Origin of the sequence: Shewanella fodinae (genome assembly GCF_014651955.1) — a bacterium.
Taxonomy (GTDB): domain Bacteria; phylum Pseudomonadota; class Gammaproteobacteria; order Enterobacterales; family Shewanellaceae; genus Shewanella; species Shewanella fodinae.
Genome location: NZ_BMXW01000003.1, coordinates 173,015 through 227,144, shown reverse-complemented (window position 1 = coordinate 227,144; position 54,130 = coordinate 173,015). Strand labels below are relative to the sequence as shown.

The window sequence follows — 54,130 nt, the reverse complement described above, 5'->3', positions numbered from 1 at the left end:
CAATAAGATGAAAGTTTGACTTGCCTAAATCGATACCGAGTACTTGAATAAACATGATGGTCTACCTCCTGTCTAGCCTAATCTCAGCATAGTTGCTGAGAAGGGAGGCGGACCATCACATTAAGGCCGCATCCTAGCGGCCTTTGACTTTCCAGCTATGAACCACTGATAGTGATAGTGGCTAGCATCTCTGGAAGGTTATCTTTACTTGGCGCGTTTCATCGCGGTAAAGAATTCTTCATTGGTTTTGGTCATCGCCAGCTTGTCGATCAGGAATTCCATGGCGCTGACTTCATCCATCGGGTTCAGGATTTTCCGCAGGATCCACATTTTCTGCAGTTCATCTGGCGTCGTCAGCTTTTCTTCACGACGAGTGCCTGAGCGGTTGAAGTCGATGGCTGGGAACACGCGTTTTTCTGCCGCTTTACGTGACAGATGCAGTTCCTGGTTACCTGTGCCCTTAAACTCTTCGTAAATGACTTCATCCATCTTCGAGCCGGTATCGATCAATGCCGTGGCGATAATGGTCAAGCTGCCACCGTTTTCAATATTACGAGCAGCACCGAAGAAGCGCTTAGGACGATGCAGGGCGTTGGCATCCACACCACCTGTCAATACCTTACCAGAGGACGGCACTACCGTGTTGTAAGCGCGCGCTAGGCGAGTGATAGAGTCCAGCAGAATCACCACGTCTTTTTTGTGCTCTACCAGGCGCTTGGCTTTTTCAATCACCATTTCGGCTACTTGCACATGACGGCTTGCGGGTTCGTCAAAGGTAGAGGCAATAACTTCACCCTTTACCAGCCGTTGCATTTCGGTTACTTCTTCAGGCCGTTCGTCAATCAGCAATACCATCAACACGACTTCTGGGTTGTTGTAGGTGATGGACTGAGCGATGTTTTGCAGCAGCAGTGTCTTACCTGCTTTAGGCGGCGCAACAATCAAACCACGCTGACCTTTACCGATAGGTGAGCACAGATCCAAGATTCGGGCCGTGATATCTTCGGTAGAACCGTTGCCACGTTCCATGCGCAAACGTTCTTCGGCGTGCAGCGGCGTAAGGTTTTCAAACAGGATCTTGTTGCGGGAGTTTTCGGGTTTATCAAAGTTAACTTCGTTAACTTTCAGCAGCGCAAAATAACGTTCACCTTCTTTTGGTGGACGGATTTTACCGAAAATTGTATCGCCCGTTCGCATGTTGAAACGACGGATCTGGCTCGGCGAAACATAGATATCGTCAGGACCGGCAAGATAAGAACCATCGGCACTGCGCAGAAATCCGAAACCATCCTGCAGAATTTCCAGTACGCCACCGCCGAAGATATCCTCGCCGCTTTTTGAGTGAGCTTTAAGAATGGAGAAAATGATGTCCTGCTTGCGGGCACGGGCCATATTCTCCAGATTCATTTCTTCGGCCAGAGCGACTAAGTCAGCAATAGACTTGTTTTTTAATTCAGTTAAATTCATTTTGGTGGGTCTTGTTTTTAGCGACAAAGCTTACGCGCGTGCTCAATCACTCAAAATGGATTTGAAGGAAATTGATTGAACTGCGAGAAGTGGGTTTTAGATAAAATCTGGTTAATAAGTTAGCACTATATAGCGGAAGCGTCCAGCGGTTTACTTGCCCGGCAAGCAATTTATTGTGATTGCGTGCCGGGTGTCACTTCTTGCACTAGATTTGCGCGTCAATAAACTCTTTCAATTGAGTCTTAGACAGTGCACCCACTTTAGTGGCGGCTAATTCACCATTTTTGAACAGCAACAGTGTTGGGATACCACGGATACCGTATTTTGCCGGGGTCGCATTATTCTGATCTACGTTGACTTTCGCGATTGTCAGTTTGCCATCGTATTCAGTGGCTACGTCATCCAGGATTGGGGCAATCATTTTGCATGGGCCACACCACTCGGCCCAAAAGTCCACCAGTACTGGCTTGTCTGACTTCAGCACTTCAGATTCGAAGCTGTCGTCGCTTACATAGATAATTTTGTCACTCATGATCTTCTCCATTGGTTGCCATTACTGGCCTGTAATTGGCATTACCTGTATATTGGGGCCGTGAAACAGTAAATCAAGTTATCGTTTTTCCTTGTTGCTATTTCAAACTATCGAGTATCTTATTGCAACCCAAAACTGGTATGCTTCCGCTATGAGCGAAACACATTTATCTCAACAAAAATTTGCCGATCTACCACTGCACCCTGAAGTGATTCAGGCGCTGGTAGAGAACGGCTTTGAATACTGTACGCCAATCCAGGCGTTATCGCTGCCGGTGCTATTGGAAGGTAAGGACATTGCCGGCCAGGCCCAAACTGGTACGGGAAAAACGCTGGCATTTCTAGTCGCCACCTTTGATTACCTGTTATCTCATCCTGTCCCCGAAAATCGTCAGCTCAATCAACCCCGCGCCATCATTATGGCCCCAACCAGAGAACTGGCAATTCAGATTGCTAAAGATGGCAAGTTATTGTCTAAGCATACTGGGTTGAAACTGGGGATTGTCTACGGGGGAGAAGGTTATGATACTCAGCGTAAAGTGCTGGATGCGGGCGTAGATATTCTGATTGGCACCACCGGACGGATTATCGATTATGTACGTCAAGGGGTGATTAATCTTGGTGCTATCCAAGCGGTAGTTCTTGATGAGGCGGATCGAATGTTTGATCTGGGCTTTATCAAGGACATCCGTTTTCTGTTTCGGCGAATGCCTGCTGCGGATCAGCGCCTGAATATGCTGTTCTCGGCCACGTTGTCGATGAAAGTACAGGAACTGGCATATGACCACATGAACGATCCTGTCAAAGTGGAAATTACGCCAGAAGAGAAGACTTCAAAGAACATTAAGGAAGAGCTGTTCTACCCATCAATGGAAGACAAAGTCCCCTTGCTGTTGACCTTGATTGAAGAAGATTGGCCAGAAAAAGCCATTGTCTTCGCCAATACCAAACACCAGTGTGAAAACTTGTGGGGCTGGCTGGAAGGTGATGGTCACCGCGTGGGTTTACTGACTGGAGATGTGCCGCAGAAAAAACGTCTGAAAATCCTGGAACAGTTCACTAAGGGTGAGCTGGATATACTGGTAGCAACAGATGTGGCGGCCCGAGGACTGCATATTCCACATGTTTCTCATGTGTATAACTTTGACTTGCCGGATGACTGCGAAGATTATGTGCACCGGATCGGTCGTACTGGCCGTGCGGGTGAAAAAGGTGCTTCGGTCAGTTTCGCCTGTGAAGAATATGCGCTGAATCTGCCGGCCATTGAGACTTATATTGGACATATCATTCCGGTAAGTTCTTATGACCGCGAAGCCCTGCTTGATGATATTCCGGCACCAGTGAAGTTGCATCGCCGGGTGACTCCCCGTAATAAAAGAGAACGGGCACAAGGGAGCCGATCAACAGGACGCCGCCCCGACCGTAGCCGTAGGAACTGACATATTTGAGTCTTTACGCGGCCATAACTCTGGGATCTAATAGTTTTAATATGCTGGTGGCTCATACCGTGAGCAACCAGCCAAAAGTCATCGCAAAATACAAACGTAAAGTACGCCTAGCTGAGGGGATCGGCAGCGATGGCCGATTGCAGAGCAATGCTATGCAACGCGGCCTGGATTGTCTGGCGATGTTTGCCGATATGCTGCAGCAACATGGTGTAGCGTCTGCCAATGTGGCGGTGGTTGCAACCGCTACGTTGCGTAGTATCAATAATGCCGAAGAATTCAATACCCGTGCGTTACCGATATTGGGGCTCCCTATCGAGATCATCTGTGGGATGCGTGAGGCCGAGCTTATCTACCAAGGCATGGTCGCCACGACTCAAGGCCATGGACGTCGATTGGTGATTGATATTGGTGGTGCTAGTACTGAATTTATCATCGGTGATGGCGAGCAGTTGCTGTTTAAAACCAGTTTGCCCTTTGGCAGCGTCACTTATAATCGAGCCTTTTTCAGTTCCGCACCGCTGCAACAGATGGACTTCGATGATGTGCAGCTAAGTGTTGCCAATGCATTGGGAGAGTACCGTCAGCAACTATTGGCGTTGGGCTGGCATGCTGTGGTTGGCGCTTCTGGGGCAGTGCAATCTGTGGTGGAGCTTCTACAGCATCGCGGCGTCTCGGAGATCATTACTGCTGCGGTGTTGCAACAACTTAAGCTGGAAATCCTCGCGGAGAAATCACTGGATTTGCCCAGTATTAAGGGCTTATCGCGAGAACGAGCCCCAACTTTTGCCGCCGGCGTGGCAATATTGTTGGCGTTGTTTGAGCTTTTACAAATCCAGCAGTTAGCGTTGTCGGGCGGAGCGCTGCGTGAAGGCGTGTTGCTGATGCTGGCAAAACGTGTTGCCGGAGAGACTATCGTGCTGTAAGCCGCGATACCCTCATCAAAAAAGGACCGCATGCGGTCCTTTCTGTTTTTAAGGGTAATTGAGCCATTACCCAAGAATTTTGGCGAGGTCTTTTTCAAGGGACTCGGTCGGACGCTCCACAATGCGGCCAATCTCTTTACCGTCCTGGATCACCATAAAGGTTGGAATACGCTTGAATTCATATTTTGCGGCCAGCCCTTCTGGATCATGTTTTTTACGATCCACCCCAATAAATTTGACGGAAATATTTGGGTTATTCACCGCTTCCATAATCTTGATAAAACGTGGTGTTTCCCGATGACAATCTGGGCACCAAGTACCAATGATCACAACAATCTGGGTCGGCTTGCTGACAGCTTTTAATGGTGCAATCGCCGCGGTATCTACCTCATAACTCTGGTAGCCGCTTTCAAATGGTGGTAATTTAGTCACCAGTTTCTTACCGTCAATGACACCGGTCAGGATCACTTCCTGTTGTTCTTGCTTACAGGTCGCCATAAAGCCGCCTTCGTTTTCTTTAAAATTACAACCGTCATTGGCCAATGTCTGGCAGCTGAAAAACAGCGCTGTGGTGGCCAGCAATACTCTTACACTTTGCTGCATTGTACTTCCTTAAAGCCTCCTAAACCAAGGTAATGATTCAACCACCAGTGTTGCCATCCACAAAGGAGTAAAGAGTATGAATGTTAGCAGGATCACTAAATTAGCGTCCCTATTGGCGGATATTTTGGTAAATGACAATGCAGGATAGAAATTTGATAAATTTCAATCTTTCTCGGTTTGTGGTTGATGACAACAAACCCGATTCCGTCCTTGATGTTTGGCCTGATACAGCGCTTGATCGGCTTGCGCCAGCAATTGCACTGTGTCGCTATCGGCGGTAATAACTCCGGCACTAACGCCTATACTGGCGGTAAGGTCGATGATCTGTCCACCCCATGACACCGTCAACGCTGCAATTGCAGTCCGTAGCTGCTCCGCCAACTGGCTGGCACCAGCAACATCGGTATTAGGCAGGATCACCGCAAATTCTTCGCCACCGAAGCGGGCAACGAGATCTCCGGGACGTTTTAAGTGCGCTTTCAGTGTTTCCGCGATGGCTTTTAGTGTCTGATCCCCAGCTAAATGCCCATAGGTATCATTGATGGTTTTGAATTTATCAATATCCAACATCAACATGGCTAACGGGGTTTGTTGGCGGCGGCTGATCCGACCTTCTGCCAGCAATTTTTTATCAAAAGCGTCCCGATTGTAAGTACCGGTGAGCGCATCCAATTGCGATTTCTCTGTGAGTTTGCGATTGGCCTCGTTTAGCTCGCGCATCGCAAATTCCAACTCCAGCGTGCGTTCTTGCACCATACGTTCGAGCCGTTCGTTACTTTTGGCTTCCAGCAAAAGTGCTTCTTCTTTAGCTTCACGGATCCTTTGTGACTGCATGAGCGCTTCGTGCTGGATACGCATTTTGGATTTTCGTTCTTCGTTATAACGTACCGCCAACACCGCCGCCATGAACACAATCTCAACCGTGAGCCCCAACATCGAAGGGGTCAGTGGATTGATCGGTAGTGACAATAATCCTATGTACATAAATACACTGACCAGAACCCCGGTGGTTTTACCTATAGACGATAAAGCATATAAGCGTGCCAGTTGGTTGCCTTTTATCGCTTGTTGCATGCTGATCAGCAGCAAGATGATGACCACCACCACTACAGCCAACAACTCACCGTACAATGCAATGCTATAAGGCAGAAGCAACGAAACCGGAATTAATATCCCACATGCGGCGGTCAATATTCTCCCCAATCTTAGCAGTGAGCGACTGAAGTACTTAAGCTGCAAGGCTTTCTCAGTAAATAGAACATTGAACATCAACACCAACGGAATTAGCGGTGCAATAATGTGATTTTGTAATTGTGGGGACTCGGGCCATAGATGATTAAATGCTGTGCCATTGATGCTGGCAACCAGCAACGCCATTGCCAGCACGTATCCGCAATAATAGCCATAGCTGAAAGAGCCAGTGGTCACCGCCATAAACAGGGAAAATAGCCCAATAGCCCCAAGAATGCCTAACTGGATCCCCTGCAGCATGTTTTCATCGCTGACATGCTGTAGCAGATGATCAGGTGTCCACAGCTGGATAGGCAGATAGCTGGAGCCATGCGTTTGCACTTGGATCCAGAAATCGTGTGTTTCCTTATCGTGCATTAGGAACGGATAAATAAAACTATTAAGTAACAATGGCCGTTGATTAAATACTAGGGTATCTCCCATGTTTACCGTCTGTTGCAATTGACCATTAACAAAGTGATAGACGGTGAGCCGATCGATATCAGGATTATCAAATTCCAATAACCAGTTATGGGAAATATTTGGCTCCTGTAGCAAGCGGAAATGATACCAGTCACCATCGCTGCCAATGGATAGCAGGCGTTGCTTATTCGCCGGTTGCCAAGCACTTTCCGACAATGCCATGACCTGCAGCAGTGTGGCCTCGGCGGGCTGTTGGGTAAACAAAGTATATTGTTTGAGGTTTATTGTACTGGTGTCGGATCCGCTGACCATTAAAGGCATGACACCATAAGCGAGGGGGTTGACGACAACTGTCGCGAATAATAACAGTATCAGGCCCAGCCACCGTTTCATTGTGCCAACTCCAGACCAAATAATCGCAGACTGTTTTGATAGCACTGTTGCGCGAGCTGCTGCGATGGTTGTTGTCGTAACTCGGCTACGAATTCAGCAATATAGGGTAAGTACTTGGGTTCATTACGACCGGATTTAGGTTTTGGTCGCATACTGCGTGGTAATAAATATGGGCTGTCGGTTTCTAGTAGCAGCCGCTCCGCTGGGATGTCAGCGACTGCTTCTGCCAAGGCTTGTCCCCGTCGTTCATCACAGACCCAACCGGTGATGCCTAAATACAGATCCAGTGCGTTATAGTCAGCCACCTGTTGCTTATCTCCCGTAAAGCAATGCAGCAGGGCTGCTGGCAGTGATGACCGATAACGGCTCAATATATTGAGAAAATCCTCATGGGCCTCACGCTGATGCATCAGGACTGGCATTTGTAACTGTGCGGCTAACGCGAGTTGCGCTTCAAAAGCTGCGAGTTGTTGCTCGCGACTAGAATAGTTGCGGTCAAAGTCGAGGCCACATTCTCCCACTGCCACGACAGGCGCCTGAGTACAGAGCTTGGTGAGTTGTTGCAAGCTGTCATTGTGCCAGCCATCCGCATGATGTGGATGTACACCTGCGGTGGTGTAGAGTTGTTGGGGATACTGTTTCGCAACCTCAATACAGCGTTCACTTTCAGCGAGGTCACTGCCGATCAGCAGCAAAGGCGAGACGCCAGCATCCTTGGCATCTTGAATCACCTGTATCAGGTCCTGTTCCAGTTTGCTGCCAATCAGATTGACCGCAACGTCCATGTAACGGTTCACTGCAGACGCTTTACTCTGATACTGTTATTAGTACCGTCCACATGCATCAAGAAAGAGCCCAACGCGGCCTTTTCTATGACAACTGTCTGGCCTTGTTTAACTCGAAAAGACTCACTACCTATCTGTTGCCAGACTTGGCCATTAGCGAGTGTTACCGTATAGCCGCCGCGTAATCCCTTTTGTGCAAAGGTGACCGGGTAACGAATTTGTTCAAGCGCTTGATTATTCTCTTTTCTCGGCGCACCAAACTCAGCAACAGCATCTGCTTTTACTGATGTTTTTGGGGGGGGCGTCAATGATGGCACGGTGGCAAGCTTAGGTGTTAGCGCCGGATTGGGTGAGGTTTTGGCGTTAGTTTCAGCAACGGCAGATACCGCAACATGGTCACTCGCTTGGGCAAGCTGATCATAGCATTGTAGGCGAGATGCATTGTCAGCAATGGTGGCGCAATGCGCCAATTGCTGTTCAATAGCGGCTTGGGCGTGGGAAGTTAACAAACAAGACACTACAGCAGTACACAAGTAACGCATCCAATAATCCTTATGTCAATTGAGATGGCAAATCGTATTGCTGTGGGGCTGATTACGGATTTTCCTCGCCTTCCTCGACTTCTTCCTCGTCGTCTTTATCCGCCTTTTTGCTGTAAAAACGGGCGGCAAATAAGCCTCCTTCAAACAGCAATAACATGGGCACTGCCAGCATCGTCTGTGAAATCACATCGGGTGGTGTCAGCAACATCCCCACAACAAACGCCCCTACAATAATGTATGGACGCTGTGCTTTCAAATCTTCTGGTGAAGTTACGCCAGCCCAGCATAACAGTACCACGGCGATGGGGATTTCAAAGGCCAAGCCAAAGGCAAAGAACAACTTTAGAACGAAGTTAAGGTAGCTGTTAATGTCGGTAGCCACTTGCACGCCTTCGGGGCTGGCATTGGCGAAGAAACCGAATACCAGAGGAAATACTACATAATAGGCAAAACAGATCCCAAGATAGAACAGGATGGTGCTACTGAATAACAGTGGAGAAATCAGACGCTTTTCATGTTTGTAGAGTCCAGGTGCCACAAAGGCCCAAATCTGATACAACACATAAGGAATGGCAATAAAAAATGCCAACACCAGCGTCAGTTTAAACGGGGCAAAAAACGGTGCGGCCACATCGGTGGCAATCATGGTGCCGCCGGAAGGCAACGCCTTAAGTAAAGGCACGGCCATGTAGTGATAAATATCTTTGGCCCAGTATACAATTGCCAGAAATACGATTAACACGCTGGCAGTGGCTCTGAGCAATCGATTGCGCAGTTCCAGCAAGTGACTGATTAACGGTTGCTGTTGCGACATTTTTTACCCGCTATTTTTTATCAGTGTCGGAGGCAGATGAAGGCTCGGCAGTCGCTGTCTCAGCAGGTACTTCAGTCGCTGCTGGTTTGCTGTCGTCTACGGCTTTGGCAGGTTTGTCACTGTCAATCTGATAAGGACGATTGACCGACTGCGCGGCTTCTTTTAGCTGGTTGATAGATTCCTGCAATTCAGGGGACAGATTACCCAATCCCTTGCTTTCCGCCTTTTTTAAATCGGCGTGCAGTTGTTCCAGCTTGAGTTCTTGTTCAAGCTCATCCTTTACCGAATTAGCCATGCGTTTCATGGTTCGGATAAAGTTGGAGATAGTACGAACCGCTATAGGTAGACGTTCGGGGCCGAGTACCACCAGCCCCAAAATCCCAATCAACAGCAGTTCGGAAAAACCGATACCATCGAACATGAGAGATTACGCCTGTTCTTTGTCCTTGGACTCAGGCTTCTTCTCAGTTGCCTCGGCAGATTCGCTTTTCGCTGCATTATTCTCGATGGACTTGGTTTCCTCTTCAGGGGACATAGCATTTTTGAATCCTTTCACAGCGCCGCCCAAATCGCTACCAAGTGAACGCAGCTTCTTGGTACCGAACAGCAGTACAACAATTAATGCGATGATGAGAAGTTGCCAAATACTGATACCACCCATGAAGGTTTCCTCTTAACTCATTGTTCGGTTCTATTATGAACGTTTGATTAGCAAATACGAATTAAAATTTTCGGATCTTTGGCCTGGATCGCCATCCAATAAGCCAGAATACCACCCCAGCACCCAGACAGCTGTGGGAAAGCCAAAGTGTAACGTCACGGCTGAATAATATAGTGCCGCAGATCAACAAAACAGCAGAAGTGATAAGCAGATAGTTGCTTTTATGTGACTTCTGTTGGTGTCTCAAATACTTATCTAACATCTGCTGCTGCGAACCTAACAGGTTTCTGCCCAACCGCAGGTTGTCGTAAATCAGTTCAGGAATTTCTGGCAGCTTATCTGACCAATAAGGCAACTGGGCTTTTGCTTTGCGCAGCATCGCCTTGGGCCCCACCTGTTCCGCCATCCAGTTTTCCAAAAAAGGCTTGGCAGTCTGCCACAAATCCAGCTGCGGATACAGCTGTCGCCCCAAACCTTCGATGTAAAGTAAAGTTTTTTCCAGCAATACCAGTTGCGGCTGTACCACAATGTCGAAGCGGCGGGCGGTACGGAACAGTTCCAGCAGCACATGACCGAAAGAGATTTCGTTGAGCGGCTTATTAAACATGGGTTCGCAAACAACTTTGACGGCCTGCTCAAAGGCCAACAAATCGGTATCAGGCGACACCCAGCCAGACTCCACATAAAGCTGGGCAATACGGCGGTAATCACGGTTGAAAAAGGCCAGGAAATTTTCTGCCAGATAACGTTTATCCGTGTCGCTGAGGGTGCCCATGATGCCGCAATCAAGCCCTATGTAATAGGGATCTTGCGGATGCTCGCGGGAGATAAAAATATTGCCGGGGTGCATATCTGCGTGAAAGAAATTGTCGCGGAATACCTGGGTGAAAAATAGCTGGACACCTTTCTCGGCCAGTAATTTGAGGTTGGTACCCTGCGCCCTTAACGCAGCAATGTCTGACACAGGGATGCCATAAATGCGCTCTAGCACCAACAAACGTGGATGACTCAGCTCTTCATACACGTAAGGCACATATAAGGCGTTGGAGTCGAGAAAGTTGTTGCGCAGCCGGATAGTATTCAGCGCTTCCAGCTTGAGGTTCAGCTCACCCATGATGGTGGTACGGTAATCTTCCACTACTTCAGCTGGCCGCAGGCGATTATTGGGGCCTAGCAGGGTTTCCAATAGCGCTGCCGTCTGGCTCATAAGCTGCAGGTCGGCCACTATCTGCTTTTCAACATTCGGTCGCAGCACTTTCAGCACTACCGGTTTGCCGTTGGACTTTAGGATAGCGGTGTGTACTTGGGAGATGGACGCTGACGCCAGCGGTTTTTCATCGAAATCATCGAACAGCGACTCAATAGGCGCTTTCAGTTCGACTTCAATGGCTTGGCGGGCAAGCTTGGAGTCAAACGGCGGCACCCGATCTTGCAGCATCGCTAGCTCGTAGGCCCATTCATCACTGAGTAGGTCACGGCGGGTTGATAACATCTGACCAAATTTAATGTAAACCGGCCCGAGTTCCTGTAGCGCCAGTTTCAGCCGTTCACCGCCGGGTTTTTGCTTATGGCGGTTGCGCAGCCAGAACAGGCTTAAACGCCATAACCGAAAGTACCAAGGCGCAAGTTTAGGGGGTAACAGTTCGTCCAGACCATAGTGCAGAGCGATACTGATGACCTGATAAGCGCGTTTGATACTGGTGAAACTCATGGGCTGATTTTATCCTTCAAGGTGGCGATTCGCTGCTCCAGTGCTGCCACTGCCGCAGTCAGCTCATCAATTCTGTCGCAATGACGAATAAATTCAAGCTTATGCGGTGCCACTTTATATTCCTCGGTTGCTAACTGACCAAGATGAGACCAGGTTTTTTGCAGTACTTGTTTGCATCCTTCGCTGGCGCGGCTGGCACCAGTTGTGAGCCAGTAGGTCGGGGCATCACCCAGCAGCTTTGATAATGGCTCGGCAATATCAATCCTGACATTTTGCAAAAAATTGCTAAATTGCTGCAGCAGTGTCAGGTCGCCTTCTATACGCAACTTATCCTGTTTAATCAGCTCAGTAAGACTTTCACCTTCCCGTAGTCGATAGAGATCGGCGGCATCGCCAATCACTTTTACATCGACAGTGCCCTGATATTCACTCAGTACCTGGATCTCATTGGCGAATACCAGATACAAGGGCCAGGACAGTTGCTTGAGCTCAAAGCAGAACACTTTGCCATGTAATGGTTTCAGTCGCAGCGCTTCGTTGCCTGCGGCCTGCACAAGTTTGGCTAATGCCGCTTCCAGTGCTCCACAACCGAGCAGACGCCACTGGCTGTCAAGGCTCCATGTTGTCATATCAGAACTTGTAACCCCGGTGCAGCGCCACGATGCCATCCGTCATGTTGATGTAATCCACCTGCTCTAAACCTGCATCTTGCATCATGCCTTTCAGAGTTTCCTGATCTGGGTGCATCCGAATGGATTCCGCCAGATATTCGTAACTGTCGGCATCATGCGCCACCAGTTTGCCAATCAGTGGCAGCATCTTGAAGCTGTAGAGATCATAGGCTTTGTTCATAAAGGTGTGCTGTGGTTTGGAAAACTCCAGTACCAACAGCTTGCCGCCTGGTTTCAGTACCCGTTGCATCGAGCGTAATGCAGCATCTTTATCGGTGACATTACGTAAACCAAAGGCGATGGTGATGATATCAAAAGTGTTATCTGGGAACGGCAGTGCTTCGGCGTTGGCTTGCACGTAACTGACATTACCCACCACGCCTTTATCTCGTAGTTTGCTGCGGCCCACTTTCAGCATGGAGTCATTGATATCCGCCAGGATCACTTCACCACTATCACCTACCAGATGCGAAAACTTAGCAGTCAAATCGCCAGTGCCGCCTGCAAGATCCAGCACTTTCATTCCCGGGCGTGCACCCGCACATTCGATGGTAAAGCGTTTCCAGAGTCGGTGAATACCAAAGGACAACACATCGTTCATAATGTCGTAGCGAGTGGCCACAGAGTGAAACACGCCAGCAACCATTTCAGCCTTTTTGGCAGCATCAACAGTTTTATAGCCAAAATGCGTGCTTTTGGAAGAATCTTCAGACATCTATCGTGTATTCCTTTGATTAACTAATGATGGCTGGCAGTGTATGCCTTCAGAGGTGTTGGCTGAATCTCAGCACTGCCAAGCTGTGATCACTGCAGGAAAAACCTGTTTCAATCAGGTTGAGCATTAGACCACAAACTGTCGCAAGAGCATAGTCTGTGACGTGCGATATTCATGGTCTCAGCGGCAACAAAAAAAGCCGGCAGTGCCGACTTTTTGGGTTAACTGCGGTAGTCGGGATTATTCTAGGTCCAGCGGTTCTGGAGACAAAATAACACCGGTGTTATCGGCATAGATATGATCGCCTGGCAGGAAGGTTACGCCGCCAAAGTTCACTGGCACGTCCACTTCACCGGTGGCATTGGCATCAGCGCCAACCGGGATCGACGCAATAGCCTGAATGCCGATGTCCATATCTTCCAAGGCATCCACCTCACGCACACTGCCGTAAACGATGATCCCTTCCCAGTTGTTAGTTACCGCTAACTCCGCCACTGCGGCATCAACCAGCGCTCGGCGCAGCGAACCACCGCCGTCCACCAGTAACACTTTACCTTCACCATCTTCCTGCAGTACATCCAGGATCAGTCCATTGTCCTCAAAGCATTTCACGGTACTGATGGCGCCACCAAAGGAACTGCAGCCACCATAGTTACTGAACATGGGTTCCACAACGTCAACAACATCCAGGTACATGTCACAAAGTTCTGAAGTGTTGTATTCCATAATCAAACTCCTGTTTTTCCGCTCGGACTGAGACGGCATCTGTTAGCGCACTAAAAGTCAGTATATAAGGGATTCGTTAAAAGAAAAGTGCCATTAATCACGCAATTGTCTCACTTGGTTTACCGTCTGGTATGGCAAATTGCGGACGAAATTCGTTACGCCAGAGAAATATCGTCTGCTAGTATATGCTCCCTAAAATTTACTTTCCCCTGTTTTTTAATCTGCTTTTGGGGCACGGATCCCCCGTTTAGCATAAGGATGGCAGAGGGCCTTACTGTAAGGTACCTGAAGATGGAAACGCTTAATGCGGTTGATGTCATTGGCTACAGTGCCTCCTTGATGGTGGCGTTATCGCTGATGATGAAAGATATTGTGCGGCTGCGCTGGGTAAATCTGTGTGGTTGCGGATTATTTGTCGCCTACGGTGTGGCCATTGCCTCCTGGCCGGTGGTGTCGATGAATGCCTTTGGTGCCTGCGTTAACATCTACTACTTGTTGAAAACCTATCGCCAACCCGCGATGTTATCTTAATGTTGCACTTGTCATAAAAGCTTAGGGTAACTGTCACGGTCGCGTCATCGCCACTTCTTAGTCTCTACAACAGATGACTGGATGGAGTGGGCGCCATGCTGTTACACCTTGCAGAGCTGGATCGCCGGGGTTTTTGTCTGCTGTTGTTCTGGGGCAAAAAGTACCGGTTGACACCGATAGCCTTAAAACTGTCGACTTCGGGCAACGGCCCAACCTACCTATATCTGGCAGTGTTGTTACTGCTATTGCATCGTGATGGTCAGTCTTTCTTCAACCTGCTGTTAGCCAGCTTTCTGCTGGAATTGCCTTGCTATCTGCTGCTGAAAAACACCATCCGCCGTACGCGTCCCTGTCATTGCTTACCCGCGGGACTGGTGCACGATTTTGAACCGTCCGATCGCTATAGCCTGCCTTCCGGTCATACCGCTGGTGCCTTTGTGTTTGCCTGTGCGGTGCTGCAGGTGTATCCGCAATTCGGTGTACCAGTGTTGTGCTGGGCCGCCTTGGTAGGTGGCTCTCGGATAGTACTCGGGGTGCATTACCCGCTGGATATTGTAGCCGGCATGATGCTCGGCTGTTCTTCCGGTTATTGGGCCGGACAATTGTTACAAGGTTGATTAATGCGGATTCTTTATGGGGTACAGGGGACGGGAAACGGCCACTTAAGCCGTGCTCGCGTTATGGCTAAAGCGCTGGCAGCTCATGGCGTTACCGTGGATTATCTGTTCAGTGGCCGCGCTGCCGATAAATATTTTGATATGCAGGCGTTTGGTGATTTCCGGGCGCTTGCCGGACTGTCTTTTGCCACGCATCGTGGCAAGGTAAACATCGCCGCTACCGTGCACCACAACTCGTTACTGGGCTTATGGCGTGATATTCGGGCGTTGGATCTCTCCGGTTATGATTTGGTGTTGAATGATTTTGAACCAATCTCCGCCTGGGCGGCGCGGCGTCAAGGCGTTACCTGCATTGGTATCAGTCATCAGGCGGCACTGCGTTGGCCGGTGCCCAAGGTGGGCAATAGCTGGTTCAACGATGGGTTATTGGAATATTTTGCGCCAGTCACCATGGCGTTAGGGTGTCATTGGCATCATTTTGGGTTCCCGATATTACCGCCCTTTGTGGAAGTGGCGTCGGTTACCTGCGAGCAAACCCATGAAATTCTAGTGTATCTGCCGTTTGAAAGTGCTGACGATATCTGCACGCTGTTACTGCCGTTCGACAGTCACGAGTTCCACGTCTATCACGCCGCGAGCGCACCTAAACAGCTGCCCGCACATGTGCATTGGCATGGGTTTAATCGTGAGGGGTTTAAAGCATCTATGGCGCGGTGTGGCGGGGTGATAGGCAACGCAGGCTTTGAACTGGCCAGCGAAGCGATGACACTGGGGAAGAAACTGCTGGTAAAACCGTTGATGGGGCAGTTTGAGCAGCTATCCAACGTGGCGGCACTGGAGTTGCTGGCGGCGGCTGAAAGCATGCACAGCCTCAACCGCCAAACGCTACGCCGTTGGTTGCGTGCCAGCAATCCACAGCCTATCTGTTATCCCGATGTGGGCGACATGCTGGTGAGCTGGTTGCTGCAAGGCAACTGGCAGGACACACAAACGTTATGTCAGGAAATGTGGTCAAAGGTGCGGTTGCCGGACAGTTGGTTTTCACGTCAGGATAGCCAAGCGTTAAGTCAAACGCTGGCCCGGCCAATGTCGCGTTGACCCCTTAGCTGTAGCGGATTTGCATGTCAATCAACGGCTCGCGACTGCCTTTTTCGGCGCGCAGCCGTGCCAGATACTGCTGCCATAGCGCTTCACGGTTGACACAGAACTGATACAAAATATCCCAGGAAAACAGTCCAGTATCATGACCATCATCGAAAACCAATTTCACCGCGTAGTTACCCACAGGCTCAATAGTTTTGATATTCACATTCTTTTTATGGGTCACTAGGGTGGGATTACCGTGTCCCTGCACTTCGGCGGAAGGTGAATTAACCCGTAAAAATTCACAGCTAAGCTGGTATTCGCTGCCATCATCGAACGCAATTTCCAGCAGGCGTGACTTACGTTTGAGTTTCAGTGAGGTGACTTTGTGACTGCTCATGAGTGTTCCGTTACCAAAAACATTTGCCTTATGGTGACGCGCTCTGCCGCAAAAGTGAATCCCAAGAATGCATAAGTGTTAATCGGGAAGTGTTATGACTGACAAATAGCACTGGCAGTTATGTAAAACACTTGTAATAATGCCTTGTATTTTCTGTTGTTTTGACAGAAGCAGTTTTTTTGACGCAGTGGACGCAAACTGATGACCCAAAGTACCTTTTATTTTGGCGAATGGCAGATAAACCCTGATGCCAACACTCTGCAGAAAGGACGCAGGCAGAAGCAAGTAGAACCCAAAGCCATGGATGTGCTGCTGTATCTGTGTCGCCATGCGGGCGAGGTGATCAGTGCCGAAACCCTGCTCAGCGAATGTTGGTCGGGTATCGACACGGGCGATAACCCACTGCACAAGACGATCAATCAGTTACGGCGCGCTTTAGATGACAGCGCTACCAGCCCGGTTTATATCGAAACCATTCGTAAGCGCGGTTACCGCACGCTGGCCGAGGTGCATTTTCCTATCGGTCATGAGCAGAGTGTGGCACCCCAACAATGGCAAGGGGATTCTCCTTTCCCCGGCTTGCGGGCTTATACTGCCGCCGATGCCAAGGTATTTTTCGGCCGTAGTGAACAGATCCAACTGCTGCTGGAACGAATTGCTCAGCAAGTGCGCTTTGGCCGCGATTTTTGTCTGGTTCTTGGCCCCAGTGGCAGCGGTAAATCGTCGCTGATCCATGCGGGTATTGTGCCCAATCTGATGTCGGAACAGGGCGCTAATGGCTTAGGATTACTCGACCACGCCACGCTGGATTTGGCCGATGTGCAAGCGGGCGACCTGTTGCTGTCACTGGCAAGCACTATGCTGGATTGGGAACTGAACGATGCGCCGGTATTTGCGGGCGAAAGCGCGAGTACCTTGGCCGCTAAGTTGCTGGAACCTGCCACCCTGCTGGCGGGGTTGCAACCCTTGCTGCAACACACTCAATATGGCACGGCTCGTTTCGGCCTGTTTATTGATCGGTTAGAGGTGCTGTTGTCGTCACCCCTGTTCAGTGATGACGAGCGGCAGCAGTTTGTCGATGTGCTGGAACAACTGGCTCACAGCCGGGCGATATTGGTGCTCAGTGCCTGCCGTAACGATTTTTACCCACAACTGATGAGTTATCCGAGCCTGCGGGCAGGCAAGGGCAGCGGCGCGCATTTCGATTTGGCTCCTCCTGGGCGCCAGGAATTGTTGCAGATGATCCGCCTGCCAGCAGTCAGCGCCGGGCTGAGCTGGCAGCAAGACCCTGACACCGCTATGCCCTTGGATGAAATTCTTTGTGCCGATGCGGCTAGCAATCCTGATGCCCTACCGCTGCTGCAATACACCTTGCAGCAACTGTATTTGCAACGTGCCGCCGATGGCACCATGCAGATTGCCGTGTATCAAGCCTTGGGGGGCATCGAAGGCGCCATTGGGAAAACCGCCGATGCGCTGTTGGCGTCCCTTGGTGAGCCGGAGCAACAGGCGCTGTCGCGGGTGCTGTCACTATTGGTGACCTTGCGTGAAGACGAACAGTCCATCACCAGCCGCAGTGCCCGCTGGGATCAACTGCAAACTGAAGCTGAAAAAACACTGGTACAGGCGATGGTCGAACAGCGTCTGTTTGTGTCCTCGCTAAATCAGCAACAAGCTGGGTTTCATGTGGCGCACGAAGCGCTGCTGCGGCGTTGGCCCAAAGCGGTGGCGTGGATCAATCAGCACAAAGACAGTCTGGCACAGCGGGCACGCCTGTATCACCAAAGCCGACGTTGGTTGGCAGAACACAAAAGTGGTGCGTTCCTGCTGGTGGATGGTAAACCCCTGCAACAGGCGCAACTATTAACCCAAAACCCGTTGTTTACCCTGGATGCTGGTGAGCAGCAATTTGTTCATGCCTCAACGCAACGGGCATTCTGGCGGCGCTGGACGCGCCGCAGCACGGTAATGCTGTTATGTGTGCTAACGGTGATCTCAGTGACCATGAGCCTGCGTAGCCAGCAGGCGCAGCAGCAAGCCACCGCTCGGCGCTTAGATGCCGAAAATTTGTTAGGTTTTATGGTGGGCGATTTTGCCGACAAACTGCGTAGCATCGGCCGTATGGATTTGCTGGACGGTATCTCCAACAAGGCGCTGGAGTACTTTACCGCCAAAGGTAATATTCAGGACAAAACCTTGGGCTTTGAAGGGCGCTTTCAGCATGGGCAAACGTTGGAAGCCATTGGTGAAGTCGCCTATTCCCGTGGTAAAACCGATGAGGCCAAAAATGCCTTACTGGCCGCGCAGCAAGAGTTTTTGCCACTACTGGATGAACAGCCAAACAATCTGGAACTGCTAAAATCCCTCGGCGCTAACGCCTTCTGGCAAGGGCAGTTGTTATACGACCAATCAAATTTGTCTGCTGCTGTTGACTATTTAAATAAGTACCTTAATTACAGCCAAAAAATGGTGAATATTGCACCAGATAGCAAAGAATCATTGATGGAACTGTCTTATGCGCTTAATAGCTTAGGCTCGGTGCAACTCAAGTTGAAACACTTTAAAGAAGCCAAGACCCTGTTTGAACAGTCGCTGTCACAAAAAGTCGCGTTGCTTGCTGCTGATCCTACCAATCAGTCGTTGGTGGGCGATGTGGTGAATGCGAGATCTTGGGTCGCCAGCGCACTGGTGGCAGAAGGTGACACTGATGCCGCTATTAAAATGTGGGAATCGATCCATAGAGACTTTGATAAGCCGGAATATAAAGATAATGCTTATGTTCAAGACCGTATTTCATCGGCAATGCAATGGTTAGGCCAGTACTATTATATCAGTGGTAAAGTGGATAATTCTTTGAATATACTTGATGAAGCCTTAGTGAAAGTCACATCTGAATTAACACAAGACAGAAAAAATAGTATTTGGTTAGAAGATTTCTCTAGAATTAATATTGTTTTTTGGTACTTTCTTATACAAGCAAAGGGTGAAATACCAAAAATACATTTTGAGAGAGTATATAATATACTTAAGATTACTGATAAAAGTGATGTTAATTATGAAATTTTAGAGAAACAGTTAGAAATTTTTACAGTAATCAATAATTCTAAGTTAGATGAATATGAAGTAAATGTAAAATCATTAAATAATACTTCTTTAAAAGATGACGATTATTTGAATAGTTATGCTGGGCGGATAATACAACTTCTTTATTTAAAATATAGTGGTTTAAGATTGAATCCACCTAATCATAAATTGATGAAAAGTTGTGAAGATAATAAAGAATTTGTTGATAAAATTCTACAGGGTAATTCAGATCCAATATTTATTCTGTTGAAAAAAGAGATAGATAAATGTAGCATTTTATCTATTTAGTCTGAATGTTTAATAAGTAAAGGAAATTGGTATGAGTAAGGAAAGTGTGGACGTTTATACTTTTGAAGTAAGTGTTACTATTGGTGCCGGTAAACTCCCCCAATTCACCTACTATGAACCAGGAAATCCAGAACCATTGACCAAAGAACAGACTGTGGTGGATGTAACTGGACCTACCATTATTTTTTACAAACTGATCAATCTGGAGTTGGCTCCTAAAGGTCTACGCTTTATTGGTGCAGCCTTTAAAACACCTTTTGATGGTGTGATTGAAAACACATTTGTAAATGAGAGTGGTGATACTTTGGTGTTGGAAGATCTTTGTAAGGATCATGGTGCAACTGGATTTCATCTATTGCTGAAAACTGATGATAATAATCTGATTATGATGAGTCCTGACCCTGAAATTATCAATAAACCAAAATAGTTTAAATTAAGAATTCGTGGTGTCGATTAGTCACCACGAATTCTTAAAAAAATATAAAATTAATATAGAAGAGCAAAGAAAATATGAGGACAGGCATTATTTTTGTGGTAGTTCGTTCTTTTAGTTGTTAAATTGCTTTTAGGTGAGCAATGAAGCCGTTTAGTGTCGATCCGTGAGCATGAAGACGATAAAATCGGTGTAATCGCATGATTTGGGGTATACGAAGCGGGTGAAACGCCGCGCAAAGAAAATATAAAATATGATAAAATATGAGCGATAAATATCGATAAATATGAGGACAGGCATCATTTTTGTAGGCTATTTTTTAGTTCGATCTTTTGTTGTTAAATCGTTTTTAGGTGAGAAATAAAGCCGTTTAGCTTCGAACAGTTAGTATGACGACGATAAAATCGGTGTAATCGCATGATTTGAGGTATACGAAGTGGGTGAAACGCCGCGCTAGTTTCACTGGTTCTTGATGAACAGCTGGTTTATCTGTTTGTGTTACTGATATAGCTCACTGCTGTATTGTTTACCGCGACACCATTTGCCACCTTGGCGGGTTTTGAATTCACACATCGCCGCCCAACTGCCACAAGCGCGAGCGTACTGTTTGCTGAATTCGGTAGCACTGCGCATCCAAGCGTCTGACGTTATTCCCAATTGTTGTAATAGCTTGGGTGCTGTTTCGGCAATAGCGCCGCGTTTGTCGGTGCGGACAGCGTGCCCGGTCCAATCAATCAGTTCCAAGTAATCAGCAAAGTGAAAGGGAATGCCTGATTGTGTGGCAGTGTGAGTAGCACCGTCAAAATCTAATAGCGGTTTTAATGGGGTGGTTTTGTGCGGTGATGTGGGGTTATCTGGCTGGACTCTTTGCTGCTGCTCTTTAATCCGTGTTTGAATAGAAGTGAAATCTGAGTTCACAATGCTGTCGGCAATCCCGGCACGGATGGGATTCAAATCAACGTACATCATGCAAGTTAACAGTGCTTGCTCATCAAGTAGCGCTTGCGACTTAAAGCGGCCTTCCCAAAATACGCCGGTGCAGTTGTCTTCTTTATTGGCTTTGCGGGCTATTTCTTCGTTTAGGCAGCGCATAAACCAACTGATGTCAGCGAGGCGTTTACGCCACTCATCAATCAACGCATCCAACTGTAATAGCAGTGTTTTATCGAGCTTGTCACCTTTGAGAAAGCGAGCTACCAGCATGGGTGGATGGAATAACTGTGTCCAACGTTCGATGACCTCCAAAGAACTTAATACCTGCTGGCGTTCGGCATCAATTTTTAGCACGAGGTGATAGTGATTATTCATCACCGCATAGGCACAAATATCGATGCAAAAAATAGCGGAAAGCTGACGAATTTTGGTAGCTATCCATTCGCGACGATGTTCGTAACTGCGGCCGGTTACCGCATCTTCACCACACAAAAATGCACGGCGGACACAACGGTTAATGACGTGGTAATAAGGGGTTGATGCAACATCGATCAAACGACGGCGGGCAACGGTCATAACAACACTCCTTGTTGTAGCAGCTTCACTCCATGTGAAAATTCAGCGTAGTCGATTCCTATCAACTACGCAAATTGATGGCTGTCCTACTATTTTTATTTTTGCTGTCCTACTATTTTTTCTCCGGAAACAAAAGTTGAATCCACTGAATTGGCTCCGCGCCATTCTCGACGCGACGCTGAACAAAACGTCCTATCCTCTACTCGACGACTTCAAAGCAGCCAGTCAATAGGGCCCTGCTGAACGGTTGCCTCTGAACGGCCATCCGAGGATGGCCGTCGTATACACACTTAAACCTGCGTCATGCCTCCATCAACGCAAATCTCCGCACCTGCAATGTAGCAACTCTCGTCACTTGCGAGGAAAAATGCGGCGTTTGCAACTTCTTCAGGTTGGCCCATTCTGCCGAGAGGTATTGCGCTGGTTAAGCTTTTACGCACTTCATCAGACGTTGCCGCCATCATTTCAGTGTCGACAGGACCGGGTGCGACAACGTTGACGCGGATACCGCGCGCCGCAAGTTCACGTGTCCAGGTGCGGGCAAAAGAGCGCAGCGCGGCTTTGCTGGCCGAGTAGACGCCATAGCCATGGGTGCCGAGAACATCAGCAATAGAACCGATGAGAACGACACTGCTGCCGGGTTTCATCAAGGGCAATGCTGCCTGCAGGGCAAAGACGGGGGAGCGGACATTCAGGCCAAATGTCTGGTCAAAATGTTGCTCACTTACCTCTTCAAGTGGGGCGTATTCTGATATTCCTGCATTGATTATAAGGATATCTATCTGACCTGATTTTTCTGAAACCGTCTGCATGATACGGCTCAGTTCGTTCTTCTGACTGACATCAGCCTGCAGCGGCATCGCGGTTCCTGATATTTTGCTTTTGGCTGTCTCAAGTTCTTCTTCCCGTCGGGAAGTGAACCAGGTGACGGCCCCCTCAGCGGCTAAACGCTGACTGATCGCCAGCCCAATTCCTTTCGCACCACCAAGTACCACAGCGACTTTTTTCTCTATTTTACCCATCTGATTTCTCCGATTGAGGTCGAAAACAGATGATATAAATTTGAAACTTAATATCAATTACGCACTTTCGCTATACCAAATATAAGTGACTATATCGCCATGCAAGAAAACCATGATAACTGCCTGATAGACCAGAAAAATACTCGTCTGGTGTTAGAACACATCACCAATAAATGGTCGATATTAATTCTGACCGTACTGTGTACGGAACCTTGCCGGTTCAATGAACTTCGCCGACGTCTGGACGGAATTACCCACAAGGCGCTGGCCGATGCGCTGAAACGGCTGGAGCGAAACGGTTTAATTAATCGTCAGGTTCTGTCCACATACCCGGTGAGTGTGGAATACACCATTACGCCGCTGGCGCAGTCACTGCAGCAGCCTTTTATTGCGCTGGCGAATTGGGCACAGGCGTTTGGTCCGGCCATTGCATTAGCTCAGGCTGAATACGATCGAGCTCATGCGGATGAAAATAAACGCGAGAGTCAGGTTGATGCCTGAGCAATCCGCCTGATCCTCTGAATTACAAACAGGCTAACCCCAGGTGTTTATTCACGGGGCCGAGATTAATCCGATAAAAGATACCGGCTGCTTTGTCCGTTATCACCAGGGCCAGCTGTTGTTCTCATAATCGAGGAAAAGATGGCTTCTGGCGTTTCGGTGTTGCTCAATCACACTGATCATGCCGTTTTACATAAATCTCCGCATCTACTGTACTATCCAGCGTGAGAACTCGCTCGTAGTTGGGCAATCAAGAATAATGTCATCACTGTGCTGCGCTAAATCTTTTGCTTAACAGATATATACCTCCCGGTAATACCCGTTTAGACCGGTTCAGACAGCGAACCAGCCGGTGGGATATTGCTCGCAGATGAACTCCACGAAAGCCTTAACTTTGGGGCTCTGAAGCCGACGGGATGTATGCAACACCCAGAGCTCAGTCAATATATCGGCTTCTCCCCAGCACACCAGCTCACCTTTTTCCAACTGTTGTCTGACAATAGATTGCGGAAGCATCGCCGCACCGGCACCCGCCAGGGTGGCATCCCGCACGGTCAGAAGGGAAGAGAGGCGCATCACCGGTTGCGGCGCGAAATGAAGCTTCCCGCTCTGAACAGTCCAGACCTCTCCATCCGAATAAGTTAACATCACGATCGCCGGGATCTCAGGCGCGTTTTGTGCATCGCCAGGCGGCATCTCAAGCGTGGGAACCGCCACCAGCGCCAGTTTGTCTCTGGCAAACTGTCTGCCAACCAGCGTACTGTTTTTATGCGGATTAATGCGGATCGCGACATCAAAATGCTCATCCACTAAGTCACTCATCCGGTTTTCAGAAATCACTTCAACATGAATGCGCGGATAACGACGGCGAAACGCAGCCAAAAGCTGCCCAAGAGCCAGTTGTGAAAATAGCAGCGGGGCCGCAATACGCAGCCATCCGGAGGGACTTGCCGACGTTTCCCGTGCAGATTCGACCGCTTCATCAATGTCACGTATAGCACCAACGGTATGTGACAAAAGGCGTTCACCGGCCTCAGTGATGTGCAATCTCTGCCCGCCGCGCTCAATAAGACGCACACCGAGTGCCTCTTCAAGGTCCGTCAGCCTGCGTGAAAGGGTTGCTTTGGGTTTTCCGCTGGCGCGACTGGCCGCGCTGATGCCGCCAGAAGCCGCGATGAGGTGGAAATCTTTAAGGGCATTAATATCCATGAAGTGTCTCATTTATGGAACGAACCATCTAAAAAATAGCATCTTCAAAGCGAAAATGGATCGCGATACTGTTTGTTTACACCAACCAACCACCACGGAGTAAATACCATGACCATCCTGATCACCGGAGCCACCGGCCGCGTCGGCCGCAATGTCGTTAACCAACTTCTTCGCCGCGGCGCTGATTTCCGCGTGCTGACCCGTGACCCCGTTAAGGCGGGCTTTGCCGCAAATGTCGACGTAGTGAAAGGCGATTTGCTGGATATCGACGCCTTACGCACCGCCTTCAGCGGCATCAAGACGCTGTTTTTACTGAATGCGGTCGCGGGTGACGAGTATACCCAGACGATTATTACCCTCAACATTGCCCGCGAGTGCGGCGTTGAGCGCGTAGTATATCTCTCTGTCTTTGGCGCCGATGTTTCCGTCAATGTGCCGCACTTCGCCGTGAAATATGGGGCCGAGCGCATGCTTAAAGAGATGGACTTTAGCGCCACCATTCTGCGGCCAACCTACTTTATCGACAATGAGGTCATGATTAAGGATGTGGTCATGAATCACAGTGTTTACCCGATGCCGATCGGCGGTATTGGCCTGGCGATGGTAGACACACGCGATATTGCCGAGGTCGCGGCTATTGAACTGATACGACGCGATCAGGCGAGCGGAAAATTGCCTGTCGAAACGATTAATCTCGTTGGTCCCGATACGCTGACGGGGGAAAGTGCCGCCGCCGTATGGAGTGAGGTGCTGGGCCGCGAGATTATTTACGGCGGAGATAACCCGGATGCATTTGAAGCAAACATGGCAGAATTTATGCCGAAATGGATGGCCTACGAAATGCGTCTGATGGCTGAGCGCTACGTCAGCCACGGCATGCTCCCACAGGATGGCGACAGAGAGCGTCTGGTCACGCTTCTTGGCCGCCCGTTGCATACCTACCGCGACGTCGTGACGGCACTTGCCGCGCAATAAAATGCACTTCTGACAGGTGGGAGTGGGCTTAGGGAAAGCCCGCGCCTTGCTCAGGGCTGGGGAATGTGTTTGCGGGATCTTCTGGCGTCTGAAAACACCAGGTGGAACACCCACATATTGTGTGAATGCCACGTTAAAGGCAATTTGTTCGATTTTCTCTTTGCTGCTCGCCAGCGCTTTTTCCGCTAACAAATTTTAAAAAGCGTAACTGTAGATTCAACCTGTCAACGCAACACCCTTTTCAATTATCTCTTTCGGTGTTTTGAACTTCAGTGTTTTTCTCGGTCTCTCGTTCGCTTTTGTGATGTGTCAGCGGCGGTGAATAGATTTTATCCTGGCCTGGGGCTGATGCTTTCGAATTTTCAATGTGTCGAGCTCCGCCCCATTCTCTGAACCCGGGGCGGATCGAAGAGGTTTTATTGGCCGTGCAGAGCCATAAGCTGGCGGGAAGCACACGACGAACAACAATCAGAAACGATATGTCACCAGCAGGCTTCCCGTGGGCGATGTTTGTCGTTGCACAATCGGGCTATTGCGCGCATCACCCGTCAACTGCGTAACACCTGCTACGGCAACCATGCTCCAGTCCTGGTTGAACTTGTGTGTCCAGTTAAGATTCGTTGACCAGGCATAAATTCCCGCACTGGCGGCTGTGTATTTTCAGGATAACGCGGGTCAGGTCGTTCAGGCGTTGTAACCACACTGGCGGGTCAGGTTTGCTGTTTATCCTTGATGAAGTGACAGCCCTTTTACCACTTTATCTACAGCTTTCTTCGGCCCGAATAACCCAATGCCAACCAGGTTCATATTCTCCGGGTCTTCCGCCAGGAATACCGCACGGTTGTCAGCGTCATGGCCAGTTGAGAACATAGCGTGCACATAAGGAATCAGCGTGAGTTCCCGCTCCAGCCCTTTACGGTGGGTACGCTGTAAAGCGGCCAGATCCGCTTCGAAAATAAGCATCGGCTGGCGAGAAATATTGCCATAGTGATGGCCCTTTGCATCAATATAGGTTTCTCCCATAATTTCCGGCGCAGCACTTGTAATACCCGTCGCCAGAAAAGCCACCACATTTAACCGCTGCCACACAGCCAGATCATTACGCACAATAAAAGCTATTTTAGTATCAAACATTACACCCCGGTCTCCATCTGTTTTTCGTGAAGGCCTATGTTCGAAAAATGCGGGGCTGTCAGTCTAGAACGTTTGTGCACTTACGTTGATATGCCGCAGGAGACACCCGGTAAGCACGCTGGAACCACCGGCCCAGATGGCTCTGGTCTGCAAAACCAACCAGTGAAGCAACCTGAACCGGCGTCATCCCCTGCGCCAGCATACGCCGGGCAGTGCGTAAACGCAGGCGTACAAGCCAGGCGTGAGGTGACTGACCAAATGCCTTTTTGAATTGCCGGCTCAGACGAAAGCGATCCAGCCCGGTTTCACGGGAAAGCGTATCCAGCCCGATATCCTGAGCCATATTCTCGCGCAAATACTCACAGACCCGGTTCATCTGTACCAGAGAAGCATTCATGGTTGAAGGTTTCCGCAGGGCAAGATGCGCAGATAACAGCGTCATCAAATTATCCAGATGCTCATCACGGGCCAACCGACCTTCGCCATAATGCATCGAACACCAGGCCTGGCTGATGGCCGTTATCAGATGAGGATCATCGGTGAGCGTATGGCGAAACGCAGCGCCCACACCAGCAATATCGCCCATTTTGCGCCGTTGCATCATGGTGGCAACCCAGGGTTGCGGCAGGTAGATCATGGCATAAGTAAACCCTTCAGGCTGCGTTGCATGGCCGTCATGCATCGCGCCCGGTTCAATCAGAATAGCCCGGCCAGGACAACTGGTATGCACAAACCGGTTACACTGGAAACGTTGTAACCCCTGCTGAGTTACACCTAACAAAAGTTCATCGTGGTCGTGAGGATCGTAGGCATGGCCTGTAAAATGAGCCTGGATGGTTTCAATCCCCGTTTCGCCATCATGGCGAATATCCACCCAATCCTGCTGGTTGTGTCTGCTGTTAACACTGCCCATTAGCACACCTTTGGTTGATAACCATGCCCACTTTGGAATAAAACAGGCTGGTGGTTATTGTCCGTTGACCACAACGACACCAGCCATTGCATTTAACATAGCATACTGCCTCGTACACACCTCAACGCAGGCACTCGCGCAGCCAGCGATGAGCCGGGTCATTATGCTCGGAAAATAAAATAATTGGGACAGCCACCATTTGTTTGTGTGGTTGTTTCTTTTTTTCGGTTTTCTTCCGCGTTATGGCGATTTGATAGAAGACGAGGGGTGTTGTGCCTCGGTAAGTAGCTGGCTGAGTCCGGATTTTGCGCGATTGATAAATTTTGGATGTGCGAAGTTTGTGAAACGTCGTTCAGGTTTCACTCAGTACTGACAAGAAGATGAGTTTTATGTGTTACTGATATAGCTCACTGCTGTATTGTTTACCGCGACACCATTTGCCACCTTGGCGGGTTTTGAATTCACACATAGCCGCCCAACTGCCACAAGCGCGAGCGTATTGTTTGCTGAATTCGGTAGCACTGTGCATCCAAGCGTCTGACGCTATTCTCAATTGTTGTGATAGCTTGGGTGCTGTTTCGGCAATAGCGCCGCGTTTGTCGGTGCGGACAGCGCGGCCGGTCCAATCAATCAGCTCCAAGTAATCAGCAAAGTGGAATGGAATGCCCGATTGTGTGGCTGTGTGTGTAGCACCGTCAAAATCTAATAGCGGTTTTAATGGTGTGGTTTTGTGCGGTGATGTGGGGTTATCTGGCTGGACTTTTTGCTGCTACTCTTTAATCCGTGTTTGAATAGAAGTGAAATCTGAGTTCACAATGCTGTCGGCAATCCCGGCACGGATGGGATTTAAATCAACTTACATCATGCAAGTTAACAGTGCTTGCTTGTTCATCAACACTGCAAATTAATGGCTGTCCCAATAACCCGCCAATAACCCCACTGTCCCAATAACCCCCAACAACTCTCTTGACGTGACGATTTACAGATAGCTCATTGCTGATTTTGCGATTTTTATCAATAGCTAAGCTCAACATTGTTTAACATCTTCACGGGGGCTGCTAGTATTTGCGGCCTATCTAGATGGATAGTTATTGATATAAGGAAATTTCATGCAGTACAGCAAGATTGCTTTATTTATTCCAATCGCGGGTTTGCTTTCATTTGCGGCGGTGGCAGATGAGTCATCTCAGAGCGTTGATAGTCAGTTCTATCTGGCAGCTAACGTCGGTTATGGCACAAACCTGACAGACGGCCTCGATGATAACAAAGCTGTGTATGGTGTTACCGCGGGTATTCCATTAAATGCCACATGGGCAGTGGAGTCAGATTTCCATTATTGGCCCAGCAGTAACGATGGTATTGATATTGACGTCTATGCCATAGACGTAGCAATGAAAGCCAGTTACCCATTTACCTCAACGGTGCAGGGTTTTGTAAAAGCGGGTTACAGCTATCTGCATGCCAAAGTGGAGGTGAACTATGTTGGCGATGGCTTCTCCCTATCGGGTTCAGCGTCAGATAACGAATATAAACCCGTTGCCAGTATTGGGCTAAAAGCCGATTATGGCCGCTATTTCACTACGCTGGCGTACAACCATTTCTTTGCTGATGATCCTTACGATATCAGCTCAGTGACCATTGGTTTTGGTTATAAGTTCTAGTTGAGTTTGGTGGACACAGTCCCGATGCGCTAACAGCATATTTGGGCCTGTATTCAGGTGGTTTAACCGACAAACAGCTGTGGCACCTCATCCATCATCCGCCGTCAATATTGGCTGTTTTCTTCCCTTTGCATTATCAAACCCCTTGCGCTCTCAAAAATTGTGTACTTCCGCTTTGGTGAACTTTACCCACAAAACCACAACCGTGTTGTATCTATATATGGGCAAGCCAGCCTAATGATTTTTGATATGTGGCAAGTCTGGGATGTCAAAATTACGCCTATTTAATGGAAAATGCTGTGTGTTGCTGCTTTAGTCATAAAAAATAAAGCTATTTATATCAGTATGTTGCACGGTAAGGTTGGCAGAAGGTAATTGCCGAGCGGAGTTTGTAGCCTAACCCTGAAAACTGTGTCTGTTGCCAGGCATGAATAACAGGGAGAAAGACGATGTCTTCACAATCAAACTCAAAACCGTCTATCACTATCGTTGACGAGGTGATACCCGCGGGAATTGCACAAGCTGCTAATGAAGTAGACCTGCTGCAACTGTTATTGGAGCGGCTACAGCAACCCACGTTGCAGTTGGACTTACAAGGCTCAGTGGTTTATGCCAATAAGGCGGCGCTATCGTTATTTGCATCCACCACCGAGATGCTAGTAAGTAAGCAATTACACTCGTTTCTGGCCGCGCCGTGGTCAGCTTTTTATCGTAACTGTTTTGAGCAGTACGGTGATCCGCAAGCATTGGTGCACAGTGCCTCAGAAATGATGATAGATATCAATGAAACCGCGGTACCCGTGAATATGTCTCTGTCGTTTATGCCGGTAAAACAACCTTGTTTGCTGGCGACTTTTCAAGATTTGAGAGCACAAAAAGCCGAAATCCAGCGGTTGCATCAACTGGCGTGTACCGATGCGTTAACCGGACTGGCAAACCGTCGTGCCTTTTTTGAGACCTTGCAGAAACTTTGGGAACAATGCACAGCAACGCGCGACCCAATTTCGATAGTGATTGTGGATGTGGATCACTTCAAACTGTTTAACGACCGTTTTGGTCATATTCAGGGTGACCGTTGTTTGCAGCAGGTGGCCTATGCGTTGCAACAGGCCTTGCCCGATGAAGATTGTCTGGCCGCGCGTTATGGCGGTGAAGAGTTTGCACTGATCCTGCCGGGCATGAATGGTGTGCAGGCTAAGACTATTGCCGAAGGCTTGCGTGAGCGGATTTCGCAGATTAATTGTGGGGAATTGGCGGGCAAATCGGGGATCACCGTGAGTCAGGGGATTGCCGCTGAGGTCAATGGTCAGTTCCGTACGCCAGAAGCGCTGCTGTTTGCCGCCGATACCGCACTGTACCGGGCGAAGAAAGATGGCCGCGATCGGGTTAACTTGTCTAACTGAATGCAACGATTATGGATTGGGATTTTATCTTTAGTCGTTCATCACCCCAGTACCGAGTAGCTGCGTTTTTGTGGTTGCAACGACGCCGATATGAGCATTCGCCAGAAGCCGCTGCCGCACAGCTGTGGCAGGCGTGTTGCCGCAACGATCTCAGTAAGGTGTTGCTAGGCGATTTATGTTTGTGCCATGCACATAGCGGTTGCCACAATTCCGAGGATAATGAGTTTATTGCGCGGCTGCTGAGTGCTATTGATGCACGGCTAATTCAAGCAGGTCAGGCGCGACGTTGAGCTTTTGTAGATCGCCGTGTCGATAATAGTAAAACGCATCCTGTGGCCGTTCCAGTTGCCAGATCTCTTCGTAAGGCAACTGTAACAACAATGCCCGCAGTATCATGCCGGTCAAGCCGTGGCTGATGACTATCAGTCTGTCATTGGCGTGCAGTCCTGCCAGCCAATGGTTGAGACGCAAACGGATGGCCACAAACTCTTCCCCTTGTGGTGCCTTTAAATACCAGTCTGGCTGTTGTTGCAGTTGCGGCTGTGATGCCAGAATTTCGTCGATATGACACTGTTCCCATTGCCCTAATCCGACTTCCTGTATGCGCGCATCGGTGCGGATATGTTCACTGCTGATACCAAGACCAGCACAAACCCGCTCCGCTGTTTGTAGCGCCCGCCCTAGGGGGCTGCTGACAACTTGCCACTGCCGGATATCACGGATGTGCTGTTTGAGGGTAACGCCCATGGCATAGGCTTGACGTTCGCCTAGGGCGGTGAGTGGTGAATTACATTGTCCTTGCAGGCGCCGCTCGGCATTAAAACGGGTCTGACCATGACGCAAGAGATAAAGTTCGGCAGGCATTAGCGCGTATATCTTGATTAAAAGCTGCATAGTGCCGCCGCCGTTGTGCTCAGGTCAAGCCATACGTGGCCGCTATTGCTAATACCCGCTGCTGCTGAAAGTTTTTCATGATCAACGTGGCAGTTGCTGAAACTTATTCAACTAAGTCGATATCTGCAACGCTATGGCTGCCCCGAGTTGTAGCGCCGGTGCTAACATGTGCTGGTCTTGAATTTTCTACCCTCGTCGGAGGAACCATGAGTTCAGTTGTCCCGTTGCCTTTTCGCGCCGAGCATGTTGGCAGTTTTTTACGCCCGGATTATCTGTTACAAGCTCGAGCGGCGTTTGCCAGCGGTGGCATTGATGCGGCGCAACTGCGACAAGTGGAAGATCGCGCCATTGCCGAGGTGATTGGCATGCAACGGGATGTGGGGCTGAAAGTGATCACCGATGGTGAGTTTCGGCGCACCTACTTTCATGTAGATTTCTTGCGGCAGTTAGGCGGCGTTGTCAGTGAAGAACCGCGCACTATTACTCGTGACGACGGCAGTTTGGAATTAGCACCGCCGGTTATTAAGGTGATGGACAAAGTACGCCATGTGAAGAATATCCAATTGGCAGATTTTGTATATCTGCAACAACAGACCCAAGCATTAGGTAGCGCGCTGGTGCCCAAAGTGACTTTGCCTTCGCCCACCATGCTGCATTTTCGCGGTGGTCGGGCCGGGATCAGCCAGCAGGCATATCCACAACTGGCGCCTGAATTCTATGAAGACGTGGCCAAAGCCTATGGCGCCGAGTTGCAGTCACTGGCGGATGCGGGTTGCCGTTATGTGCAGATGGACGATACCAATCTGGCCTATCTGTGTGACGAAAAAATGCGTGAAGCGGCGCGTAGTCGCGGTGATGACCCTAATGAACTGCCGTATCGCTACGCCGATTTTATTAACCGGGTAGTGGCTTATAAACCTCAAGGCATGACCTTGGGCATTCACTTGTGTCGCGGTAATTTCCGCAGCACTTATGCGGCCGAAGGTAACTATGAGCCGGTGGCGGAAGCACTGTTAGCCAAAATGGAACTGGATGCGTTTTTCCTCGAATATGACGACGAGCGCTCGGGTGATTTTCGGCCACTGCGTTTTCTGCCCAAAGGCAAACACGTGGTATTGGGGCTGATCACCAGTAAATTTGGGCAGATGGAATCAAAAGATGCTATCAAACGCCGTATTGATGAAGCTGCCCGTTATGCACCGTTAGAACAGTTATCGCTGTCGCCACAGTGTGGTTTCTCTTCAACCGTGCATGGCAATAACATCGCCTTTGACGAACAGCGCCGTAAGCTGGCACTGGTGGTGGACATTGCAAACGAAGTCTGGGGCGATGCTTAACGTCCGCCGCATTGGTGTGTGAGGTGTTGGGGACTGTGGCGGTTGTGTTTTATGATGGCGTATCTTCATTGAGGTCGGAGTCATAATGACCGCCGCGACAGCAGCCATCACCCAATATTTGCAACAGCAACATGTGCTAACGCTTTGTACTCAGGATCAAGAAGGCTTGTGGTGTGCCAGCTGTTTTTATGTATTTGATGCCGCCACCATGTGTTGCTATCTGATGACCGCCGACGACAGCCGCCACACGCAAGCCATGCTAGCTAATGCGCAGGTTGCAGGTACTATTGCCGAACAAACAGAAGCAGTGCTGCACATTCAGGGCATTCAGTTTACCGCCATTGCCGCTAAAGTCGCTGCAGCTGAGATAGCGGCAATCAAAGCGCGTTACTGTCAGCGTTTCCCCATCGCTAAACTCAAGTCCGCACCGCTGTGGCAGTTACAGTTGCAGACGGTAAAAATGGTGGATAACCGTTTGGGGTTCGGCAAAAAACACCAGTGGCAACGGCAACCAATTTAATCACTGTAACATCTGACATGGCGGAACAGATAGGCCGTTGCCAGACCCAGCAACATCATGCCCCAGGCAAACACTGCCATGCCCCAGCGGTGTGCATGCAGTAATGCCAGCAGCGCCAGCGGCATAATGCTGGAGCAGACAGAATAGGTCAGGTTATACACCAGCGAAATTCCGGTGACTTTAACCGCAGACGGAAATAACTGCACCACGATGGCAGGCACCGCGCTGATAATACCGCTACAGAGCCCGGCTATGGCATATCCCAACAGTAAGGTTTTTGGCGGAGCATCCAGCACCAGTGTCAGCACCGAGGTGCCAACAGCCAGCAATACGCTATAGAGCGCAACAGTTTGCCAGCGCCCCAGCAAATCTGCCAGTTTACCGGCTATTACGCAGCCCACATTTAGGAACAAAATGGCGATACAGCTGATTTCAAAGGTGGTTGCGGCATCCATCTTATAAAATTTTTGCAGCGCAATGGGTGTAACTACGACCGTCATCACCACCGCCGACACCAGCATAGCCGTCAGCAGTGCTGCGGGTAGCGCCGCATATTTGTGCTGACGAAATATCGCAGACAGCGGCAGCTTTTGCACTAATTGTTGTTCCTTTTGTAACGCCATAAATACCGGTGTTTCGCTGAGCCATTGCCTTAGCCACACCGAAATAAAGCCAAAGATACCGCCAATGATAAATGGGATACGCCAGGCCCATTGTTGTAACTCGGCATCGGACACATTGCGGGTGATTAATGTAGCGGTTAATGCCGCCAGCATGTAGCCCAAAGTCAGCCCTGCTTGCAGTAGTCCCAAAGCATAACCGCGATGCTGTTGTGGTGCATGTTCTGCCACAAATACCCAAGCGTTGGGGACTTCACCGCCCAACGCTGCCCCTTGAACAATCCGCGCCAGCAACAACAGTAACGGAGCCCAGATACCAATGGTGACATATCCGGGTAATACACCAATCAGCAAACAGGGCATTGCCATAAACAATACCGTGAAATTGAACATGTGTTTGCGGCCAAATTTATCGGCGAAATGCGCTATCACAATACCGCCGAGTGGCCGCGCCAGATAGCCGACTGAGAAGATCACCAGACTTTGTACCAGTCTTAACCACTCTGGAACTGAGGGCGGGAAAAATACATCAGCGATGGTCACCGATAAAAACACAAAGATAATAAAGTCATAGACTTCCAACGCACCACCGAGCACTGATAGCGCCACAATGCGGTAATCGCGCAGAGAAAATGGAACGGTTTGCAGCTGTTCTGACATGCCTTGTCCAATGCTAAGACCGCCAGTAGTGACTGGCAAAAAGCGCATGATAGCGGAATCTGGGCTTTTCCCCAATTACCACACCACACAACCCCAATGGGGGCCAACCAAACAGCTGGGAGGGATTTGATGTTGCAATTGGTCAATTTTATATGGTATACGATATAAAATTATCATGTTAACGCTTACTAAATAAAGCACCTGTGCGGGGTTTTCCCGTTAGATAGCAATTGACGCATACAACCATTCATTCGGGGAGATCAGATGGACAGAAGGCACTTTTTACAATCTGTGGCATTAACCACCGCCGCGGTGGCTGTGGGCAGGCTGCAGGCGGCGACTTCTCAACCGGAGCTGGCCGCCAGTCCGCGACTACAAGCGCTGACGCCATCGCAACTTGAAGGGTTTACCCCTATAGGTGAATTTGAGGAACTAGGGCTGAGTTGGTCGGTATATGAAGATCTGCGGCAACCTGACGGTGCTTTGGCGATGTGTCATGGTCAACAAGTGTTAATGCTGAGCAAACGCCTGGAAGCGACATTCGCCACCGACCAGCCATACTATTTAGGCATGTCATTGGCAGAAGTCGCGATGGCAGATGCGGATTTACTGGCAGATAAACTGCTCGCAAAGGGTGAGCCGGACGAGCTGCAAGTGCGCAGCGTGGCGCCACCATTGGCGTCCAAGCTCAATGCTGAAGATTATGGTGGTCGTTTGCCTTGGAACAGTTTTATTGGGACCCGTCAATGTGACGATACCATGATGGTTTATCCCAACGGCCGCACCCGCACATATCATCCGCGGCAGGTGCTGAAGGGTTGCGGTGACGATGCGCTGGCGGCTAAACGTTATGAAGGGTTGTTAGGGGGTTGGTTACCGGCAGTCCATAAAGTGATCCCAATCAGCCACAACCGCTACTATGACCTGCTGGTATTTGCCGATGTGGATGCCACCGACCGTTTTATCACCCAGACCTGGCATCGTTCCGCATTGATTGAAGATGGCAAAGTCAGCGAAGTGCATTATGGTTACAGCTATCCCGCTTATCCGCCGAGACGACAGCCACCGGCGGCCGCCGATTTTTACCGGGCATTGCTGCGTTTTAGCGGCTATTGGCAGCAATTGTTGCACGATTGCGCCAGCGTCACCTTACCCGATCAAAGTTGGGGCGATATGGTGCAGTTTGCCTTTGCCCGCGAGCAAATAGTGCGTCCTGACGGTGTCTACCCGAAGTACGGCGCAGTGGATCGCGATTATTATGGGCAGGAGTACGACGGCTTTCAGGATACCTTCACCAGTTCACTGTATGCCAATCTAGAGTGGGGCCGTTTTGCGCAGGCGGCTGCCGTGCTGGATGGTTATTTTAGCGATTTTGTCGCCGATGACGGCATGATCAACATGCGCGGCCCCGAAACCGCCCAGTTCGGTTTGACCTTGTCGCTACTGGCTCGCTACTACCGTTACACCGCTGATAAAGCCCTGCTACAGAAGCATCGCCACAAAATTGCGGCCACTGCCAGTATTTTGCTGGAACTGCATGATGTCAGTTTGCAATTGCCACAGGACGATCCGGGCTATGGGCTGATCCACGGCTGGAATGAATCCGATGCTTGCCTGTTTGAAGATCCCGCTATCTGGTGGAAGCCCTATTTTGCTAACAGTGCCATGACGGTGCGGGGGCTGAATGATATTGCCGCCATTTGGGGCAAATTAGGCGGTGAACGTTCACTGGCGCAACACTGGCAACAGCGCGCTAAACAACTGCATGCGCGGCTGGAGCAGAGCATTCGTGCCAACATTCGCCACGACATGCAGCCCCCTTACATTGGCCCACTTCCTGGGGCCAAATTGACGTTTCGTCAGGCGCTAGCGCAGCAAAACCCTAGCGAACAGGGCTGGCCGCATCGCGCCTATGCAGAGTTGCTGCACGCGGATGTGTTGCCAGCTGAGCTGTCGCACTTGGTGATTAACTGTATGCGCGCCTATGGTGCCACCAGCATCGGGGTGGTAGCGAATATCACCGCCGCCAACGAGCACGAGCGTAATTTGCTGGGCTTTATCTCATACGGTTATGCGCGGCAGTTGTTGTCACTCGGGCGAGTGGATGAGTATCTGCTGTTTATGTACGCCCATCGTTATCATGCCCATACGCCAGGAAGTTGGACGGCGGGCGAGGTGACCGATATCACTGGGGGTATGCCATTATTTTGTATGCCCGCACAGCTGACAATACCGTTATTGCTGCGTTGGGCGTTGGTATTTGATGATGATCATGGACTGCATTTGGCCAAAGCGCTGCCCCATGCCTGGTTGTTCAGTGGCAAGCCAGTGACTTGTGAGCCGGTGCCCACACCGTGGGGTAAAACTGGTCTGAGTTTGCAATATGATCCGCAGTTACAGCGGCTTGATGGCAAACTGGCACTGCCAGAAGGACAACCGCAGGCGTTGTGGTTGACGCTGCGATTGCCGCAAGGAAAACGCTGGCAAAAATTGCAGGTGGGCGACCAGGTGTTATTGCCGCAGGGGCCTGCGGGTGACCGCTTCAATCTTAAAGGGTTGCGAGGCAACGTTTCGCTGCAGGCGTTGCTCGCATAAGCGTTTAACAGAACAGTGTGACAGTGCCCCTGGCTCCAGCGTATGATGCGATTAAGTCGAGCCGCTAACATGGAGTCAGGTTTATGAGTGAAAACCCCCTAAAGTTTGTCACGCTGGTGGGCAGTCTACGTAAGGATTCTCTGAATGCCACAGTTGCTCGGGCATTGCCGCAACTGGCACCTGCCAATGTAGAAATTGCGCCTTTGGGTTCTGTTGGTGATTTTCCGCTGTATAACGCCGATGTGCAGGAATCTCAGGGTTTTCCCGAGGCAGTGCTACAGATGGCGTCTATGATTGCTGAAGCCGATGGGCTGATTATTGTCTCTCCTGAATATAATTACTCTGTCCCTGGGGTGTTGAAAAATGCCCTCGACTGGTTATCGCGGGTATCGCCACAGCCTTTGGTCGGCAAGCCTGTGATGATTGAAAGTGCCTCTCCTGGCGTGATTGGTGGCGCGCGGATGCAGTATCACCTGCGGCAAATTCTGGTATTTTTTGATGCTAAGGTGATGAACAAGCCAGAAGCCATGATAGGGCAGGCGATGGGGAAAATCAGTGAAGGCAAACTCACCGATGCCGCGACGCGCGAGTTTTTAGGTAAACAATTACAGGCGTTTGCCGATTTTGCCGCGCATTGATTTTACCATCCATTATTGAATAGACGTCGAATTGACGATGTATGCACGGCGGTGTGTTGCGTGTGGTAGTTGCCTGACGGCATCGGGCAAAGGTATACCGATGCCATCAGTGTTAAGTGTCACTGCCGCGCCGCACGACCGTAGTAACCGGTGAAGCTGGCTTTGGCAATTGCGTTGGCGTTAATCATAAAACCACCTACAGCAGCGGTAGCCTCGGCTGGGACTTCCAGCTTGGCGGTTTTCAACGCATAAAGGGTAAAAATATAGCGGTGAGGTTTATCGCCCACCGGTGGACAAGTGCCACCCCAGGCTTTGACGCCATAGTCGATGCGAACCTGGCTGGCTCCCGGTGGTAAGCCTTTATCGCCCAAAGCCCCGGCATTGGCAGGCAGATGCGTTGTGGTCGCGGGAATATTAATAACCATCCAGTGCCACCAACCAGAACCAGTAGGCGCATCTGGGTCGTAAACTGTCAGAGCATAACTTTGGGTCGCTAACGGCGCGCCACTCCAACGCAGTTCTGGCGATTGGTTGTCACCATGGCAACCAAAGGTATTGGCCTCAAAACGTGCAGGAATGGTGGCGTTGGGGCTAATATCAGGACTGCTCAGAGTAAACTCGTCGGCATGGACGGCAAAGAGTGAGCTGGTCAGCAGCGATAGACTGGCACAGATACATGCGATGGTTTTCATAGGTACTCCAGATAGCAATAATTGAATCCTAACCATTGTGGGCGGTGACGGTGATTAAAAGCTTACCTGCTAAGCGCAGGCATCGGTCACGCCCCAAACTTAATTCTTGGTGTATCATCGTCTGCTAATTTTGCTCAGACAGCAAGACTATCTTGCTGAATCACATATAGAAAGGTAACAGAATGACGTCTCTGGCTCACTACATCGATGCTATTCACCAGCGCAGCGCAGTGATTGTAGGGCAACAGCAGCGGGATTTGTCGTATCAAGATAATGGTGTGACGGTGACTGCCATTGATACCCGGTATCACTTCGCCGATGGTGTGGTAATGCAACATCAGTATGAAAAAGATGATGTCGAAGATGAGCAACTGTGTGCCGAATGCTGGAGTACCTACACGGTTGTCAGCGCCCCGGCAGATATCAGGATCACCCCTCAGCGTAAAGCGTTTACTAATCATTGCCAAGAACTCTTCTGGCTGAAAACTCTGCGGATGCAGCAGCGCTGTTAATTTGTGGCTGTATGGCCGTTTTTGCGAGTCTTCTTGTGTGGCGTCTCAGTATTGTTGATGGCGAGATTTTACCGTAGTTAAAACTTCACTGATATTCGTGGAGAAAGCTAAATAGAACAACCAATTAATCATGTTTTATGATGAGGTACTTCATGTTCTTCCTTCAATCATATTCGTACGGGCGATTGTCCAGTATTGCGCTAAGACAATCGCCCACAGGAAGATATTGCGCTTAGTTTACTTGTTTCTGTTCAAGAATTGTTACCGCACCATCTTTGTCGTAGTGCGGATTGTATTTGCCGGCTGGAAGTGTATTGACCACGATTCCGTTAACGGTTCTGGCAATTGGAACATAGTCAGTTGTCGCAGTGGATATTGCCGTTGAAATAATTGCTGCGAGGAGACCTCCGCCACTGTTGCCTGAGGTGTCATAAACAATGGTCTGGCTATAGTGCCATAGTTCTTCATTGTCTTTAGTAGATACTAATCGAAAAGCGGCTCCCACAGTCACGTTGCCACCAGTGATATAATAGTTTGTATCCCATTGATTAATAGTGACAAATAATATCGCGTCAGCACCAAACAGTCCTTGGAACTTGGTGGCATCAACCTTCTCTAATTGCTCGCCGTCAACCACCCCTTGCTGTTGAAGCAGCATATTAGTAATTGGTAGCGGCAGTACATAGTATCCAGCCTCTGCCAGCGGGGTAGCTATGGTTGTCGAATACAGTTCCGGTGCATCGGCAGCGGTTGAATGATTAATTGCTGGCACCACTAATATTGACAGTGGATGTTGCTGGTACATCAGGGGATATGCGGCCTGCTTAGTAACATAGTTGGGGGTCGCACAGCCTGTCAGCAAGGATGCTGTGGTGATTAATAGTAGTAGAATTATTTTTCTCATAATGAACGAGCATCCTTGTGTAGATCGTTTATCAGCCTATCCATAAGCGGTGCTGACTCAGGGAATAAGCTTTTTTCTTGATTAAAATACTGTAGTGCTAGTTTCGGTGAGTTCTGAGCTTGTAGCATACCTAATTCTGCACAAATGCCTGGTGGAATTTTCTTATGTTGCGCTACCGCATTTTCAACGATAGCTGTGAGTGATTGCACATGTGCTTGACGGCTGCTTTCGCTGGGCGATTTTTGATATTCATATGCAGTCTGTGAGTAATTACCCCAATAATAAATACTGTTATTATTGGCCGCACAACCGCCAAGTACTATCAACGCTAATGCTACGAGTATTGTGTTATGTTTTCTCATCAGGGGATCCGTATTTCAAAAGTATTACCGTTAGTCACAAAAATATTGCGCTTAACTAACGTTTCACCGTTCTTATGGATTTCAACTAAATGGTTGCCAGTTGCTACCACAAACTTAATTACCGTTTCATCTTTCTCCGTGTAACTAGTAACCCCATCTAAATTTATCGCTGGCTGTTTATCTAAAACCAACTGTGCTCCTGCCAGACTGCCACTTAATTGGAGATAAGCTTTGTCATCTACCTGGGTTGTGGTTTCATAATGGGAACTACAAGCGCTTAGAAAAAGCGTGATGGCTATGAGAAATATTTTTTTCATGGGTTATGCCTTTTTCTGTTCTTGAACCACAAGACCTGTGAGCTGTTTAGGATTGATCGTTCCTGACACCAGTTCACATAGAGACAATTCATTACTGCCTTTGCCGATAAAACTTTTAACTTTAATCGTGGCGATTTTTTCACCTGGTAACGTTATCAATAGTCCAGTCTGGGGATTTTTAACTGTTTCGCCTTCTTTAAAAACGTCAAAAAGCTCGTCGGTTTTCAGCCCTTGTGATTGTCCTCCAGTCATCATCCATAGCGAACCTTGCTGACCGATCAAGTAAGCGCGCCATGGGCTATCGAGTAGATTTTCGGTGATATTACTGACAAGTTTGGAAATGGCAGCAGAGACGGCTTTATCGTCTAGCGATGAATCATAACTGGCACGTTCACCAACATTGAATACGTGGTTGGCTTCAACAACAGCTTCCCCCGAGGCTTCCTCTGAATAGACAATTTCTCCTGTACGCGTGTTAATCAAACGTACGTTAACAGTCGCATTGGCTTTTTGAATTTTATTACGGCTGAAAATGCCAACCTCACTGGTGGTGGAGCGACCGAATTCAGAAACTGAACCGATAATCAAAAAATCAGCTCCCACTGACGGCATGGTTTTACCAGCCAATTTGTTTTCTGATAACACTTTATTCAGGTCGTTTCTTTCTAGCATGATGAATTTGTGTGTCTCAGTAAGACGAGCGGCAAGAATATCGGCAGCTTGCTTACCAATCCGATCACCATCTTTATCAAGGAGGAAACTTCCACGTTTAGTTTCATCAGTGAAACGCGCAATGGCCACGACACGCTTTAGACCAAGTTGTTCTGGCGCTTGAAGTGTTGGGCTAATTTTTGGCGTGGCTATTGGCAGTGTGTTTACTGATTCTCTTGTCGCAGAAGTACAAGCGGTCAGCAGACTGAATGCCATTACTAACGTAACGAGTTTTTTCATAGTGCCTTTCTCTGGAATAGGCACGGGCATTGACATTGGGTACAAATGAGCAGCTTCCGTGCCATTGTGGGTTACAAATGTTGACTTGCGGTAAGCGATATTAACAAGTGGCAGAATAGGGTGCAGCATTTTTTTGTGACAACTGACGCAAAGATAGACGTAGATAGCAAAATCATAATGCTAGATAGCAAACTGCCGCCTTTAAGGCGGCAGTAAAAGGCAATAATAGGCTGTTTTTAAAGAATAAAACGGCTCAGGTCTTCGTCGTGCACTAAGGTTTCCAGATGAGCGTTGACGTATTCGGCATCAATCACGTAATTGGCGCCGGATTTGTCGGCGGCTTCATAGGAGATATCTTCCATCAGCTTTTCCATGATGGTGTGCAGCCGTCTTGCCCCGATGTTTTCGGTGGTTTCATTCACTTGGAAGGCGGCGTCGGCAATGCGGTCGATGCCTGATTCCGTAAATTCTACCGTTACGCCTTCGGTTGCCATCAGCGCGACATACTGTTCGGTCAGCGATGCGTGTGGCTCGGTGAGAATGCGTTTGAAGTCGCCAGCGGTTAAGGCATCCAGTTCCACACGAATGGGCAGACGCCCCTGTAGCTCAGGGATCAGATCTGACGGTTTAGACATCTGGAAGGCACCAGAAGCGATAAACAGAATATGATCAGTGCGCACCATGCCGTGCTTGGTATTAACGGTACAGCCTTCTACCAATGGCAACAGGTCGCGTTGTACCCCTTCGCGGGAGACATCGGGGCCAGAGGTTTCACCACGTTTACAGATCTTGTCGATTTCATCCAAGAAGACGATGCCGTGCTGCTCAACCAGTTCAATCGCTTGATCTTTAAGGTCTTCCTGATTCACCAGTTTGGCAGCTTCCTCTTCAGTCAGCTGCTTCATGGCGTCTTTGATCTTCAGTTTGCGGCGTTTAGTCTGGCCTTGACCCATATTCTGGAACAGGCTCTGCAATTGGTTGGTCATCTCTTCCATTCCTGGAGGTGACATGATTTCCACGCCAATCTGCGGGCCGGCGACATCGATTTCTATCTCTTTATCGTCCAACTGGCCTTCGCGCAGTTTTTTGCGGAAGATCTGCCGGGTGTGCGAGCTGTCTTCTTTTTCGCTGTCCCAATCATTTTTGGGCTTGGGCAACAGTGCATCCAGTACCCGTTCTTCTGCCGCTTCTTCGGCTCGGGTGCGGCATTTCAGCATCTGCTGTTCGCGGGTCATCTTGACGGCAGCATCGGTCAGATCGCGGATGATCTGATCCACTTCTTTGCCGACATAACCCACTTCGGTAAATTTGGTGGCTTCTACCTTAATAAACGGTGCATTGGCGAGTTTTGCCAGACGGCGGGCAATTTCGGTCTTACCAACACCGGTCGGGCCAATCATCAGGATATTTTTCGGGGTCACTTCCTGGCGCAGTGCGCTATCCAATTGCATCCGCCGCCAACGGTTACGTAAGGCAACCGCCACTGAGCGCTTGGCTTTTTGCTGGCCGATAATATGGGCGTCCAGTTCGTGGACGATTTCGCGGGGTGTCATTTCCGACATGGTACTTCCTCACGCAGAATTCAGTAATTCAGTTCTTCAATGGTCTTGAACTGGTTAGTAAACACGCAGATATTGCCAGCGATGGTTAAGGCTTTTTCGCAAATGTCGCGTGCCGTAAGTTCGGTATTTTCCAGCATGGCGATAGCGGCTGCCTGGGCGTAGTTACCACCAGAACCGATGGCAATGAGGTCGTTTTCTGGCTGCAGTACGTCGCCATTACCTGTGATGATCAATGAACATTCAGCATCCGCTACCGCCAGCAGTGCCTCCAGCTTGCGTAACATGCGGTCAGTACGCCAGTCTTTGGCCAGTTCCACGGCGGCTTTCATCAAGTGTCCCTGATGCATTTCCAGTTTGGCCTCAAAACGTTCGAACAAGGTGAACGCATCGGCAGTGCCTCCGGCAAATCCAGCAATCACTTTGTCGTGGTAAAGACGGCGGACTTTGCGGGCGTTACCTTTCATGACGGTATTTCCCAGAGAAACTTGGCCATCACCGGCCATTACCACTTGTTTGTCACGGCGCACGGATACGATTGTTGTCACGATAAATCCTCTTGGCTGGCTGACGGGCGATGCCGTCAGGGTGCGATAGAGGTTAATATGGGGGTGGAGCAATGAATATCAAGCACAGGAACCGCAGTTTTTAAGCGTATGCCATCAGGATTAGCAAGAAAAAAACCGCAGGCCAACGACTTGCGGTTTTGTTTGTGCTTGTGGGCTGTTAACTTTCCCAGAACCAGATCATACAGCCGTTCAGGCCAGCGCGTTGCAGTTCATGGCGATCGGTTTCCGCTTTGCGTTTACTCTGATAGGGTCCTAGCACCACCTTGTACCAGACGCCGCTGTTGCCGTCGATTTTCCGCACTTGCGCCTCTAGCCCCTGGAAGGCGATAACCGCTTTCATTTCCTGTGCCTGTGATTCTTTACGGAAGGAGCCACACTGCATCTGATAGGGGCGGGTCGGTTGGTTGCTCTTTTCCGGTAAATCCACTTCAACCTGTTTGTTCTCTAACTCCTGCTGATACGTCCACTCTTCTTTAGGTTTTGGGGGCAGTGCATTAGGATCTTTCTTGGGCGCTGTCTTTTCTGGAATGACAACCTTTACCGGTTCTTGGGTTACTGGCGCCGGACTGCCGTTCTTCAGCGTCCACAAAAAATAACCAAAACCAGCGACTACCACCAATACCATCAAAAACAGCAGCAACGGCGGCCGTTTAGGTGGCTGAGGTTTTTTGAGGTTACCGCGCTGTTGTCGGCGCGGTTTGCTGTTAGCGTAATCGCTGCGCATCGGTTACATCTGCTCCAGAGTATCAATACCTAACAATGACAATCCCTGCTTCAAGGTTTTAGCGGTTAGCTTCGCCAGTAACAGACGGCTATCGCGCTGGCTTTCTGTATCAGCAGCAAGCACTGGGCAGGCCTCGTAGAAGCTGGAGAACGCGCCTGCCAGTTCATACAGGTACGCACACAACAGATGTGGCTGGCCTTTATCCACCATCCGCAATAGTACTTCGCTAAATTGTGCCAGCTTATTGCCTAGCTCTTTCTCTTTGTCATGCTCTAGCGTAATGGTTGCAGTAGACAGATCAATGTCTTCTGCCTTCTTGAAAATACCGGCGACACGGGTATAGGCGTATAAGAGATAAGGTGCGGTATTGCCTTCAAAACTTAACATCTGGTCGAAACTGAAAATGTAATCACTGGCGCGATTTTTCGACAGATCGGCATATTTTACCGAGGCTACCCCAACCACTGCCGCAATCTTTTCCAGCGTCGCGGCATCCATCTCTGGGTTCTTACTGCGCACCAGTTCCAGTGCGCGATCATGGGCTTCATCCAGCAGGTCGATAAGTTTCACCACCCCGCCAGTACGGGTTTTGAATGGCCGACCATCTTCGCCGTTCATGGTGCCGAACCCCATGTGTTCCAGCGACATCTCTGGCCGCACAAACCCGGCGGTACGGGCCAGACTGAAAACCTGCTGGAAATGCAGCGCTTGGCGCAGATCCACAAAATACAGCACCCGGTCGGCGTGCAGTACCGATGAGCGATAACGCATGGCCGCCAGATCGGTGGTGGCATACAGATAACCGCCGTCAGCTTTCTGGATGATCACCGGTAATGGTTCGCCTTCTTTGGTGCGGAACGCTTCCTGAAACACCACTTTGGCACCATGACTTTCGGTCAGCAGGCCTTGAGCCTCCAGATCTTTTACCACTTGCGGTAGGTCTTCGTTATAAGCGCTTTCGCCGTGTACATCTTTACGAGTCAGGCTGACGCCCAAGCGTTGATAAACCTTGTGACAGTGGCTCAGTGAAATTTCATTGAATTCACGCCACAGTTTGTTGCAATACTCGTCGCCGGATTGCAGTTCCACCACCAGATGGCGGGCACGGGTGGCGAATGTTTCTGATTCATCAAAGCGCACTTTGGCGGCGCGATAAAAACTTTCCAAATCGGATAATTCTACTTCCGATGTAGCGCCATTGGCCGCTCGCAGTTCTTCCATATAGGCCAGTAACATGCCGAACTGAGTGCCCCAGTCGCCTACGTGGTTCTGACGGATAACGTTATGGCCGAGAAACTCCAGCGCCCGTACCACCGCATCGCCGATGATGGTGGAGCGCAGATGGCCCACATGCATCTCTTTGGCAAGGTTTGGCGAGGAATAATCAACCACCACCGTCTGTGCCGCCGGTAAGGTGACGCCTAAGTGCGCATCTGCTAATGCTTTTTGCAGCTGTTTGGCCAGTGCATTGTCGTCGATAAAAAAGTTGATAAATCCAGGGCCAGCGATTTCCACTTTAGCCACATGGCTGGAGGCTGGCAGGTTGTCGATAAGTAACTGCGCCAGTTCCCGAGGCGGTTTCCCGGCAGCTTTGGTCAGCATCATCGCCAGGTTAGTGGCCAGATCGCCGTGGCTTTTATCCTTGGTGCGGTCTACCTGAATTCTGGGATCAGTATCTGCAGGGATAAGCCCCTGCTGTTTTAATTGGGCTACTGTCTGTTCAAGCAAAGATTGGATATGTGATTTCATTGGCGTTCTATCGACACTGACTACAAAAATAGGGTTGATAACGAATAACCGCACATTCTAGCCGTTATGGCAGGAAGATTGCTACGCTTGCGGTCATTTTTGTGGTGCGGTTTTCTGTTAGTCGCGCTGGGTCATGGCGTGATTACAGCAAATCTTGCGGGTCGCGATCCAGACTCCAGCGGCAGCGTTTACCGCTGGTTAGCGCTTCCGCTTGCGGCAATAGTTGTTCAAATACTTGTTGCAAACGTTTGCGGTCGGCGGCTTGAACCAGCAGTTGCCGCCGGAATTTACCGGCTTTGCGATCCAGTGGTGCTGGCATCGGGCCAATTACCTCAAACGCATTATCCTGCGGTAATAACGCGGCAAACTCTGCTAGGAACGTGTCGGCGTCGCTCGCCTGATGCGCCTCGGCTTTTATCAGGATCATATGCCATGCCGGTGGCAACAACGCCTGCTGCCGTTCGGCCAGTTGGCTGCGAGCAAATTCGCCATAACCGCGGTGCAGCAGATCTTTGAGTAGCGGATTGTCGCTCTGATGGGTTTGCAGCAATACCGTGCCGGGTTTACTCGCTCGCCCCGCGCGGCCGGCGACCTGAGTATAAAGTTGGCCAAAACGTTCCGGGGCACGGAAGTCGGCACTGAACAGCGCACCATCCACATCCAGTAATCCGACCAAGGTGACGTCGGGGAAATGGTGCCCTTTGGCGAGCATCTGGGTGCCCACCAGAATCTTATATTCCCCGCGGTGGATGGCCGCCAGTTGTTTTTCCAGCGAACCTTTACGGCTGGTGGTATCGCGGTCAATTCGCACCACGGGATAGTCGGGGAATTCTTTGGTCAGCATGGCTTCCAACTGCTCGGTGCCAATGCCTTGCCCCTGCAACATGGTACTGCCGCAGTGATGGCATTGGCGCGGAATCGCGTACTGGTTGCCGCAGTGGTGGCAGCGGATCTCACCAAGCGCTTGATGCACGGTAAAAAAGGCATCGCAGCGGTCACACTCATGCAGGTAACCGCATTCGTGGCAGATAAGCGCCGGTGCAAAACCGCGACGGTTGAGAAACAATAACACCTGATTGCCCGCTTGCAGGTGTAAGCGCATTTCGTTCAGCAGTGGTTGCGACATCCCGGCACGCAACGGCAGATTGCGGATATCGATGATCCCTTGCCGCACTTTTAGCGCGCCGCCGGCACGTTCTCCTAATTGCATATGGGCATAACGACCATTAAGGGCGTTGTGCAGCGTTTCCAGTGACGGCGTGGCGCTGCCGAGTACCACTGGAATATCTTCCAGATGGCCGCGCATCACCGCCAGATCGCGTGCGTGATAACCCACGCCTTCCTGCTGTTTGAAACTGGCGTCATGTTCTTCATCGAGAATGATCACGCCCGGCCACATCATGGGGGTGAACAAGGCGGAACGGGTGCCGATGATAATCGCCGCTTCACCACAGCGTGCCTGTCGCCAGGCGTCTAACCGCTGCTTATCGGTCAGCCCGGAATGGATCACCGCAATGGTGACTTTAAAGCGGCGTTTAAAGCGATTGATGGTTTGCGGTGTCAGGCCGATTTCCGGCACCAGGATAAGCGCCTGTTTGCCCTGTTTCAGTACCGTTTCCAATAACGACAGATAAACTTCGGTTTTACCAGAACCGGTAATGCCTTCTAGCAGCGTACATTGATAGCCAGTTTGTGCGGTCAGCGCGGCTACCGCTACCGCCTGTTGTTTGTTGAGCTTAAGCGGCTGTTCACCCAGTTCCAACTGTTCACGCCAATGGCGGTCGGCAACTAACGGCCGCTCATAAAGCCCAATCCAGTCTTTATCTTTTAACGCCTTGATGGCGGTTTTACTGAGTTCCAGTACCTGTACTTCTTCGGTGGTCAGTTCGCCTTGTTGCAGTTGCTGCAATATTTTTTGCTGTGCAGGCGAGCGTTTGAGACTCGCCAACGTTGCCGCCGCCCCTTTATCGGTGAGCGCGTAGTAACTGATAAATTCTGGTGCAGCGCTGGCGCCTTTGCGTAGTGCCACTGGTAAGGCCTGGGTCAGCATTTGCCCTTGGCTGCATAAATAATATCTTGCCGCCCACAAGGTGAGTTTATACAGTGGTTCTGACAATAATGGTGAACTGTCCAGCACCTCATTGATGGCTTTTAACTGTTGTGGTGGTAATGCACATTCGTCGCTGATATTGACCACTAAGCCAATCAGCTGTTGCCGACCAAACGGGACACGTACCCGCATACCGACTTCCAGCGGCCAGGCAAGATTGGTTGGGATCTGGTAGGTGAAATTCTGCCGCATCGGTACGGGCAAAGCAACTTCAGCAAACTGCGGCATGGTGCTCGGAACTGAGTGATAGTGACATGACGGCCAGTGTACTCAGGCTGACACAGCAGAGCCAGTCCTGTGCCGAATATTCTAAAATAAATCAGCAATGTGAATTAGTTACAGGGGAAGGCAGCATGGAAAGACGACAAGCAATGCGTTGGCGCCAGTGGCTGGGGTATTTCAGCGGCAGCCTGTTTGGATTATTGCTGATACCTCTAGCGCAGGCTGACGTTACCCATGTCAGTATTAATCAGCGGTTGTTTGATTTAGGCAAGCTGCCGTTAATTAAGGTTAATATTGTGGCCGCGCCGACAGATCCTGAGCGCATGCAATTTATTTTGCGGCAAAAGAGTGGCGAAGAAAAACTGATGGTGCAGCAAATCAACAATTATATGTTGTTGCTGATGGGACTGGACGAAGTGACTGACGCCAACGCCTTATTGTTGGTGCAGTTGTATCAAGCCGATCAATGGCAGGAAATCAACCAATTACCTTTGTTCGCCAAATCAGTGCCGGTGGGGAACCCTCCGGATCCTGCACGTTTTTCAATGTATCGTAACCCGGTCAAATCCACTAACGTAACGGCACCAGAACAAGTGCCAACGACAGTTGTCGCTGCACCTGCGCCAATTAAGCTAACTTCAGCAAGCACTAATCCGGTCAAAACCAGTGCTGCAACTGCCCCAGATCAAGTGCCAGCAGCGGCTGTCACCGCGCCAGCACCAATTAAACCAGCGTCCGCAAGCCATAACCCGGCAGCGACGGCTTCTACAGCTGTGGGTGCTCCTACTCAGTGTTTGCTGGATTATCATGGCACGGAAACGCTATGGCATCTGGCCAGTCGTTATGCAAAACAGTGGCATACCCATGTATATGCTGCTGCCTTAGCGATTATGGAGGCTAACCCTAAAGCTTTTGTGAAAGGGAAGCCTGGAAATCTGCGAAGTGATGCACAGTTGCATTGCCCGCAACCTGAGCAATGGCAGTCATATACAGACAAGAATTTAGCGAAGGAAAAATTTGAGGCTTCATTGTAAGCTATTGCCATTAGTGCGCAGTTACTGTACCATTCTGCGCCCTGAAACTATGTATAACCGCATGTGGTGTCCGACTTCGGGTTGGAAGAGCGACATGGCCTTTTATTGAGGTAATCCCAAATGAAACCAGGTATCCATCCTGACTATGCAGAAATCACTGCTACCTGCACTTGCGGTAACGTGATCAAAGTTCATTCCACCGCAGGTAGAGATCTGCACTTGGACGTATGTGGTGCTTGTCACCCATTCTACACCGGTACTCAGAAAGTTGTTGATACTGGCGGACGTATTGAAAAGTTCAACAAACGCTTCGGCATGTTGGGCAAAAAATAATACGACCAGCACGGCGCAGATCATGCGCTTGGCAAGCTGATTCAAGGGCTGTAACCGTAAGGTTTACGGCCCTTGTTGTATCTGTAAGCCAATTTTTCGTTTTGCACTCCACGTGCATTGGCTTTCAAGTCATCCATGGCAGTCCTAAATCTATCGAGCGTTAACCAAGCGCTATTTGCCGCAAAAGCCTCTAAAGCGCATCAGATAAGAAGCGTTTGGTTGCACTGTGTCTTAGACGGTCGGCCAGCAACCAGTTGCTGTCATTGGGATACTTTATCTCAGTGCAGCGCCAAGCATTATTGCGGGTACCGCCACGCATGGTATTGATGAGTTCACTCACAGAAAGATAGCTTTTGCTGTTCCAGATAAGCTTACCATTGATGATATCGGCAACCAGATACTTGCCATAGTATTTGGTACGTAGCTGTGTTTTGTGCGGCAGCGTGAGTTGTGCCCATTGAAAGCTGCCCTCATTATTGTATTGCTGTCGATAATGCTCATCTTTGTTGGCTAAGTGCTCACTTAGAATTCTGACTATGTTGGAAGCTACTCCTGTAGGGTAGTGCTGGGCCAATGCCAAATAAAGAGATTCAGGAATGGGTACGGACAGGTATTGTTCTGTGGGTAAAGGCATAAAATTGCATTAATTTAAGTGCTATATAGCGCTAAATAGTGCTTTTATGGTGGTATGTTGTCAAATCCAAATGTTGGAAAACCTGCATGATATTGTGGATTTTTTAACTTAATATATTGATCTTAATATAATATTTTGGTCTCGTTGTCTGTTTGTATAGCGAGTCGCGAGGAGACACTTAGGTACTCCTGTGAGCTTATAGCAAAGCTCGCAATGGAACTGATACATGCTGCTTTCGCTATATTTCGGAGGCGTTTCACGTGAGCCTGAGTGGCATTAACAACAGGCTGAGGTCTCTTGTTGGCGCTTCATTTACGACAGTGCGAACCAACATTCTGCTCAAACAGTTTGTGGCTTTAACACCCTCCCTCAATAGCTGTTGCTAATTGCGCTTCACCCGAAGAATAGCGGTTATTCCGATAAGTCGACCCACCGCGTCAGGGATGACGTGGTGGAGTCCCATGGATGGGTTTATGCGTGTCGACGTTGGGAATGGCCTCTGTGATCTGGTATTGAAACACTTATTTAGACCTTCGATGCAATCACTGATGAACGTAGACGGGTCAAGATGGTTGCTTTGCAGTTATGAGTTATAGCGGTTTCGAAATGGGGTTGCCGACAGATCTGTTATGCGGACTTAGCGGTAAATCATATCCTCGACAGGTGTGGCTTGGCTGGTCAAACCTCTGGGCGAGGCAAAATGTCAGTCAGTATCAGTCATAAGTAATTTAATTAAATCTGGTGGCAATATCGCCACTGAAAAACATTTTTTGAGTGGGTTATATGTTGTTTTAATACATTCTTGGAACCCGGCTTCTCTTATCATTTTCAGGGCTAAATATGGTCTGATTTTTTTTAGATAAATGATTATTTTTAGAGTAAAAAAAATTCATAAGTTGTTTTATTCACCTAAGCTTTCAAGTATCTTTACAGCCCTCTATTTCCCTGCGTTCCGACGCTTCAGCCTTACCGTATCGGTTCGCGATAATTATTAGAATATTTTGCCCTGTATCAGGATCCACCATGAGCGATTTACGTCAAAAAGCACTTGATTACCACCAGTTCCCCGTTCCCGGAAAAACCGCCGTTGCCCTGACTAAAGCAGCCAGTACCAGTTTGGATCTGGCATTGGCTTACAGCCCTGGCGTGGCTGAACCCGTGCGAGAAATCGCCGCCGATGCTGCTGATGCTTACCGTTATACCAATAAAGGCAACACTGTGGCGGTGATTACTAATGGCACTGCCATCTTGGGGCTAGGAAATCTCGGACCGCTGGCCGCCAAACCCGTAATGGAAGGCAAGGTGCTGTTATTTAAAAGATTTGCCAATATTGATGCCACTGATATTGAAGTAAAACATCGCACCAATGAAGATTTTATTAATACGGTTGAGGCCATTGCTGACACTTTTGGTGGCATCAATCTGGAAGATATCAAAGCGCCTGAGTGTTTTGAAATAGAACAGGAACTGATTAAGCGTTGTAACATTCCGGTGTTCCACGATGATCAGCATGGCACCGCTATTGTGACTGCCGCAGGTATGCTTAACGCGCTGGAGATCCAAGGCAAGCAGATCGCGCAAGCCGTGTTTGTGTGTATGGGTGCAGGTGCGGCCGCTGTGGCGTGTATGTCGCTGTTGGTCAAATGTGGTGCCTTGCGGGAAAACATTTACATGCTTGACCGTAAAGGCGTTATCCATACCCGCCGCACTGATCTCAATGAATATAAGTCACTGTTTGCCAATAATACGGACAAGCGCACCTTGCGTGATGTGATTCAAGGGGCAGATGTATTTCTGGGGGTTTCCGGCGCTAATGTGTTGAGTGCCGAGGATATTGAGCTGATGGCAGAGCGGCCAATTGTCTTCGCTTGTTCGAATCCAGATCCAGAGATTAAACCGGAATTGGCACATGCGGTGCGTAAAGATCTGATCATGGGCACTGGCCGCAGCGATTACCCTAATCAGGTCAACAATGTGTTGTGTTTTCCCTTTATCTTCCGGGGCGCGTTGGATGTCAGAGCGCGGCGTATCAACGATGAGATGAAACTAGCCGCGGTGCACGCTATTGCGAGCTTGGCGCGGGAAGCTGTTCCGGCAGAAGTGCTGGCCGCATATCCGGACGTTAGTTCATTGAGTTTCGGGCCGGAATATGTGCTGCCAAAGCCGATGGATCCACGGCTGTTGCCGCGGGTGGCTCGTGCGGTTGCTAAGGCCGCGATTGCGTCTGGAAGTGCTCAGGTGAATGAATTACCTGCTGATTATCTGCTCTGATATTTTTGGCCGCAGTGGCTTATTTTGCACTTGCGGCCTGTCTTTCAATCTCTTATGTGGTTGCCATTTGGTTAATTCAGCTTAATAATCAACCGAGTGGCACTACAGTTTGCATCAATTGCACTGTTGTGGCTGGATGTCTCATTTTCAACGGCAGGAACGCCAGACCATGAATCTTCCCCGTTTGCTGACAACCCGACTGACCCGTTTCTGGTTGTGGTCAGTGCTGGCGCTGTTGCTTATCGGTTCGGTCTTTATTTTTGCGGGTTACTGGCGCATTGCCAGTCAGCAGCAACAACAACAGATAACTATTCTACAGCAGCAGTTGCTGCAACATTATCGGGACGGTCAATTAACGACCCTGAGCGACAACTGGTTGCCACCTTTGTTAGCGCTTGCCGATGTCTCCGAAGTGCGGATATGGCAAGGGACGCAACTGCTGCAGCAATTTCTGGGTGTCCATGCTGATGACGCTCAGCGCAGCATTCGGCTGTTGTTGGATGATAAGCGTAACATTTATGCCGAGTTGCGGTTGCGCTCGCCGCTGTATCATTATTCTCTCTCGGTCAGTGATTGGTGGTTATTGCTGATAACACTATTGGTTGTCCTCACGCTGGTACGACTCGGATATCTTTGGTTCTCACAACAGTTGCAAGGTATGGAAACGGTTGCCGAACGTTGTCGATTGATCCTCAAAGGTCGCTATTCGCAAGCCCGAAACCTCCGAAGTGTCAGCCATCCACGCTTTATTAATCGGGCATTGAGTAAGATTCTGGACGAACTGGCTGATGCCCGCAAAGAGCGCGCTCGCTTTGATAACTTTATTCGCAGTAATACTTTTCTTGATCACGAAACCCACATCGGTAATCGCCTGTTTTTAGACAACCGTCTTAATGCGTTAAGTAACGCACAAGGCATGATGGCGCATGGCGTAATACTGTTGCTGGAGTTTGAAGAGCTGGAACCACTCGGTGGTCAAGACCAGATGGGCGATTATCTCAACCTCAATGTGGCCCACATCAGTCGGTTATTACATCATCAGGCTAACAGTGTGTTTGCCCGTCGCAGCTACAATCAACTGGCTATTGTGGTGACGCAGATCAGTTTGGCAGAAGCGGAGCAGTTAGCGGCCAAATTGATCAAGCTGTGTGCCAACCTGCTGCCACACGAGTTAGCAAACCGTAGTAACAGTTGTCATCTTGGTGGCGCATATTTCAAGCTCGGCGATAACCAGCAGCAGTTGCTAGAAGAAGCCGAAATGGCGCTCAGAGTCGCCCAAATTCAGGGAGTTAACTCCTGGTTTATGTATGACAAAGGTGCCGTTGATGCCGAATTTGCTCGCGGTTCCGTGCGCTGGCGTAGCTTCTTGGAACTGGCGCTAGCGCAGCGACGCTTTGTGGCGTTTGCACAACCGGTTTTTGATGCTGACGGCAAGTTGCACCATCAGGAGATTTTTACCCGAGCCAAAGAGCCGAATGGCACATTAGTGCGAGCGACGCTATTTTTGCCAATGGCGG

The 54,130-nt window shown here is 49.5% G+C and carries 54 protein-coding genes and 1 pseudogene (1 of these 55 only partly in view); 21 read left to right on the top strand and 34 right to left on the bottom strand.

The genetic code is table 11. The features are described 5' to 3' along the window. Positions 1-204 precede the first annotated feature (204 nt). Together rho and trxA are read right to left on the bottom strand one after the other, a co-directional pair. Positions 205-1,467 (bottom strand): transcription termination factor Rho, encoded by a 1,263-nt coding sequence (gene rho / locus IE064_RS04950; RefSeq protein ID WP_133040466.1) that lies wholly within the window; start codon positions 1,465-1,467, stop codon positions 205-207. A 205-nt stretch (positions 1,468-1,672) separates the two neighbouring features. Further along, a complete protein-coding gene (gene trxA, locus IE064_RS04945) occupies positions 1,673-1,999 on the bottom strand; it encodes a thioredoxin TrxA (protein ID WP_133040467.1) in 327 nt (108 codons plus the stop codon). 151 nt (positions 2,000-2,150) lie between these two features. Here trxA and rhlB point away from each other — a divergent pair, with 151 nt between their 5' ends. Together rhlB and IE064_RS04935 are read left to right on the top strand one after the other, a co-directional pair. After that, positions 2,151-3,437 (top strand): ATP-dependent RNA helicase RhlB, encoded by a 1,287-nt coding sequence (gene rhlB, locus IE064_RS04940; protein ID WP_189616887.1) that lies wholly within the window; start codon positions 2,151-2,153, stop codon positions 3,435-3,437. Between the two features lie 50 nt (positions 3,438-3,487). Further along, a complete protein-coding gene (locus IE064_RS04935; RefSeq protein ID WP_189616902.1) occupies positions 3,488-4,369 on the top strand; it encodes a Ppx/GppA phosphatase family protein in 882 nt (293 codons plus the stop codon). 66 nt (positions 4,370-4,435) lie between these two features. Here IE064_RS04935 and IE064_RS04930 read toward each other — a convergent pair whose 3' ends face one another. From IE064_RS04930 to rraA, 11 genes are all read right to left on the bottom strand, one after another. Further along, complete coding sequence (locus IE064_RS04930) at positions 4,436-4,972, bottom strand: TlpA family protein disulfide reductase (RefSeq protein ID WP_189616886.1); 537 nt, start codon at positions 4,970-4,972, stop codon at positions 4,436-4,438. Between the two features lie 162 nt (positions 4,973-5,134). Beyond that, complete coding sequence (locus tag IE064_RS04925; protein ID WP_189616885.1) at positions 5,135-7,018, bottom strand: sensor domain-containing diguanylate cyclase; 1,884 nt, start codon at positions 7,016-7,018, stop codon at positions 5,135-5,137. After that, positions 7,015-7,815, bottom strand: a complete 801-nt coding sequence (locus IE064_RS04920; protein ID WP_189616884.1) for a TatD family hydrolase — start codon at positions 7,813-7,815, stop codon at positions 7,015-7,017. The genes IE064_RS04925 and IE064_RS04920 overlap by 4 nt, the downstream gene beginning before the upstream one ends. Further along, complete coding sequence (locus IE064_RS04915; RefSeq protein WP_189616883.1) at positions 7,812-8,345, bottom strand: hypothetical protein; 534 nt, start codon at positions 8,343-8,345, stop codon at positions 7,812-7,814. The genes IE064_RS04920 and IE064_RS04915 overlap by 4 nt, the downstream gene beginning before the upstream one ends. 52 nt (positions 8,346-8,397) lie before the next feature. After that, positions 8,398-9,159, bottom strand: a complete 762-nt coding sequence (tatC, locus tag IE064_RS04910) for a twin-arginine translocase subunit TatC (protein WP_189616882.1) — start codon at positions 9,157-9,159, stop codon at positions 8,398-8,400. Positions 9,160-9,169: 10 nt separating this feature from the next. Further along, the gene (gene tatB, locus IE064_RS04905) at positions 9,170-9,580 is read right to left on the bottom strand and encodes a Sec-independent protein translocase protein TatB (RefSeq protein ID WP_133040474.1); all 411 of its coding nucleotides are present in this window, start codon (positions 9,578-9,580) and stop codon (positions 9,170-9,172) included. A 6-nt stretch (positions 9,581-9,586) separates the two neighbouring features. After that, on the bottom strand, positions 9,587-9,820 hold the full coding sequence (tatA, locus tag IE064_RS04900) for a Sec-independent protein translocase subunit TatA (protein ID WP_133040475.1): 234 nt from the start codon (positions 9,818-9,820) through the stop codon (positions 9,587-9,589). A gap of 61 nt (positions 9,821-9,881) precedes the next feature. After that, complete coding sequence (gene ubiB / locus IE064_RS04895) at positions 9,882-11,531, bottom strand: ubiquinone biosynthesis regulatory protein kinase UbiB (protein WP_189616881.1); 1,650 nt, start codon at positions 11,529-11,531, stop codon at positions 9,882-9,884. After that, positions 11,528-12,160 (bottom strand): ubiquinone biosynthesis accessory factor UbiJ, encoded by a 633-nt coding sequence (locus IE064_RS04890; protein WP_189616880.1) that lies wholly within the window; start codon positions 12,158-12,160, stop codon positions 11,528-11,530. The genes ubiB and IE064_RS04890 overlap by 4 nt, the downstream gene beginning before the upstream one ends. A 1-nt stretch (position 12,161) precedes the next feature. Then, positions 12,162-12,917, bottom strand: coding sequence for a bifunctional demethylmenaquinone methyltransferase/2-methoxy-6-polyprenyl-1,4-benzoquinol methylase UbiE (gene ubiE / locus IE064_RS04885; protein WP_133040478.1), 756 nt, complete (start codon positions 12,915-12,917; stop codon positions 12,162-12,164). A 240-nt stretch (positions 12,918-13,157) separates the two neighbouring features. Next, complete coding sequence (gene rraA, locus IE064_RS04880) at positions 13,158-13,643, bottom strand: ribonuclease E activity regulator RraA (RefSeq protein ID WP_133040479.1); 486 nt, start codon at positions 13,641-13,643, stop codon at positions 13,158-13,160. 291 nt (positions 13,644-13,934) lie between these two features. On the opposite strand from rraA, the gene IE064_RS04875 reads away from it, so the two are divergent. The 3 genes from IE064_RS04875 to IE064_RS04865 all read left to right on the top strand — a co-directional run bounded on the left by IE064_RS04875 (position 13,935) and on the right by IE064_RS04865 (position 15,889). Beyond that, positions 13,935-14,174, top strand: a complete 240-nt coding sequence (locus IE064_RS04875) for a YgjV family protein (RefSeq protein ID WP_189616879.1) — start codon at positions 13,935-13,937, stop codon at positions 14,172-14,174. A 95-nt stretch (positions 14,175-14,269) separates the two neighbouring features. Then, positions 14,270-14,791 carry a phosphatase PAP2 family protein gene (locus IE064_RS04870; RefSeq protein ID WP_189616878.1) on the top strand — a complete coding sequence of 174 codons (522 nt, stop codon included), beginning with the start codon at positions 14,270-14,272 and terminating at the stop codon, positions 14,789-14,791. 3 nt (positions 14,792-14,794) lie between these two features. Continuing rightward, a complete protein-coding gene (locus IE064_RS04865; protein WP_189616877.1) occupies positions 14,795-15,889 on the top strand; it encodes an MJ1255/VC2487 family glycosyltransferase in 1,095 nt (364 codons plus the stop codon). A 4-nt stretch (positions 15,890-15,893) separates the two neighbouring features. On the opposite strand, the gene IE064_RS04860 is transcribed toward IE064_RS04865, so the two are convergent. After that, a complete protein-coding gene (locus IE064_RS04860; RefSeq protein ID WP_189616876.1) occupies positions 15,894-16,274 on the bottom strand; it encodes a gamma-butyrobetaine hydroxylase family protein in 381 nt (126 codons plus the stop codon). Positions 16,275-16,475: 201 nt separating this feature from the next. Between IE064_RS04860 and IE064_RS04855 the strand changes: the two genes are divergently transcribed. After that, complete coding sequence (locus IE064_RS04855; protein WP_189616875.1) at positions 16,476-19,646, top strand: nSTAND1 domain-containing NTPase; 3,171 nt, start codon at positions 16,476-16,478, stop codon at positions 19,644-19,646. A gap of 31 nt (positions 19,647-19,677) precedes the next feature. After that, entirely contained in the window at positions 19,678-20,073 is a 396-nt protein-coding gene (locus IE064_RS04850) for a DP-EP family protein (protein ID WP_189616874.1), read from the top strand. Between the two features lie 504 nt (positions 20,074-20,577). Here the strand turns inward: IE064_RS04850 and IE064_RS04845 are convergent. Continuing rightward, the gene (locus IE064_RS04845; protein ID WP_189616873.1) at positions 20,578-21,588 is read right to left on the bottom strand and encodes a transposase; all 1,011 of its coding nucleotides are present in this window, start codon (positions 21,586-21,588) and stop codon (positions 20,578-20,580) included. A 290-nt stretch (positions 21,589-21,878) separates the two neighbouring features. Further along, positions 21,879-22,610 (bottom strand): SDR family NAD(P)-dependent oxidoreductase, encoded by a 732-nt coding sequence (locus IE064_RS04835; protein ID WP_189616872.1) that lies wholly within the window; start codon positions 22,608-22,610, stop codon positions 21,879-21,881. 99 nt (positions 22,611-22,709) lie between these two features. Here IE064_RS04835 and IE064_RS04830 point away from each other — a divergent pair, with 99 nt between their 5' ends. Next, positions 22,710-23,111: a winged helix-turn-helix transcriptional regulator gene (locus tag IE064_RS04830; protein WP_064597532.1), complete on the top strand. Its 402-nt coding sequence runs from the start codon at positions 22,710-22,712 to the stop codon at positions 23,109-23,111. A 333-nt stretch (positions 23,112-23,444) separates the two neighbouring features. Here IE064_RS04830 and IE064_RS04825 read toward each other — a convergent pair whose 3' ends face one another. Beyond that, positions 23,445-24,320 carry a LysR family transcriptional regulator gene (locus IE064_RS04825; protein ID WP_189616871.1) on the bottom strand — a complete coding sequence of 292 codons (876 nt, stop codon included), beginning with the start codon at positions 24,318-24,320 and terminating at the stop codon, positions 23,445-23,447. A 108-nt stretch (positions 24,321-24,428) separates the two neighbouring features. On the opposite strand from IE064_RS04825, the gene IE064_RS04820 reads away from it, so the two are divergent. Next, positions 24,429-25,295, top strand: a complete 867-nt coding sequence (locus tag IE064_RS04820) for an SDR family oxidoreductase (RefSeq protein WP_189616870.1) — start codon at positions 24,429-24,431, stop codon at positions 25,293-25,295. A 468-nt stretch (positions 25,296-25,763) separates the two neighbouring features. Here the strand turns inward: IE064_RS04820 and IE064_RS04815 are convergent. From IE064_RS04815 to IE064_RS18290, 4 genes and pseudogenes are all read right to left on the bottom strand, one after another. Beyond that, positions 25,764-25,934 (bottom strand): annotated as a pseudogene (locus IE064_RS04815) (MipA/OmpV family protein); the annotation flags it as partial. Positions 25,935-26,018: 84 nt separating this feature from the next. Continuing rightward, positions 26,019-26,429, bottom strand: a complete 411-nt coding sequence (locus tag IE064_RS04810) for a DUF2000 domain-containing protein (RefSeq protein ID WP_189616869.1) — start codon at positions 26,427-26,429, stop codon at positions 26,019-26,021. A gap of 58 nt (positions 26,430-26,487) precedes the next feature. After that, complete coding sequence (locus IE064_RS04805) at positions 26,488-27,342, bottom strand: AraC family transcriptional regulator (RefSeq protein WP_189616868.1); 855 nt, start codon at positions 27,340-27,342, stop codon at positions 26,488-26,490. A 394-nt stretch (positions 27,343-27,736) separates the two neighbouring features. Then, positions 27,737-27,982 (bottom strand): hypothetical protein, encoded by a 246-nt coding sequence (locus IE064_RS18290; protein ID WP_189616867.1) that lies wholly within the window; start codon positions 27,980-27,982, stop codon positions 27,737-27,739. A 469-nt stretch (positions 27,983-28,451) separates the two neighbouring features. Between IE064_RS18290 and IE064_RS04795 the strand changes: the two genes are divergently transcribed. The 3 genes from IE064_RS04795 to IE064_RS04785 all read left to right on the top strand — a co-directional run bounded on the left by IE064_RS04795 (position 28,452) and on the right by IE064_RS04785 (position 30,696). Then, positions 28,452-29,003: an outer membrane beta-barrel protein gene (locus IE064_RS04795; RefSeq protein WP_189616866.1), complete on the top strand. Its 552-nt coding sequence runs from the start codon at positions 28,452-28,454 to the stop codon at positions 29,001-29,003. 449 nt (positions 29,004-29,452) lie between these two features. Next, positions 29,453-30,406, top strand: a complete 954-nt coding sequence (locus tag IE064_RS04790) for a sensor domain-containing diguanylate cyclase (RefSeq protein ID WP_189616865.1) — start codon at positions 29,453-29,455, stop codon at positions 30,404-30,406. Between the two features lie 11 nt (positions 30,407-30,417). Further along, positions 30,418-30,696 carry a hypothetical protein gene (locus tag IE064_RS04785; RefSeq protein WP_189616864.1) on the top strand — a complete coding sequence of 93 codons (279 nt, stop codon included), beginning with the start codon at positions 30,418-30,420 and terminating at the stop codon, positions 30,694-30,696. Here IE064_RS04785 and IE064_RS04780 read toward each other — a convergent pair. Beyond that, on the bottom strand, positions 30,653-31,300 hold the full coding sequence (locus tag IE064_RS04780) for a histidine phosphatase family protein (RefSeq protein WP_189616863.1): 648 nt from the start codon (positions 31,298-31,300) through the stop codon (positions 30,653-30,655). The two genes, IE064_RS04785 and IE064_RS04780, sit on opposite strands and share 44 nt — an antisense overlap. A gap of 206 nt (positions 31,301-31,506) precedes the next feature. Here IE064_RS04780 and IE064_RS04775 point away from each other — a divergent pair, with 206 nt between their 5' ends. Then, a complete protein-coding gene (locus IE064_RS04775; RefSeq protein ID WP_189616862.1) occupies positions 31,507-32,637 on the top strand; it encodes a 5-methyltetrahydropteroyltriglutamate--homocysteine S-methyltransferase in 1,131 nt (376 codons plus the stop codon). A gap of 85 nt (positions 32,638-32,722) precedes the next feature. Continuing rightward, entirely contained in the window at positions 32,723-33,157 is a 435-nt protein-coding gene (locus tag IE064_RS04770) for a YhbP family protein (RefSeq protein WP_189616861.1), read from the top strand. Here the strand turns inward: IE064_RS04770 and IE064_RS04765 are convergent. Beyond that, a complete protein-coding gene (locus tag IE064_RS04765; protein WP_229799857.1) occupies positions 33,154-34,512 on the bottom strand; it encodes an MFS transporter in 1,359 nt (452 codons plus the stop codon). The two genes, IE064_RS04770 and IE064_RS04765, sit on opposite strands and share 4 nt — an antisense overlap. A 189-nt stretch (positions 34,513-34,701) precedes the next feature. Between IE064_RS04765 and IE064_RS04760 the strand changes: the two genes are divergently transcribed. Together IE064_RS04760 and IE064_RS04755 are read left to right on the top strand one after the other, a co-directional pair. Then, entirely contained in the window at positions 34,702-37,032 is a 2,331-nt protein-coding gene (locus IE064_RS04760; protein ID WP_189616860.1) for a glucosidase family protein, read from the top strand. Positions 37,033-37,115: 83 nt separating this feature from the next. Beyond that, a complete protein-coding gene (locus IE064_RS04755) occupies positions 37,116-37,670 on the top strand; it encodes an NADPH-dependent FMN reductase (RefSeq protein ID WP_189616859.1) in 555 nt (184 codons plus the stop codon). A 119-nt stretch (positions 37,671-37,789) separates the two neighbouring features. Here the strand turns inward: IE064_RS04755 and IE064_RS04750 are convergent, their stop codons facing one another. Next, entirely contained in the window at positions 37,790-38,362 is a 573-nt protein-coding gene (locus tag IE064_RS04750; RefSeq protein WP_189616858.1) for a YbhB/YbcL family Raf kinase inhibitor-like protein, read from the bottom strand. Between the two features lie 182 nt (positions 38,363-38,544). On the opposite strand from IE064_RS04750, the gene IE064_RS04745 reads away from it, so the two are divergent. Further along, positions 38,545-38,874, top strand: a complete 330-nt coding sequence (locus tag IE064_RS04745) for a hypothetical protein (protein WP_189616857.1) — start codon at positions 38,545-38,547, stop codon at positions 38,872-38,874. 232 nt (positions 38,875-39,106) lie between these two features. On the opposite strand, the gene IE064_RS04740 is transcribed toward IE064_RS04745, so the two are convergent. The 9 genes from IE064_RS04740 to priA all read right to left on the bottom strand — a co-directional run bounded on the left by IE064_RS04740 (position 39,107) and on the right by priA (position 48,347). After that, complete coding sequence (locus tag IE064_RS04740) at positions 39,107-39,778, bottom strand: GNA1162 family protein (protein WP_189616856.1); 672 nt, start codon at positions 39,776-39,778, stop codon at positions 39,107-39,109. Continuing rightward, positions 39,775-40,140, bottom strand: a complete 366-nt coding sequence (locus IE064_RS04735; protein ID WP_189616855.1) for a DUF4810 domain-containing protein — start codon at positions 40,138-40,140, stop codon at positions 39,775-39,777. Before IE064_RS04735 ends, IE064_RS04740 begins: the two co-directional genes overlap by 4 nt. After that, positions 40,140-40,457, bottom strand: coding sequence for a putative periplasmic lipoprotein (locus IE064_RS04730; protein ID WP_189616854.1), 318 nt, complete (start codon positions 40,455-40,457; stop codon positions 40,140-40,142). The genes IE064_RS04735 and IE064_RS04730 overlap by 1 nt, the downstream gene beginning before the upstream one ends. 3 nt (positions 40,458-40,460) lie before the next feature. Beyond that, the gene (locus IE064_RS04725; protein ID WP_189616853.1) at positions 40,461-41,408 is read right to left on the bottom strand and encodes a CsgG/HfaB family protein; all 948 of its coding nucleotides are present in this window, start codon (positions 41,406-41,408) and stop codon (positions 40,461-40,463) included. 236 nt (positions 41,409-41,644) lie between these two features. Then, a complete protein-coding gene (gene hslU / locus IE064_RS04720; RefSeq protein WP_189616852.1) occupies positions 41,645-42,970 on the bottom strand; it encodes an ATP-dependent protease ATPase subunit HslU in 1,326 nt (441 codons plus the stop codon). A 20-nt stretch (positions 42,971-42,990) separates the two neighbouring features. Further along, a complete protein-coding gene (hslV, locus tag IE064_RS04715) occupies positions 42,991-43,515 on the bottom strand; it encodes an ATP-dependent protease subunit HslV (protein ID WP_189616851.1) in 525 nt (174 codons plus the stop codon). A gap of 178 nt (positions 43,516-43,693) precedes the next feature. After that, complete coding sequence (locus IE064_RS04710; RefSeq protein ID WP_189616850.1) at positions 43,694-44,260, bottom strand: SPOR domain-containing protein; 567 nt, start codon at positions 44,258-44,260, stop codon at positions 43,694-43,696. A 3-nt stretch (positions 44,261-44,263) separates the two neighbouring features. Then, positions 44,264-46,009: an arginine--tRNA ligase gene (argS, locus tag IE064_RS04705; protein WP_189616849.1), complete on the bottom strand. Its 1,746-nt coding sequence runs from the start codon at positions 46,007-46,009 to the stop codon at positions 44,264-44,266. Positions 46,010-46,151: 142 nt separating this feature from the next. Beyond that, positions 46,152-48,347 carry a primosomal protein N' gene (gene priA / locus IE064_RS04700; protein ID WP_189616848.1) on the bottom strand — a complete coding sequence of 732 codons (2,196 nt, stop codon included), beginning with the start codon at positions 48,345-48,347 and terminating at the stop codon, positions 46,152-46,154. A 125-nt stretch (positions 48,348-48,472) separates the two neighbouring features. Between priA and IE064_RS04695 the strand changes: the two genes are divergently transcribed. Both IE064_RS04695 and rpmE read left to right on the top strand, forming a co-directional pair. Then, a complete protein-coding gene (locus tag IE064_RS04695) occupies positions 48,473-49,375 on the top strand; it encodes a LysM peptidoglycan-binding domain-containing protein (RefSeq protein WP_189616847.1) in 903 nt (300 codons plus the stop codon). Positions 49,376-49,495: 120 nt separating this feature from the next. Further along, positions 49,496-49,708, top strand: coding sequence for a 50S ribosomal protein L31 (gene rpmE, locus IE064_RS04690; RefSeq protein WP_133038442.1), 213 nt, complete (start codon positions 49,496-49,498; stop codon positions 49,706-49,708). Between the two features lie 190 nt (positions 49,709-49,898). Here the strand turns inward: rpmE and IE064_RS04685 are convergent, their stop codons facing one another. After that, a complete protein-coding gene (locus tag IE064_RS04685; protein ID WP_189616846.1) occupies positions 49,899-50,342 on the bottom strand; it encodes a hypothetical protein in 444 nt (147 codons plus the stop codon). 1,023 nt (positions 50,343-51,365) lie between these two features. On the opposite strand from IE064_RS04685, the gene IE064_RS04680 reads away from it, so the two are divergent. Both IE064_RS04680 and csrD read left to right on the top strand, forming a co-directional pair. Continuing rightward, a complete protein-coding gene (locus tag IE064_RS04680) occupies positions 51,366-52,613 on the top strand; it encodes a malic enzyme-like NAD(P)-binding protein (protein WP_189616845.1) in 1,248 nt (415 codons plus the stop codon). A gap of 169 nt (positions 52,614-52,782) precedes the next feature. After that, positions 52,783-54,130 carry the 5' portion of an RNase E specificity factor CsrD gene (csrD, locus tag IE064_RS04675; RefSeq protein ID WP_189616844.1) on the top strand. The gene runs 560 nt beyond the window's last position, so 1,348 of the gene's 1,908 nt are visible here — the first part of the coding sequence; the start codon lies at positions 52,783-52,785; its stop codon lies off the right edge, out of view.

Bases quoted from the DNA above. Each gene is read 5' to 3' on its own strand.
- rho (WP_133040466.1), bottom strand. From the start codon at position 1,467: ATGAATTTAACTGAATTAAAAAACAAGTCTATTGCTGACTTAGTCGCT.
- trxA (WP_133040467.1), bottom strand. From the start codon at position 1,999: ATGAGTGACAAAATTATCTATGTAAGCGACGACAGCTTCGAATCTGAA.
- rhlB (WP_189616887.1), top strand. From the start codon at position 2,151: ATGAGCGAAACACATTTATCTCAACAAAAATTTGCCGATCTACCACTG.
- IE064_RS04935 (WP_189616902.1), top strand. From the start codon at position 3,488: ATGCTGGTGGCTCATACCGTGAGCAACCAGCCAAAAGTCATCGCAAAA.
- IE064_RS04930 (WP_189616886.1), bottom strand. From the start codon at position 4,972: ATGCAGCAAAGTGTAAGAGTATTGCTGGCCACCACAGCGCTGTTTTTC.
- IE064_RS04925 (WP_189616885.1), bottom strand. From the start codon at position 7,018: ATGAAACGGTGGCTGGGCCTGATACTGTTATTATTCGCGACAGTTGTC.
- IE064_RS04915 (WP_189616883.1), bottom strand. From the start codon at position 8,345: ATGCGTTACTTGTGTACTGCTGTAGTGTCTTGTTTGTTAACTTCCCAC.
- tatC (WP_189616882.1), bottom strand. From the start codon at position 9,159: ATGTCGCAACAGCAACCGTTAATCAGTCACTTGCTGGAACTGCGCAAT.
- tatB (WP_133040474.1), bottom strand. From the start codon at position 9,580: ATGTTCGATGGTATCGGTTTTTCCGAACTGCTGTTGATTGGGATTTTG.
- tatA (WP_133040475.1), bottom strand. From the start codon at position 9,820: ATGGGTGGTATCAGTATTTGGCAACTTCTCATCATCGCATTAATTGTT.
- ubiB (WP_189616881.1), bottom strand. From the start codon at position 11,531: ATGAGTTTCACCAGTATCAAACGCGCTTATCAGGTCATCAGTATCGCT.
- IE064_RS04890 (WP_189616880.1), bottom strand. From the start codon at position 12,160: ATGACAACATGGAGCCTTGACAGCCAGTGGCGTCTGCTCGGTTGTGGA.
- ubiE (WP_133040478.1), bottom strand. From the start codon at position 12,917: ATGTCTGAAGATTCTTCCAAAAGCACGCATTTTGGCTATAAAACTGTT.
- rraA (WP_133040479.1), bottom strand. From the start codon at position 13,643: ATGGAATACAACACTTCAGAACTTTGTGACATGTACCTGGATGTTGTT.
- IE064_RS04875 (WP_189616879.1), top strand. From the start codon at position 13,935: ATGGAAACGCTTAATGCGGTTGATGTCATTGGCTACAGTGCCTCCTTG.
- IE064_RS04870 (WP_189616878.1), top strand. From the start codon at position 14,270: ATGCTGTTACACCTTGCAGAGCTGGATCGCCGGGGTTTTTGTCTGCTG.
- IE064_RS04865 (WP_189616877.1), top strand. From the start codon at position 14,795: ATGCGGATTCTTTATGGGGTACAGGGGACGGGAAACGGCCACTTAAGC.
- IE064_RS04860 (WP_189616876.1), bottom strand. From the start codon at position 16,274: ATGAGCAGTCACAAAGTCACCTCACTGAAACTCAAACGTAAGTCACGC.
- IE064_RS04855 (WP_189616875.1), top strand. From the start codon at position 16,476: ATGACCCAAAGTACCTTTTATTTTGGCGAATGGCAGATAAACCCTGAT.
- IE064_RS04850 (WP_189616874.1), top strand. From the start codon at position 19,678: ATGAGTAAGGAAAGTGTGGACGTTTATACTTTTGAAGTAAGTGTTACT.
- IE064_RS04845 (WP_189616873.1), bottom strand. From the start codon at position 21,588: ATGACCGTTGCCCGCCGTCGTTTGATCGATGTTGCATCAACCCCTTAT.
- IE064_RS04835 (WP_189616872.1), bottom strand. From the start codon at position 22,610: ATGGGTAAAATAGAGAAAAAAGTCGCTGTGGTACTTGGTGGTGCGAAA.
- IE064_RS04830 (WP_064597532.1), top strand. From the start codon at position 22,710: ATGCAAGAAAACCATGATAACTGCCTGATAGACCAGAAAAATACTCGT.
- IE064_RS04825 (WP_189616871.1), bottom strand. From the start codon at position 24,320: ATGGATATTAATGCCCTTAAAGATTTCCACCTCATCGCGGCTTCTGGC.
- IE064_RS04820 (WP_189616870.1), top strand. From the start codon at position 24,429: ATGACCATCCTGATCACCGGAGCCACCGGCCGCGTCGGCCGCAATGTC.
- IE064_RS04810 (WP_189616869.1), bottom strand. From the start codon at position 26,429: ATGTTTGATACTAAAATAGCTTTTATTGTGCGTAATGATCTGGCTGTG.
- IE064_RS04805 (WP_189616868.1), bottom strand. From the start codon at position 27,342: ATGGGCAGTGTTAACAGCAGACACAACCAGCAGGATTGGGTGGATATT.
- IE064_RS04795 (WP_189616866.1), top strand. From the start codon at position 28,452: ATGCAGTACAGCAAGATTGCTTTATTTATTCCAATCGCGGGTTTGCTT.
- IE064_RS04790 (WP_189616865.1), top strand. From the start codon at position 29,453: ATGTCTTCACAATCAAACTCAAAACCGTCTATCACTATCGTTGACGAG.
- IE064_RS04785 (WP_189616864.1), top strand. From the start codon at position 30,418: ATGGATTGGGATTTTATCTTTAGTCGTTCATCACCCCAGTACCGAGTA.
- IE064_RS04780 (WP_189616863.1), bottom strand. From the start codon at position 31,300: ATGCAGCTTTTAATCAAGATATACGCGCTAATGCCTGCCGAACTTTAT.
- IE064_RS04775 (WP_189616862.1), top strand. From the start codon at position 31,507: ATGAGTTCAGTTGTCCCGTTGCCTTTTCGCGCCGAGCATGTTGGCAGT.
- IE064_RS04770 (WP_189616861.1), top strand. From the start codon at position 32,723: ATGACCGCCGCGACAGCAGCCATCACCCAATATTTGCAACAGCAACAT.
- IE064_RS04760 (WP_189616860.1), top strand. From the start codon at position 34,702: ATGGACAGAAGGCACTTTTTACAATCTGTGGCATTAACCACCGCCGCG.
- IE064_RS04755 (WP_189616859.1), top strand. From the start codon at position 37,116: ATGAGTGAAAACCCCCTAAAGTTTGTCACGCTGGTGGGCAGTCTACGT.
- IE064_RS04750 (WP_189616858.1), bottom strand. From the start codon at position 38,362: ATGAAAACCATCGCATGTATCTGTGCCAGTCTATCGCTGCTGACCAGC.
- IE064_RS04745 (WP_189616857.1), top strand. From the start codon at position 38,545: ATGACGTCTCTGGCTCACTACATCGATGCTATTCACCAGCGCAGCGCA.
- IE064_RS04740 (WP_189616856.1), bottom strand. From the start codon at position 39,778: ATGAGAAAAATAATTCTACTACTATTAATCACCACAGCATCCTTGCTG.
- IE064_RS04735 (WP_189616855.1), bottom strand. From the start codon at position 40,140: ATGAGAAAACATAACACAATACTCGTAGCATTAGCGTTGATAGTACTT.
- IE064_RS04730 (WP_189616854.1), bottom strand. From the start codon at position 40,457: ATGAAAAAAATATTTCTCATAGCCATCACGCTTTTTCTAAGCGCTTGT.
- IE064_RS04725 (WP_189616853.1), bottom strand. From the start codon at position 41,408: ATGAAAAAACTCGTTACGTTAGTAATGGCATTCAGTCTGCTGACCGCT.
- hslU (WP_189616852.1), bottom strand. From the start codon at position 42,970: ATGTCGGAAATGACACCCCGCGAAATCGTCCACGAACTGGACGCCCAT.
- IE064_RS04710 (WP_189616850.1), bottom strand. From the start codon at position 44,260: ATGCGCAGCGATTACGCTAACAGCAAACCGCGCCGACAACAGCGCGGT.
- argS (WP_189616849.1), bottom strand. From the start codon at position 46,009: ATGAAATCACATATCCAATCTTTGCTTGAACAGACAGTAGCCCAATTA.
- priA (WP_189616848.1), bottom strand. From the start codon at position 48,347: ATGCCGCAGTTTGCTGAAGTTGCTTTGCCCGTACCGATGCGGCAGAAT.
- IE064_RS04695 (WP_189616847.1), top strand. From the start codon at position 48,473: ATGGAAAGACGACAAGCAATGCGTTGGCGCCAGTGGCTGGGGTATTTC.
- rpmE (WP_133038442.1), top strand. From the start codon at position 49,496: ATGAAACCAGGTATCCATCCTGACTATGCAGAAATCACTGCTACCTGC.
- IE064_RS04685 (WP_189616846.1), bottom strand. From the start codon at position 50,342: ATGCCTTTACCCACAGAACAATACCTGTCCGTACCCATTCCTGAATCT.
- IE064_RS04680 (WP_189616845.1), top strand. From the start codon at position 51,366: ATGAGCGATTTACGTCAAAAAGCACTTGATTACCACCAGTTCCCCGTT.